General features: G+C 64.8%; 54 protein-coding genes, 1 tRNA gene and 1 pseudogene. 41 read left to right on the top strand and 15 right to left on the bottom strand.

Annotated elements, in window-relative coordinates:
- Positions 1-511: 511 nt before the first annotated feature.
- Positions 512-601 (bottom strand) — tRNA-Ser (locus tag F3I62_RS18240).
- 135 nt (positions 602-736) lie between these two features.
- Between F3I62_RS18240 and F3I62_RS18235 the strand changes: the two genes are divergently transcribed.
- The 6 genes from F3I62_RS18235 to F3I62_RS18210 all read left to right on the top strand — a co-directional run bounded on the left by F3I62_RS18235 (position 737) and on the right by F3I62_RS18210 (position 3895).
- Positions 737-1405, top strand: a complete 669-nt coding sequence (locus F3I62_RS18235) for a Bax inhibitor-1/YccA family protein (protein ID WP_160491068.1) — start codon at positions 737-739, stop codon at positions 1403-1405.
- A gap of 109 nt (positions 1406-1514) precedes the next feature.
- Positions 1515-1907, top strand: a complete 393-nt coding sequence (tusD, locus tag F3I62_RS18230; protein WP_160491067.1) for a sulfurtransferase complex subunit TusD — start codon at positions 1515-1517, stop codon at positions 1905-1907.
- Positions 1907-2266 (top strand): sulfurtransferase complex subunit TusC, encoded by a 360-nt coding sequence (gene tusC, locus F3I62_RS18225; RefSeq protein WP_160491066.1) that lies wholly within the window; start codon positions 1907-1909, stop codon positions 2264-2266. The genes tusD and tusC overlap by 1 nt, the downstream gene beginning before the upstream one ends.
- On the top strand, positions 2266-2565 hold the full coding sequence (gene tusB, locus F3I62_RS18220; protein ID WP_160491065.1) for a sulfurtransferase complex subunit TusB: 300 nt from the start codon (positions 2266-2268) through the stop codon (positions 2563-2565). Before tusC ends, tusB begins: the two co-directional genes overlap by 1 nt.
- On the top strand, positions 2562-2897 hold the full coding sequence (locus F3I62_RS18215) for a TusE/DsrC/DsvC family sulfur relay protein (RefSeq protein ID WP_160491064.1): 336 nt from the start codon (positions 2562-2564) through the stop codon (positions 2895-2897). The genes tusB and F3I62_RS18215 overlap by 4 nt, the downstream gene beginning before the upstream one ends.
- 11 nt (positions 2898-2908) lie before the next feature.
- Positions 2909-3895 (top strand): glycosyl transferase family protein, encoded by a 987-nt coding sequence (locus tag F3I62_RS18210; RefSeq protein ID WP_160491063.1) that lies wholly within the window; start codon positions 2909-2911, stop codon positions 3893-3895.
- Here F3I62_RS18210 and cysG read toward each other — a convergent pair.
- The 6 genes from cysG to ftsK all read right to left on the bottom strand — a co-directional run bounded on the left by cysG (position 3880) and on the right by ftsK (position 11425).
- Positions 3880-5271, bottom strand: a complete 1392-nt coding sequence (gene cysG, locus F3I62_RS18205) for a siroheme synthase CysG (RefSeq protein ID WP_160491062.1) — start codon at positions 5269-5271, stop codon at positions 3880-3882. The two genes, F3I62_RS18210 and cysG, sit on opposite strands and share 16 nt — an antisense overlap.
- A 77-nt stretch (positions 5272-5348) precedes the next feature.
- Positions 5349-6629 (bottom strand): serine--tRNA ligase, encoded by a 1281-nt coding sequence (serS, locus tag F3I62_RS18200; protein ID WP_160491061.1) that lies wholly within the window; start codon positions 6627-6629, stop codon positions 5349-5351.
- 18 nt (positions 6630-6647) lie between these two features.
- Positions 6648-7022 carry a fluoride efflux transporter CrcB gene (gene crcB, locus F3I62_RS18195; protein ID WP_160491060.1) on the bottom strand — a complete coding sequence of 125 codons (375 nt, stop codon included), beginning with the start codon at positions 7020-7022 and terminating at the stop codon, positions 6648-6650.
- Positions 7019-8344 (bottom strand): replication-associated recombination protein A, encoded by a 1326-nt coding sequence (locus F3I62_RS18190; RefSeq protein ID WP_160491059.1) that lies wholly within the window; start codon positions 8342-8344, stop codon positions 7019-7021. Before F3I62_RS18190 ends, crcB begins: the two co-directional genes overlap by 4 nt.
- Positions 8345-8363: 19 nt before the next feature.
- Positions 8364-8990 carry an outer membrane lipoprotein chaperone LolA gene (gene lolA, locus F3I62_RS18185; protein WP_160491058.1) on the bottom strand — a complete coding sequence of 209 codons (627 nt, stop codon included), beginning with the start codon at positions 8988-8990 and terminating at the stop codon, positions 8364-8366.
- Between the two features lie 29 nt (positions 8991-9019).
- Positions 9020-11425 carry a DNA translocase FtsK gene (ftsK, locus tag F3I62_RS18180; protein ID WP_160491057.1) on the bottom strand — a complete coding sequence of 802 codons (2406 nt, stop codon included), beginning with the start codon at positions 11423-11425 and terminating at the stop codon, positions 9020-9022.
- Between the two features lie 219 nt (positions 11426-11644).
- On the opposite strand from ftsK, the gene trxB reads away from it, so the two are divergent.
- The 4 genes from trxB (at position 11645) to infA (ending at position 14399) form a co-directional block, all read left to right on the top strand.
- Entirely contained in the window at positions 11645-12592 is a 948-nt protein-coding gene (trxB, locus tag F3I62_RS18175; RefSeq protein WP_160491056.1) for a thioredoxin-disulfide reductase, read from the top strand.
- A gap of 45 nt (positions 12593-12637) precedes the next feature.
- Positions 12638-13318, top strand: a complete 681-nt coding sequence (aat, locus tag F3I62_RS18170) for a leucyl/phenylalanyl-tRNA--protein transferase (protein WP_160491055.1) — start codon at positions 12638-12640, stop codon at positions 13316-13318.
- Between the two features lie 54 nt (positions 13319-13372).
- The gene (locus F3I62_RS18165; protein ID WP_160491054.1) at positions 13373-14080 is read left to right on the top strand and encodes an arginyltransferase; all 708 of its coding nucleotides are present in this window, start codon (positions 13373-13375) and stop codon (positions 14078-14080) included.
- Positions 14081-14180: 100 nt separating this feature from the next.
- On the top strand, positions 14181-14399 hold the full coding sequence (infA, locus tag F3I62_RS18160) for a translation initiation factor IF-1 (protein ID WP_002553999.1): 219 nt from the start codon (positions 14181-14183) through the stop codon (positions 14397-14399).
- A 139-nt stretch (positions 14400-14538) separates the two neighbouring features.
- On the opposite strand, the gene clpA is transcribed toward infA, so the two are convergent.
- Positions 14539-16809, bottom strand: a complete 2271-nt coding sequence (clpA, locus tag F3I62_RS18155; protein ID WP_160491053.1) for an ATP-dependent Clp protease ATP-binding subunit ClpA — start codon at positions 16807-16809, stop codon at positions 14539-14541.
- Between the two features lie 29 nt (positions 16810-16838).
- A complete protein-coding gene (gene clpS, locus F3I62_RS18150) occupies positions 16839-17201 on the bottom strand; it encodes an ATP-dependent Clp protease adapter ClpS (RefSeq protein ID WP_160491052.1) in 363 nt (120 codons plus the stop codon).
- 231 nt (positions 17202-17432) lie between these two features.
- Here clpS and cspD point away from each other — a divergent pair, with 231 nt between their 5' ends.
- Complete coding sequence (gene cspD / locus F3I62_RS18145; RefSeq protein ID WP_160491051.1) at positions 17433-17696, top strand: cold shock domain-containing protein CspD; 264 nt, start codon at positions 17433-17435, stop codon at positions 17694-17696.
- Positions 17697-17760: 64 nt separating this feature from the next.
- Here the strand turns inward: cspD and icd are convergent, their stop codons facing one another.
- Positions 17761-19017: an NADP-dependent isocitrate dehydrogenase gene (gene icd / locus F3I62_RS18140; RefSeq protein WP_160491050.1), complete on the bottom strand. Its 1257-nt coding sequence runs from the start codon at positions 19015-19017 to the stop codon at positions 17761-17763.
- Positions 19018-19342: 325 nt separating this feature from the next.
- Here icd and F3I62_RS18135 point away from each other — a divergent pair, with 325 nt between their 5' ends.
- The 24 genes from F3I62_RS18135 to nuoN all read left to right on the top strand — a co-directional run bounded on the left by F3I62_RS18135 (position 19343) and on the right by nuoN (position 46759).
- Positions 19343-19789 (top strand): NUDIX hydrolase, encoded by a 447-nt coding sequence (locus F3I62_RS18135; RefSeq protein WP_160491049.1) that lies wholly within the window; start codon positions 19343-19345, stop codon positions 19787-19789.
- Positions 19790-19853: 64 nt separating this feature from the next.
- Complete coding sequence (gene mnmA, locus F3I62_RS18130; RefSeq protein WP_160491048.1) at positions 19854-20984, top strand: tRNA 2-thiouridine(34) synthase MnmA; 1131 nt, start codon at positions 19854-19856, stop codon at positions 20982-20984.
- Positions 20981-21601: a high frequency lysogenization protein HflD gene (gene hflD / locus F3I62_RS18125; protein WP_160491047.1), complete on the top strand. Its 621-nt coding sequence runs from the start codon at positions 20981-20983 to the stop codon at positions 21599-21601. Before mnmA ends, hflD begins: the two co-directional genes overlap by 4 nt.
- A 1-nt stretch (position 21602) precedes the next feature.
- Positions 21603-22466 (top strand): DMT family transporter, encoded by an 864-nt coding sequence (locus F3I62_RS18120; RefSeq protein ID WP_160491046.1) that lies wholly within the window; start codon positions 21603-21605, stop codon positions 22464-22466.
- 397 nt (positions 22467-22863) lie between these two features.
- The gene (locus tag F3I62_RS18115; protein ID WP_178122533.1) at positions 22864-24378 is read left to right on the top strand and encodes a M28 family metallopeptidase; all 1515 of its coding nucleotides are present in this window, start codon (positions 22864-22866) and stop codon (positions 24376-24378) included.
- Positions 24379-24575: 197 nt separating this feature from the next.
- The gene (gene purB / locus F3I62_RS18110; RefSeq protein WP_160491045.1) at positions 24576-25946 is read left to right on the top strand and encodes an adenylosuccinate lyase; all 1371 of its coding nucleotides are present in this window, start codon (positions 24576-24578) and stop codon (positions 25944-25946) included.
- 60 nt (positions 25947-26006) lie between these two features.
- Positions 26007-27173, top strand: a complete 1167-nt coding sequence (locus F3I62_RS18105) for a cupin domain-containing protein (protein WP_160491044.1) — start codon at positions 26007-26009, stop codon at positions 27171-27173.
- Positions 27166-27591 carry a GNAT family N-acetyltransferase gene (locus tag F3I62_RS18100; RefSeq protein ID WP_160491043.1) on the top strand — a complete coding sequence of 142 codons (426 nt, stop codon included), beginning with the start codon at positions 27166-27168 and terminating at the stop codon, positions 27589-27591. The genes F3I62_RS18105 and F3I62_RS18100 overlap by 8 nt, the downstream gene beginning before the upstream one ends.
- A 40-nt stretch (positions 27592-27631) precedes the next feature.
- Positions 27632-28261, top strand: a complete 630-nt coding sequence (locus F3I62_RS18095) for a histone acetyltransferase HPA2 (protein ID WP_160491042.1) — start codon at positions 27632-27634, stop codon at positions 28259-28261.
- A complete protein-coding gene (locus tag F3I62_RS18090; RefSeq protein ID WP_160491041.1) occupies positions 28258-29067 on the top strand; it encodes a secretin N-terminal domain-containing protein in 810 nt (269 codons plus the stop codon). The genes F3I62_RS18095 and F3I62_RS18090 overlap by 4 nt, the downstream gene beginning before the upstream one ends.
- A 471-nt stretch (positions 29068-29538) precedes the next feature.
- On the top strand, positions 29539-31134 hold the full coding sequence (locus F3I62_RS18085) for an isocitrate lyase (protein WP_160080831.1): 1596 nt from the start codon (positions 29539-29541) through the stop codon (positions 31132-31134).
- Between the two features lie 762 nt (positions 31135-31896).
- Positions 31897-32310 carry an NADH-quinone oxidoreductase subunit A gene (locus tag F3I62_RS18080; protein ID WP_160080833.1) on the top strand — a complete coding sequence of 138 codons (414 nt, stop codon included), beginning with the start codon at positions 31897-31899 and terminating at the stop codon, positions 32308-32310.
- 10 nt (positions 32311-32320) lie between these two features.
- A complete protein-coding gene (locus F3I62_RS18075; protein WP_160491040.1) occupies positions 32321-32998 on the top strand; it encodes an NADH-quinone oxidoreductase subunit B family protein in 678 nt (225 codons plus the stop codon).
- 58 nt (positions 32999-33056) lie between these two features.
- Positions 33057-34838, top strand: coding sequence for an NADH-quinone oxidoreductase subunit C/D (gene nuoC, locus F3I62_RS18070; RefSeq protein WP_160491039.1), 1782 nt, complete (start codon positions 33057-33059; stop codon positions 34836-34838).
- Positions 34835-35335, top strand: coding sequence for an NADH-quinone oxidoreductase subunit NuoE (gene nuoE / locus F3I62_RS18065; protein ID WP_178122534.1), 501 nt, complete (start codon positions 34835-34837; stop codon positions 35333-35335). The genes nuoC and nuoE overlap by 4 nt, the downstream gene beginning before the upstream one ends.
- 14 nt (positions 35336-35349) lie before the next feature.
- The gene (gene nuoF / locus F3I62_RS18060; RefSeq protein WP_160491037.1) at positions 35350-36705 is read left to right on the top strand and encodes an NADH-quinone oxidoreductase subunit NuoF; all 1356 of its coding nucleotides are present in this window, start codon (positions 35350-35352) and stop codon (positions 36703-36705) included.
- Positions 36706-36799: 94 nt separating this feature from the next.
- Entirely contained in the window at positions 36800-39508 is a 2709-nt protein-coding gene (gene nuoG / locus F3I62_RS18055; RefSeq protein WP_160491036.1) for an NADH-quinone oxidoreductase subunit NuoG, read from the top strand.
- Positions 39505-40497 carry an NADH-quinone oxidoreductase subunit NuoH gene (gene nuoH / locus F3I62_RS18050; protein WP_160491035.1) on the top strand — a complete coding sequence of 331 codons (993 nt, stop codon included), beginning with the start codon at positions 39505-39507 and terminating at the stop codon, positions 40495-40497. The genes nuoG and nuoH overlap by 4 nt, the downstream gene beginning before the upstream one ends.
- Before the next feature lie 13 nt (positions 40498-40510).
- The gene (nuoI, locus tag F3I62_RS18045) at positions 40511-41059 is read left to right on the top strand and encodes an NADH-quinone oxidoreductase subunit NuoI (protein ID WP_160491034.1); all 549 of its coding nucleotides are present in this window, start codon (positions 40511-40513) and stop codon (positions 41057-41059) included.
- Positions 41060-41068: 9 nt separating this feature from the next.
- Complete coding sequence (gene nuoJ / locus F3I62_RS18040; RefSeq protein ID WP_160080849.1) at positions 41069-41578, top strand: NADH-quinone oxidoreductase subunit J; 510 nt, start codon at positions 41069-41071, stop codon at positions 41576-41578.
- On the top strand, positions 41575-41883 hold the full coding sequence (gene nuoK, locus F3I62_RS18035; protein ID WP_160080851.1) for an NADH-quinone oxidoreductase subunit NuoK: 309 nt from the start codon (positions 41575-41577) through the stop codon (positions 41881-41883). The genes nuoJ and nuoK overlap by 4 nt, the downstream gene beginning before the upstream one ends.
- Positions 41880-43730, top strand: a complete 1851-nt coding sequence (gene nuoL, locus F3I62_RS18030; protein WP_160491033.1) for an NADH-quinone oxidoreductase subunit L — start codon at positions 41880-41882, stop codon at positions 43728-43730. The genes nuoK and nuoL overlap by 4 nt, the downstream gene beginning before the upstream one ends.
- Before the next feature lie 15 nt (positions 43731-43745).
- The gene (nuoM, locus tag F3I62_RS18025; protein WP_160491032.1) at positions 43746-45275 is read left to right on the top strand and encodes an NADH-quinone oxidoreductase subunit M; all 1530 of its coding nucleotides are present in this window, start codon (positions 43746-43748) and stop codon (positions 45273-45275) included.
- Positions 45276-45283: 8 nt separating this feature from the next.
- Positions 45284-46759 (top strand): NADH-quinone oxidoreductase subunit NuoN, encoded by a 1476-nt coding sequence (gene nuoN / locus F3I62_RS18020; protein WP_160491031.1) that lies wholly within the window; start codon positions 45284-45286, stop codon positions 46757-46759.
- 295 nt (positions 46760-47054) lie between these two features.
- Here nuoN and F3I62_RS18015 read toward each other — a convergent pair whose 3' ends face one another.
- Positions 47055-48374 carry a Na+/H+ antiporter family protein gene (locus F3I62_RS18015; RefSeq protein WP_160491030.1) on the bottom strand — a complete coding sequence of 440 codons (1320 nt, stop codon included), beginning with the start codon at positions 48372-48374 and terminating at the stop codon, positions 47055-47057.
- A 254-nt stretch (positions 48375-48628) separates the two neighbouring features.
- On the opposite strand from F3I62_RS18015, the pseudogene F3I62_RS20625 reads away from it, so the two are divergent.
- From F3I62_RS20625 to F3I62_RS18005, 3 genes and pseudogenes are all read left to right on the top strand, one after another.
- Positions 48629-49915 (top strand): annotated as a pseudogene (locus F3I62_RS20625) (HAMP domain-containing protein); the annotation flags it as partial.
- Positions 49916-50017: 102 nt separating this feature from the next.
- Positions 50018-50773: a methyl-accepting chemotaxis protein gene (locus F3I62_RS20620; RefSeq protein WP_372240154.1), complete on the top strand. Its 756-nt coding sequence runs from the start codon at positions 50018-50020 to the stop codon at positions 50771-50773.
- Positions 50774-50904: 131 nt separating this feature from the next.
- Complete coding sequence (locus F3I62_RS18005; protein WP_160491028.1) at positions 50905-51501, top strand: NADPH-dependent FMN reductase; 597 nt, start codon at positions 50905-50907, stop codon at positions 51499-51501.
- An 84-nt stretch (positions 51502-51585) separates the two neighbouring features.
- On the opposite strand, the gene F3I62_RS18000 is transcribed toward F3I62_RS18005, so the two are convergent.
- The 4 genes from F3I62_RS18000 to F3I62_RS17985 are packed head-to-tail and all read right to left on the bottom strand — an operon-like array spanning position 51586 to position 54192.
- The gene (locus F3I62_RS18000) at positions 51586-52908 is read right to left on the bottom strand and encodes a sensor histidine kinase (protein ID WP_160491027.1); all 1323 of its coding nucleotides are present in this window, start codon (positions 52906-52908) and stop codon (positions 51586-51588) included.
- Positions 52905-53573 (bottom strand): response regulator transcription factor, encoded by a 669-nt coding sequence (locus F3I62_RS17995; protein ID WP_160491026.1) that lies wholly within the window; start codon positions 53571-53573, stop codon positions 52905-52907. The genes F3I62_RS18000 and F3I62_RS17995 overlap by 4 nt, the downstream gene beginning before the upstream one ends.
- Positions 53573-53887 (bottom strand): PepSY domain-containing protein, encoded by a 315-nt coding sequence (locus F3I62_RS17990; RefSeq protein WP_160491025.1) that lies wholly within the window; start codon positions 53885-53887, stop codon positions 53573-53575. The genes F3I62_RS17995 and F3I62_RS17990 overlap by 1 nt, the downstream gene beginning before the upstream one ends.
- Positions 53887-54192, bottom strand: coding sequence for a PepSY domain-containing protein (locus F3I62_RS17985; protein ID WP_160491024.1), 306 nt, complete (start codon positions 54190-54192; stop codon positions 53887-53889). Before F3I62_RS17985 ends, F3I62_RS17990 begins: the two co-directional genes overlap by 1 nt.
- A 195-nt stretch (positions 54193-54387) precedes the next feature.
- Here F3I62_RS17985 and F3I62_RS17980 point away from each other — a divergent pair, with 195 nt between their 5' ends.
- The 3 genes from F3I62_RS17980 to queD all read left to right on the top strand — a co-directional run bounded on the left by F3I62_RS17980 (position 54388) and on the right by queD (position 56308).
- Positions 54388-55467 carry a patatin-like phospholipase family protein gene (locus tag F3I62_RS17980; protein ID WP_160491023.1) on the top strand — a complete coding sequence of 360 codons (1080 nt, stop codon included), beginning with the start codon at positions 54388-54390 and terminating at the stop codon, positions 55465-55467.
- Positions 55468-55489: 22 nt separating this feature from the next.
- Entirely contained in the window at positions 55490-55864 is a 375-nt protein-coding gene (locus tag F3I62_RS17975; RefSeq protein WP_160491022.1) for a DUF5329 domain-containing protein, read from the top strand.
- 87 nt (positions 55865-55951) lie between these two features.
- A complete protein-coding gene (queD, locus tag F3I62_RS17970; RefSeq protein ID WP_160491021.1) occupies positions 55952-56308 on the top strand; it encodes a 6-carboxytetrahydropterin synthase QueD in 357 nt (118 codons plus the stop codon).
- Positions 56309-56475 lie beyond the last annotated feature (167 nt).

Here is a 56475-nt window from a genome sequence, read left to right as displayed (position 1 = left end):
TCATTGACCCAGGTCAGTTTTTTGCGCTCGGGATGACCACCGAATTCGGCTGCACGTGCTGAGCCCAGGGTTGGCTCACCAGGTGTTCGGCATGGAAGCTCTGCCGCAGATGCGCCTGCACACCTCGTCACCACAATGCTGACGCTGGTCATCAGCAAGCCGTGCGAGTTAGCCAAGAGCGAGATTCTACGAGCGCCCAGCCTTCATGGCTGAACCATGCCGCTTAAGATCGAATGCAAACTCGTACGAGCGCATATCTTCAGGTGCTTCGAAAAGTATGAGCTGCCGGGTGTAGTGAATGCCAAGGTAGTCGGTACCGCGGGTGGTACGCACTGTTCTTATTGGCGCTCCAGCCGCCTCGGGGTGGACGCTTTCTGGAGCAACCGCAGGTGGGCCCAAGCATGCGATGCCATCCACTTGAGTGGCATCACCTTGGGCTCTAGCCAACGTGTGGCCCGGCACCCAGCAGAAACGAAAAAGCCCCGGAACACGGGGCTTTTAGGTATGTATTTGGCGGAAGCGGTGAGATTCGAACTCACGGAAGAGTTTCCCCTTCGACGGTTTTCAAGACCGTTGCATTCAACCGCTCTGCCACGCTTCCGGCGTTTGCTGCGGGCGGCAATCTTACCGGAACGCAACACACTGTCAAACTCTCGTAATTGGCAGTTGTGCACGCTCTGTTATGATCCCTTCGACCGCGGTCACGGAACCAATTTCGCCGCTCAGGAGAGTTGTCATGCACGAACAAGATTACGCGCTGAATCACGCGCAAGCTGACCAGCTGGAAGTCAGCAAGGTCCTGCGCAACACCTATGGCCTGCTGGCCCTGACCCTGGCGTTCAGCGGCCTGGTCGCCTTTGTCTCGCAACAGATGCAGGTCGGCCATCCGGGCATCATCGTGACCCTGGTGGGCTTCTATGGTCTGTTCTTCCTGACCATGAAGCTGCGCAACTCCTCCTGGGGCCTGCTCAGCACCTTCGCCCTGACTGGCTTCATGGGCTACACCCTGGGCCCGATCCTCAACCGCTACCTGGGCATGAGCGGCGGCTCCGAAGTCGTCAGTTCGGCCTTCGCCATGACCGCCCTGGTGTTCTTCGGCCTGTCCGCCTACGTGCTGACCACCCGCAAGGACATGAGCTTCCTGGCCGGCTTCATCACCGCCGGGTTTTTCGTCCTGCTGGGCGCCATGGTGGCCGGTCTGTTCTTCGAGATCAGCGGCCTGCAGCTGGCCATCAGCGCCGGCTTCGTGCTGTTCTCCTCGGCGGCCATCCTGTTCCAGACCAGCGCGATCATCCACGGCGGTGAGCGCAACTACATCATGGCCACCATCAGCCTGTATGTATCGATCTACAACCTGTTCATCAGCCTGCTGCAGATCTTCGGCATCATGGGCAGCGACGACTGAGTCGTTCCTGCTACGAAGAAGCCCGCTTCGGCGGGCTTTTTCGTGTCTGCGACAAGCATCTGCGCCGTTCTGCCTTTATCATGGCGCAGAGTCAGTTCGCGGAATCGTCATGAAATTCGCCATCGCCCTGTTCGCCCCGGCCCATCTGCCCTCCTCGCGCCGCGCCCTGCGCTTTGCCGAGGCGGTGATTGCGGGCGGGCATGAAATCGTCCGCCTGTTCTTCTATCAGGACGGCGTCCACAGCGCCTCCGCCAATGTGGTCAGCGCCCAGGACGAGCTGGACCTGCCGGCCGCCTGGCGCGATTTTGTCGCCCGGCAGCAACTGGACGCCGTGGTGTGCATCGCCGCCGCCCTGCGCCGCGGCGTGCTCAACGAGGAAGAGGCGCAGCGCTACCAGAAGCCGGCCGCCAACCTCGGCGCGCCCTGGGAACTGTCCGGCCTGGGCCAGCTGCATGAAGCCAACCAGCTGGCCGACCGCCTGGTCTGCTTCGGAGGCCACTGATGAGCAAATCCCTGCTGCTGATAAGCCGCCAGGCGCCCTGGGCCGGCCCCAGCGCCCGCGAGGCCCTGGACATCGCCCTGGCCGGCGGCGCCTTCGACCTGCCGCTGGGCCTGCTGTTTCTCGATGACGGCGTTTTCCAGCTCCTGCCGCAGCAGCAACCCGCCGCCCTGCAGCAGAAGGACCTGACCGCCAACCTGCAGGCCCTGCCGCTGTTCGGCGTCGAGTCGCTGTACGTCTCCAGCCGCAGCCTCAGCGAGCGCGGCCTGGCCGGGCAGCAACTGGCCCTGCCGGTCGAATGCCTCGACGATGCCGGCCTGACCCAGCTTATCGACCGCTACGACCAGGTGATCACGCTCTGATGGCCACTCTGCATCTGCTTTCCCACTCGCCCTTCAGCGACAGCCGCCTGAGCAGCTGCCTGCGCCTGCTCGGCCCGCAGGACGGCCTGCTGCTCAGCGGCGACGCCGTGTATGCCCTGCAACCCGGCAGCGCGCAACTGCAGGCCCTGCTGCTGATGCCGGTGGGCATCGGCCTGTTCGCCCTGGAAGAAGACCTGCAGGCGCGCAACCTGGCGGCCCCGGCACGCGCCCGGGTGGTCGACTACCCGGCCTTCGTCGAGCTGTGCGCGGCCTACGCCAAGGTCAACAGCTGGCTATGAGCAACCTGATCGTCGCTGGCCGCAGCATCGCCCTGGACAAGGACGGCTACCTGGTCGAGCTGACCGACTGGTCGCCCGCGGTCGCCGAGGCCCTGGCCGCCGGCGAAGAGCTGCAGCTGAGTGCCGAGCACTGGGAAATCCTCGAGCTGCTGCGCGCCTTCTACCGCGAGTTCCAGCTGTCGCCGGCCAGCCGCCCGCTGATCAAGTACGTGGCCCTCAAGCTAGGCCCGGAAAAGGGCAACAGCCTGCACCTCAACCGCCTGTTCAAGGGCACGCCCGCCAAGCTCGCCGCCAAGCTGGCTGGCCTGCCGAAACCGACCAATTGCCTGTGAAAGTAGCGCCCATGATCCTCGTAGCCCCACCGGAACACCCCTTCGCCCAGTTCGTGCGCATCCTCGGCAAGGGCAAGCGCGGCGCCCGCAACATGAGCCGCGAGGAGGCCCGCGAAGCCATGGGCCTGCTGCTCGACGGCAAGGTCGAGGACACCCAGCTGGGCGCCTTCCTCATGCTGCTGCGGCACAAGGAGGAAAGCGCCGAGGAACTGGCCGGCTTCACCGAGGCCCTGCGTGAGCGCCTGCAGGCGCCGTCGATCGCCGTCGACCTGGACTGGCCCAGCTATGCCGGCAAGAAGCGCCACCTGCCCTGGTTCCTCCTGGCCGTCAAAGCCCTGGCCGCCAGCGGCGTGCGCATCCACTTGCATGGCGGCGGCGCACACACCGCCGGACGCCTGTACAGCGAGCAACTGCTGGAACCGCTCGCCATCCCGGTCTGCCAGTCGTGGGCGGAAGTTGCCGAGAGCCTGGACCGACACAACCTGGCCTTCACCCCGCTGGGCGCCTGGGCGCCGCAGCTGCAACGCATGATCGACCTGCGCAACACCCTCGGCCTGCGCTCGCCGATCCACTCGCTGGCGCGCATTCTCAACCCGCTGGCGGCGCGCTGCGTAATGCAGAGCATCTTCCACCCCGGCTACCAGGCCACCCACCGCGAAGCCAGCCAGCTGCTCGGCGACACGGCCATCGTGATCAAGGGCGAAGGTGGCGAGATCGAGGTCAATCCGGACGGTGCCTGCCATCTGTATGGCACCGCGCATGGGGCGAACTGGGACGAGGAGTGGCCGGCGCTGACCGCCCAGCGCCACGTCAAGCCGGAACGGCTCGACCCGGCGCATCTGCTGGCCTTCTGGAAGGGCGAGGTGGAAGACTCCTACGCTCGCCTGGCCGTGCTCAGCACCATCGCCCTGGGCCTACGTGCCTTGGGCGAGCCGCGCGAAAGCGCCCTCGCCCGCGCACAGGTGGTCTGGGATACGCGCCTTCAAACGCCTGCCTGAGCCCCTTCGAACCAGGCCAGTTTCTCCCGCAACTGCACCACCTCGCCGACTATCACCAGGGTCGGCGCGTGCACCTCATGCTCAGCCACCAGCTGCGGCAGGTTGGCCAGGGTGCCGGTGAACACCCGCTGGTTCTGCGTGGTGCCCTGCTGCACCAGGGCCGCCGGGGTATCCGCGGCGCGACCATGGCGGATCAGCTCCGCGCAGATGGCCGGCAGCCCGACCAGGCCCATGTAGAACACCAGGGTCTGCCCCGGCGCACTCAGCTCGCCCCAGGGCAGGTTGCTGCTGCCGTCCTTGAGATGGCCGGTGACAAAGCGCACCGACTGCGCATGGTCGCGATGGGTCAGCGGAATCCCGGCGTAGGCCGCGCAGCCCGAGGCCGCGGTGATGCCCGGCACCACCTGGAACGGGATGCCCTGGGCCGCCAGCTCCTCGATTTCCTCGCCACCGCGGCCGAAGATGAACGGGTCGCCCCCCTTGAGGCGCAGTACCCGTTTGCCCTGTTTGGCCAGGTCGACCAGCAGCTGGTTGATCTCCTCCTGCGGCACCGCGTGGGCCGAGCGCTGCTTGCCGACGTAGATGCGGTCGGCATCGCGGCGGCACAGGTCGACGATGGCCGGCGCCACCAGGCGGTCATACAGCACCACATCGGCCTGCTGCATCAGGCGCAGGGCGCGAAAGGTCAGCAGGTCCGGATCGCCCGGGCCGGCGCCGACCAGGTAGACCTCACCCAGGGCGCGCGGCGCGATGCCGGCGATCTTCGCCTCGAGCTGGCGCTCGCCCTCACCCAGCTTGCCGGCAAATACGCTTTCGGCGATCTGGCCCTGGAACACGTCCTCCCAGAACACCCGGCGCTGCTGCACATCGGGGAAAAGGCCCTTGACCTGGGCGCGGAACTTCTTCGCCAGGCCGGCCAGCTGACCGTAGGTGGCGGGAATCCAGGTCTCGATCTTGGCGCGGATCAGCCGCGCCAGCACCGGCGCGTCGCCGCCACTGGTGACGGCGACGATCAGCGGCGAGCGGTCGACGATGGCCGGGAAGATCACGCTGCACAGCTTGGGCGCATCCACCACGTTGACCGGAATGCCACGCGCCTGGGCCTGGGCGGAAATCTGCGCATTCAGCGGCTCGTCGTCGGTGGCGGCGATCACCAGGCCCACGCCGTCCAGATCACTCGCCTGGTAACCACGCAGCAGCACCTGGGCGTGCGCCCCGGCCAGCTCGCGCAGCTCGTCACGAATCGCCGGGGCCACCACGCGCAGGATCGCACCGGCCTCGACCAGCAGGCGCGCCTTGCGCAACGCCACTTCGCCACCGCCGACAACCAGCACCAGGCGATCCTGCAGTTTGTGGAACAGGGGGAGAAAATCCATGGCGCACGCTCTCGATCGGACAAAACAAAACGGGGCAGCACTGGCCACCCCGTATCTTGCGACTCTATACCAGAACCTCAGCCGATGACTTCGATACCGGCCATATAGGGCTTCAGCACCTCCGGCACGCGGATGCTGCCGTCGGCCTGCTGGTAGTTCTCCAGCACCGCCACCAGGGTACGCCCCACCGCCAGGCCGGAGCCGTTGAGGGTGTGCACCAGCTCCGGCTTGCCGGTTTCCGGGTTGCGGTAGCGCGCCTGCATGCGGCGGGCCTGGAAGTCGCCGCAGTTGGAGCAGGAGGAAATCTCGCGGTACTTGTCCTGGCTCGGCACCCAGACTTCCAGATCATAGGTCTTCACCGCGCCGAAGCCCATGTCGCCGGTGCACAGCGCCAACTTGCGGTACGGCAGCTCGAGCAGCTGCAGCACGCGCTCGGCGTTGCCGGTCAGGCTTTCCAGGGCTTCGAAGGACTTGGACGGCTCGACGATCTGCACCATCTCGACCTTGTCGAACTGGTGCTGACGGATCATGCCGCGGGTGTCGCGGCCCGAGGCACCGGCTTCGCTGCGGAAGCAGGGGGTGTGGGCGACGAACTTGAGCGGCAGCTGCTTGGCGTCGAGGATCGCGCCGGCGACGATGTTGGTCAGCGACACTTCGGCGGTCGGGATCAGGTACAGGTCGGCCTGCTCGTCGCGCTGGATCTTGAACAGGTCTTCCTCGAACTTCGGCAGCTGGCCGGTGCCCTGCAGCGCGGAGGCCTGGACCAGGTAAGGCGTGTAGGCCTCCTCGTAGCCGTGCTCGGCGGTATGCAGGTTGAGCATAAACTGCGCCAGGGCGCGGTGGAGACGGGCAATCGGCCCGCGCAGCAGGGCGAAACGGGCGCCGGACAGCTTGGCGGCGGTCTCGAAGTCCAGCCAGCCATGCTGCTCGCCGAGGGCCACGTGGTCCTGCACCGGGAAGTCGAAGCTGCGCGGCGTGCCCCAGCGCGATACCTCGACGTTGCCCTCTTCGTCCTCGCCAACCGGCACCGACTCGTCGGGCAGGTTGGGGATGTTCAGCAGCAGGTTGTCCAGCTCGGTCTGGATGGCGTCCAGCTCGCGCTTGCCCTCTTCCAGGTCGCTGCCCATCTTGTCGACTTCCGCCAGCAGCGGGGCGATGTCCTCGCCACGCTGCTTGGCCTGGCCGATGGACTTGGAGCGGGTATTGCGCTCGGCTTGCAGCTGTTCGGTGCGGGTCTGCACGGTCTTGCGCTGGGCCTCGAGGGCCTCGAAGCGCGCCACGTCCAGCTGGAAGCCACGGGTAGCCAGGCGGTCCGCAATCTCCTGCAGTTGGGTACGAACCAGTTTGGAGTCGAGCATGGGATGTTCTCGTCTAGATCAGAGCTTGGTTAATGTCAGGCCGGCCCAGGTGGCGAGCAGACCGCCCAACACGCTGGCAGTCGCATAGCCGATGGCCAGCGGTGCCTGGCCGCTTTCCAGCAGGCGCAGCGTGTCGAGGGAGAAGGATGAAAAAGTGGTCAGGCCGCCAAGGAAGCCCACCATCAGCCCGGCGCGCAGCTCCAGCGGCACCTCGGGGCGCAGCAGGAACAGGCCGTACAGATAGCCGATCAGCAGGCAGCCGACAATATTGACCGCCAGGGTAGCGCCATAGAAGTGCTGCGGCCAGTTCGCGCTGACCCAGTTGCTGGTAAAGAAACGCAGCAGGGTACCAACCATGCCGCCCAACGCGACCGCGATGACCACGCCGATCATGGCTTTCTCCGTTTGCGCGGGCTGGCGGCATCCAGCGCGGCCAGATGTGCCAGTTTGTCGCGAATCTTCAGTTCCAGGCCACGCGGCACCGGCTGGTAGTAAGCCTGCGGCTCGAGCTGCTCGGGGAAATAGTCCTCGCCGGCGGCGTAGGCATCCGGCTCGTCATGGGCGTAGCGGTATTCATCGCCGTAGCCGAGTTCCTTCATCAATTTGGTCGGGGCATTACGCAGGTGCAGCGGCACTTCCAGCGAGCCGTGTTCGGCAGCATCGCGCATGGCGGCCTTGAAGCCCATGTACACGGCGTTGCTCTTCGGCGCGCAGGCCAGGTAAACAATGGCCTGGGCCACGGCCAGCTCGCCTTCCGGGCTGCCCAGGCGTTCCTGCACATCCCAAGCGTTGAGGCACAGGGTCAGGGCGCGCGGGTCGGCGTTGCCGATGTCCTCGCTGGCCATGCGCACCACGCGCCGCGCCAGGTACAGCGGGTCGCAACCGCCATCGAGCATGCGCGCGTACCAGTACAGCGCGCCGTCCGGGTTGGAGCCGCGTACCGACTTGTGCAGCGCGGAGATCTGGTCGTAGAACGCCTCGCCGCCCTTGTCGAAACGCCGGCGGCTGTCGCCGAGCAGGTTCTGCAGCAGTTCGGGGGCAATCTCGCTGCCGTCCTCGGCCAGATCGGCGGCGTTTTCCAGCAGGTTGAGCAGGCGCCGGCCATCGCCATCGGCGGCGGCCAGGAGGATCTGGAAGCTCTCATCCGGCAGGCTCAGGCGCTGTTTGCCCAGGCCCTTGTCCTCCGTCAGTGCACGCTGCACCAGCTTGCGCATGGCCGCTTCGTCCAGGCTCTTCAGCACATAGACACGGGCGCGCGAGAGCAACGCATTGTTCAGTTCGAAAGACGGGTTCTCGGTAGTCGCACCGATAAAGATCAGCGTGCCGTCTTCCACATAGGGCAGAAAGGCGTCCTGCTGGCTCTTGTTGAAACGGTGCACCTCGTCGACGAAGAGGATGGTACGGCGGCCGTACTGGGCGGCCTGCTGCTTGGCCACTTCCACCGACTGACGGATTTCCTTGACCCCGGAGAGCACCGCGGAAATCGTTTCGAAGTGCGCTTCGGAAACCTGTGCCAGCAGCCTGGCAAGGGTGGTCTTGCCGACCCCAGGCGGGCCCCAGAAGATCATCGAGTGCAGCGCACCTTGCTCCAGCGCCTCGCGCAGCGGCTTGCCGTGGCCCAGCACATGCTCCTGACCGACGTACTCGTCCAGGCTGGTCGCGCGCAAACGCGCGGCCAGGGGCTGGGCGACGGGGGCGGAGCGAAACAGGTCCATACGGGGCGGCAGCGGCCTCTTATTCCTGAATGACGTCGGCGCCCTCAGGCACGTCGAAGGTGAACAGCGCGGGGTCGAGCTGCTCGTTCATCTTCACGCTGAGGAACAGGATATTGGTGCGCTGGCCGATGCTGTCGATCAGTTGCATGTCGTTGATCACGCCACGGCGGAACGACAGGCGCAGGTTGTCGAACAGGGTGTCCTGGGCCTTCGGCTTGAGCATGAAGTCGACCACTTCGCCGGCTTCCTTGAAGCTGATCTCGAAGTTCTCGCGGATCTTCGACACATCGCCGGACAGCAGCAGCGCCGGGGTGTGGGTCAGGCGCTGATCCAGCGTCTGGATGGTCACCTGCATCAGGTCCGGGTCGTACAGCCAGACCTTCTCACCGTTGGATACCAGCAGTTGCTCCTGCGGCGCATCGGTGTGCCAGCGGAACAGCCCGGGGCGCTTCAGCGCCAGCTGGCCGGCGGTTTCCTGCAGCTGGGTGCCGCTACCGTCCAGGGTCAGCTGGGAGAAACGGGCGCTGATGGTCTGCGCCTGGTTGAGCAGTTCGGTCAGGCGCTTGACCGCCGCCTCGTCGTCCGCCTGGGCGGGAATGGCCAGACAGGCCATGGCGGCCAGCAACAGCATGCGCAACAGTCGCATGGAAATCCTCTTCATCTACGAACTGGGGGTTAATCTCGAACCGGGCTCGGCGCTATCACTTCGCGCGAGCCATTGGTATTCATCGACGTGACCACGCCGGCCATCTCCATGGCCTCGATCATGCGTGCGGCACGGTTGTAGCCGATCTTCAGCTTGCGCTGCACGGCGGAGATGGACGCTCGGCGACTCTCCAGCACGAAGTTGACCGCTTCGTCGTACAGCGGGTCGGACTCGCTGCCCTCGCCGCCTTCACCGCTGCTGCCGCCGTCGAAGCCGCTGCCGGCCTCCTCGACGCCGGCCAGGATGTCCTCGATGTAGTCCGGCGCGCCGCGTTGCTTCCAGGCCTCGACCACGCGGTGCACTTCATCGTCGGAAACGAAGGCGCCATGTACGCGGATCGGCAGGCCGGTACCCGGCGGCAGGTAGAGCATGTCGCCGTGGCCGAGCAGCTGTTCGGCGCCGCCCTGGTCGAGGATGGTGCGCGAGTCGATCTTGCTGGAAACCTGGAAGGCCATGCGGGTCGGGATGTTGGCCTTGATCAGGCCGGTGATCACGTCGACCGACGGCCGCTGGGTGGCGAGGATCAGGTGGATACCGGCGGCGCGGGCCTTCTGCGCAATCCGCGCGATCAGCTCTTCGACCTTCTTGCCGACGATCATCATCATGTCGGCGAATTCGTCGACCACCACGACTATGGTCGGCAGGCTCTTCAGCAGCGGCGCCTCGTCTTCCATGGACTCGCGACGGTACAGCGGGTCGGTCAGCGGCGTGCCGGCCTCCTCTGCGTCCTTGACCTTGCGGTTGAAGCCGGCCAGGTTGCGCACGCCCATGGCGGCCATCAGCTTGTAGCGGCGCTCCATCTCGGCGACCGACCAGCGCAGGGCGTTGGCGGCCTCCTTCATGTCGGTCACCACCGGGCACAGCAGGTGCGGGATGCCCTCGTAGATCGACAGTTCGAGCATCTTCGGGTCGATCATGATCATCCGCGCCTCTTCCGGCGTGGACTTGAACAGGATCGACAGGATCATCGCGTTGACCCCCACCGACTTACCGGAACCGGTGGTACCGGCCACCAGCAGGTGCGGCATCTTGGCCAGGTCGGTGATCACCGGCTTGCCGCCGATATCGTGGCCCAGGGCCAGGGTCACCGGCGACTTGGCGTCGTCGTACTCGGCCGACGACAGCACCTCGGAGAAGCGCACGATCTGCCGATCTTCGTTAGGAATCTCGATGCCCACGGTGGTCTTGCCCGGAATCACTTCGACCACGCGCACGCTGATGATCGCCATCGAGCGCGCCAGGTCCTTGGCCAGGCCGGAGATGCGGCTGACCTTGACCCCCGGCGCCAGCTGGATCTCGAAGCGGGTGATCACCGGGCCCGGGTGCACGGACTCGACCATGACCTCGACGCCGAACTCCTTGAGCTTGATCTCCAGCAGGCGCGACATGGCCTCCAGGGACTCGGGGGAATACTGCTTCTGCTTCTTCTCGGCCACATCGAGCAGGGAAATCGGCGGCAAGGTGCCGGCCACGGCGCTGTCCTCGAACAGCGGCACCTGCTTCTCTTTCAGCACGCGCTTGCTCGGCTCGGGCGCCTTGGGGGCCGGCGGCGGTGCAATGACCGGTGCCGGGCGGCTCTCGCGCTCGCTCATGTGCTTGGTCAGGGCTTCCTCGCGGGCAATCAGACGCTCCTTGACCTTGGCCTGTTCGCGGCGATCGGGCACCACCGGGGCGGCCACTTCGCTGACCCGGTCATCGACCTCGCGCAGCTTGGCCACCAGTTGCTTGCGCTCGACCCGGGCACTCCACCAGCGGTTGATCAGGCTGTTGATCAGTTCGATCAGGTCCAGGGTGATCTTGCCGGTGACATCCATCACCTTGAACCAGGACAGGTCGGTGAACACGGTCAGGCCGAACAGGAACAGGGAGATGAACAGCAGCGTACTGCCCTGGATATTCAGGGCGCCGACCGCCAGCGCACTGAGGCTCTCGCCCAGCGCACCACCGGCCGAGGCCGGCAGGCCGGCGCCATCATGGAAGTGGATATCGGCCAGGGCGGCGCCGGCCAGAACCAGGAAGACCAGGCCGATCAGGCGCCAGGAGAACAGCCAGCCGCTCCACTGCCAGGGCTGGTGGCGATTGCGGAATACCTGCCAGGTCTTCACCGCCAGCAGCAGTGGGAACACATAGGCGAAATAGCCGAGGACCATGAACAGGATATCGGCGAACCAGGCCCCCGCACGGCCGGCGGCATTCTGCACCTGCTCGACGTTGCTGGTGTGGCTCCAGCCCGGATCACGCTGGTCGTAGGTCAGCAGCGCCATCCACAGGTAGAGGCAGAGCGCACCGAGTGCGATCAATGCACCTTCCTTGAGGCGGTAGTGCAATTGCTGGCGCCAGAGCGGAACCTGGGCAGTAGGAGTGGAGTTTTTCAAGCGCTGCTTTTCCTGCGCCCTGGGCGCGACCAACGATCAGTTGAAAACCTAAAGTCGGACTATTGTACGGATTTACAGGTCCGATGCCATGCCAGGCGCAGCGCGGCGGCGCGTTTTGCCGGCCCTTGCGCTTCGGTGTAGCATACCCGGCAGCTTCTTACCTGCGGCTCAATTGGAGCACGCATTCTCTTTTGTGACAAAGGCTTATGAGGTCTTTTTATGAGCGAAGTCAAGCATTCACGCCTGATCATTCTGGGCTCTGGCCCTGCCGGCTACACCGCTGCCGTCTATGCCGCCCGCGCCAACCTCAAGCCCCTGGTCATCACCGGCATCCAGCCCGGCGGCCAGTTGACCACCACCACCGAAGTCGACAACTGGCCGGGTGACGTCGAAGGCCTGACCGGGCCGGCACTGATGCAGCGCATGCAAGAGCATGCCGAACGCTTCGATACCGAGATCGTCTACGACCACATCCATACCGCCGAGTTGCAGCAGAAGCCCTTCACCCTCAAGGGCGACAACGCCACCTACACCTGCGACGCCCTGATCATCGCCACCGGCGCCAGCGCCCAGTACCTCGGCCTGCCCTCGGAAGAGGCCTTTTCCGGCAAGGGCGTATCCGCCTGCGCGACCTGCGACGGTTTCTTCTACCGCAACCAGGTGGTCTGCGTGATCGGCGGCGGCAACACCGCCGTGGAAGAAGCCCTGTACCTGGCCAACATCGCCAAGGAAGTGCACCTGATCCATCGCCGCGACAAGCTGCGCTCGGAGAAGATCCTCCAGGACAAGCTGTTCGAGAAAGCCGCCAACGGCAATATCCGCCTGCACTGGAACCACACCCTGGACGAAGTACTGGGCGACGCCAGCGGCGTGACCGGCGTGCGCCTGCGCAACACCGACGACGGCAGCAGCAAGGAGCTGCAACTGGCCGGCGTGTTCATCGCCATCGGCCACAAACCCAACACCGAACTGTTCCAGGGCCAACTGGAAATGCGTGACGGCTACCTGATCGTGCAGGGCGGCAACGAAGGCAACGCCACCCTGACCAGCATCGACGGCGTGTTCGCCGCCGGTGACGTGGCCGACCATGTCTACCGCCAGGCCATCACCTCGGCCGGTGCCGGCTGCATGGCCGCGCTCGACGCCGAAAAATACCTCGACGTCTGAGGTGCGCGCAGGCGGGTGCCACGCGCCCGCCCTGCACTCCCCCACATGCTGACCTGGCTGCAACGCGACAACCTCGACTTCCCGCCACTGGATAAAGCCCTGCGCGAACCCAATGGCCTGCTCGCGGCTGGCGGTGATCTCTCGCCGGCGCGCCTGGTCGCCGCCTATCGACATGGCTGCTTCCCCTGGTACACGCAAGGCCAGCCGCTGCTGTGGTGGTCGCCAGACCCGCGCACCGTGCTGTTTCCCGACGAATTCCACCTGTCACGCAGCCTGGCCAAGCTAATCCGCCAGCAGCGCTTCAGCGTCACCTTCGACCACGATTTCGCCGCCGTCATCCAGGCCTGCGCCGCACCGCGCGACTACGCCGACGGCACCTGGATCACCGAAAGCATGCAGCATGCCTACCTGCAGCTGCACCGCCAAGGCATTGCCCACTCCGTCGAGGTCTGGGAAGGCGAGCAGCTGGTCGGCGGCCTGTATGGCCTGGCCATGGGCCGACTGTTCTTCGGCGAATCGATGTTCAGCCGCCGCGACAACGCCTCCAAGGTCGGCTTCGCCACCCTGGTCGACAAACTGCGGCATTGGGGTTTCGCCCTGATCGACTGCCAGATGCACACCCAGCACCTGCACAGCTTCGGCGCCCGGGCGATACCGCGCAGCGAGTTTGCCAGCTACCTGCAGCACTACCTCGACCAACCCAGCTCGGCAGACTGGCTTGCCTAGGCGACACCGCCAGGCTGGCATACACTTGTTTATGGGTTTTCCCGAGGGTTGACCATGACCGAGCTGGCCCGTCTCAAGTTCTACGCCACCCAGCCACATCCTTGCAGCTACCTGCCCGAGGAACAGGCCACTACGCTGTTTCTCGACCCCAGCCAGCCCATGGATGTGCAGGTGTATGCCGAACTGTCCGAGATGGGTTTCCGCCGCAGCGGCGACCACCTCTACCGCCCCCACTGCCAGCGCTGCACGGCCTGCGTCCCGGCCCGCATCCCCGCCGCCCAATTCATCCCCAACCGCCAGCAGCGGCGCATCCTCAAGCGCAACGCGGACATCCAGGTGCGCGCCGTGCGCCCGGCGTTCAACGAGGAATACTACGACCTCTACGTGCGCTACATCGAACAGCGCCATGCCGATGGCGACATGTACCCGCCCAGCCGCGACCAGTTCAGCACCTTCCTGGTCCGCGACCTGCCCTTTGCGCGCTTCTACGAGTTCCGCCTGAACCAGCGCCTGCTCGCCATCGCCGTCACCGATGTGCTGCCCAACGGCCTTTCGGCGGTTTACACCTTCTACGACCCCGATGAAGAACGCCGCAGCCTGGGCCGTTTCGCCATCCTCTGGCAGATCGGCGAAAGCGCTCGACTGGGCCTGCAGGCGGTCTATCTCGGCTACTGGATCAAGAACTGCCGGAAGATGAGTTACAAGACCCAGTACCGCCCCATCGAGCTGTTCGTCAATCAGCGCTGGACCGCCCTCAGCTGAAGCCCTTGGCGGCAGGCCGCATTTTCGGGCACAATGCACGCCGCTTTTGCCTGGGGCCAGTTGCGCCGGGCCATTCATTGGACACCGAGGGCTTTACTGCATGTCGAAAGAAGACAGCTTCGAAATGGAAGGCACTGTCGTCGACACCCTGCCCAACACCATGTTCCGTGTGGAGTTGGAAAATGGGCACGTCGTTACCGCGCATATCTCCGGAAAGATGCGCAAGAACTACATCCGCATTCTCACTGGCGACAAGGTCCGCGTCGAGCTGACGCCGTACGACCTGAGCAAGGGCCGTATCACCTACCGCGCCCGCTAAGAGCCTGCTCAAAGGCTGCTGCGCGCTGACCATACCGTGTTGAAAACGGCCTGAATCCAGCTCGCGAGCCTTTGAACAAGCCCAGTTGATATGAAAACGCCCGGCACTGCCGGGCGTTTTCGTTTGCCTCTTTTTCCGATCAGGCCGGCTCTGCCGTGGTCTCGAACTCGAAACGCAGCTCGTCGCCAACCAGGTCGATGTGCACCACACCGCCATGCTCGGCCAGTTCGCCGAAGAGGATTTCCTCCGCCAGCGGACGCTTGATCTTGTCCTGGATCAGGCGCGCCATCGGCCTTGCCCCCATCGCCACGTCATAACCCTTCTCGGCCAGCCAGCCACGCGCCGCATCACTGACTTCCAGCAGCACGTGCTTGTCCTCGAGTTGCGCCTGCAGCTCGGTGAGGAACTTGTCGACGATGCTCTTGATCACCTCGTGACTCAGGCGACCGAACTGGATGATGGTATCCAGACGATTGCGGAACTCCGGAGTGAAGCTCTTCTTGATCACTTCCATGGCATCGGACGAGTGGTCCTGATAGGTGAAGCCGATAGAGGCCCGCGCCGCGGTTTCCGCCCCGGCGTTGGTGGTCATGATCAGGATCACGTTGCGGAAGTCCGCCTTGCGCCCGTTGTTGTCGGTCAGGGTGCCGTGGTCCATCACCTGCAGCAACAGGTTGAAGACTTCCGGATGGGCTTTCTCGATCTCGTCGAGCAGCAGCACGCAATGCGGCTGCTTGGTGATCGCCTCGGTCAGCAGACCGCCCTGGTCGAACCCGACGTAACCGGGCGGCGCACCGATCAGGCGCGACACGGTGTGCCGTTCCATGTACTCGGACATGTCGAAACGCACCAGCTCGATGCCCATGGCCTTGGCCAGCTGACGAGCGGCCTCGGTCTTGCCGACACCGGTCGGCCCGGCGAACAGGAAGGAGCCTACCGGCTTGTCCGGCGCCTTGAGGCCGGCACGCGACAGCTTGATCGCGGTCGCCAGGGAGTCGATCGCCGCATCCTGGCCGAACACGGTCAGCTTGAGGTCGCGTTCCAGGTTGCGCAGCAGCTCCTTGTCGGAACTGGTGACGTGCTTCGGGGGAATCCGCGCGATCTTGGCGACAATGTCTTCGACCTGGGCGACCTCGATGCGCTTGGCGCGCTTCTCTTCCGGCTGCAGGCGCTGGTAGGCACCCGCCTCGTCGATCACGTCGATGGCCTTGTCCGGCATGTGCCGGTCATTGATGTAGCGCGCCGCCAGCTCGGCAGCCGCACGCAGAGCCTCGTCGCTGTACTCGATATGGTGATGCTGTTCGAAGCGCGCCCTGAGCCCGCGCAGGATGCCCACGGTATCCTCGACCGACGGCTCGCTGACATCGACCTTCTGGAAGCGTCGGGCCAGGGCACGGTCCTTCTCGAAGATGCCACGGAATTCCTGGAAGGTGGTGGAGCCGATGCAGCGGATCTCGCCCGACGACAGCAGCGGCTTGAGCAGGTTGGACGCATCCATCACCCCGCCCGACGCCGCCCCGGCTCCGATGATGGTGTGGATCTCGTCGATGAACAGGATCGCCTGCGGGCGCTTGCGCAACTCGTTAAGCAAGGCCTTGAAGCGCTTCTCGAAGTCACCGCGGTACTTGGTGCCCGCCAGCAGCGCGCCGAGATCGAGGGAATACACCACGCTACCGGACAGCAGGTCCGGCACCTGACCATCGACGATGCGCTTGGCCAGCCCCTCGGCGATGGCGGTCTTGCCCACCCCGGCCTCGCCGACCAGCAGCGGGTTGTTCTTGCGCCGCCGCGCGAGGATCTGCGCCACGCGCTCGACTTCCTGCTCGCGGCCGACCAACGGATCGATACGCCCCTGGCGGGACAGCTCGTTCAGATTGCTGGCGTAGGCATCCAGCGGATTGCTCGAGGTGGGCGAATCGCCACTCTCGTCGTCCTGCATTTCCTGTTCGCTGTCGGAATGATCCGCATGCCCCGGCACCTTGGAGATGCCATGGGCGATGTAGTTGACCACGTCGATGCGCGCCACGCTCTGCTGCTTGAGCAGAAACACGGCCTGGCTTTCCTGCTCGCTGAAGATCGCCACCAGCACGTTGGCACCGGTCACTTCGCGCTTGCCCGAACTCTGCACATGGAAGACCGCACGCTGTAGTACGCGCTGGAAGCCCAGGGTCGGCTGGGTTTCGCGCTCTTCGTCGTGCTGGGGAATCAGCGGCGTGGTGGAGTCGATGAACTCCTGCAGATCGTGACGCAGTTTGTCCAGATTGGCGCCGCACGCACGCAGCACGGTGGCGGCAGCCTCGTTATCCAGCAGGGCGAGCAGCAGGTGCTCTACCGTCATGAATTCATGTCGCTTGCCGCGTGCCTCCTTGAAGGCCAGATTGAGGGTGACTTCCAGCTCTCGATTCAACATAGCTTCACCTCTTACCCAAGCGGCCGGTATTAACCGTCCTTCTCTATCTCACAGAGTAGCGGATGCTGGCTTTCCCGGGCGTACTGGTTGACCTGCATGGCCTTGGTTTCTGCGATATCGCGGGTATACAGACCGCAGATTGCCCGCCCCTCTGTATGGACGGTCAGCATGATCTTGGTGGCCAGCTCGCGGTTGTGGTTGAAGAACAACTCCAACACCTCGACCACGAAGTCCATCGGCGTGTAGTCGTCGTTGAACAGCAGCACCTTGTACATCGGCGGCGCCTGCAGCGACGGCTTGGCTTCCTGAACAGCCAGACCGGAACCCTCGTCCTCGCGCGTTGCGGGACGATCCTGATTGAATGTTAGACGAATCTGGCTACTTGCATGCATGCGAAATTGAATGCTTCGTGGCTGAGCGAACAGGGATGCTAGACAGGTTTATGACCGGCTTCTCAGCCAGCTGCCGAAGCGCCTTGACTAACGGCAAAAGGGTGTTACAAACAGTTAGTACCCGTCTCGGGTATCGGGGTTCCGCGCACTCGCCCAGCCCGGTTGATTGCATGCGCGGAACTGAAGTGGATGATACTCCAGAGATGGAGTCCTTTGCAGAGGGATGTCAGCATGCTTAGCGGTAAGGTCAAGTGGTTCAACAACGCCAAGGGCTACGGGTTCATCGTGGCCGACGGCCGAGATGAGGACCTGTTCGCCCACTACTCGGCCATCCAGATGGACGGTTACAAGACTCTCAAGGCCGGCCAACCGGTGAGCTTCGATATTCTGCAAGGCCCCAAGGGCCTGCACGCCGTGAATATCAGCGCCGCTCAGGCTACCAGTGAAACGCCGGCGACCACCAGCTCGCCACAGAGCGTACCGGTAGAAGCCTGATAAAAAGCCTGGAATAAAAAAGGCCGGTCATATGACCGGCCTTTTTTTGTTGCCGCTGGTCGCCTTACATCTTGGCGATCATGGCATCACCGAACTGCGAGCAGGACAGCAGCTCAGCACCTTCCATCAGACGCTCGAAGTCGTAGGTCACGGTCTTCGCGGCGATGGCACCGTTGGTGCCCTTGATGATCAGGTCGGCCGCTTCGGTCCAGCCCATGTGGCGCAGCATCATCTCGGCGGAGAGGATCAGCGAGCCCGGGTTGACCTTGTCCAGACCGGCGTACTTCGGCGCAGTACCATGGGTCGCTTCGAACATGGCGATGGTATCGGACAGGTTGGCCCCCGGCGCGATACCGATACCGCCCACTTCGGCCGCCAGGGCGTCGGACAGGTAGTCACCGTTCAGGTTCAGGGTGGCGATCACGTCGTACTCGGCCGGACGCAGCAGGATCTGCTGCAGCATGGCGTCGGCGATGGCGTCCTTGACCACGATGTTCTTGCCGGTCTTCGGGTTCTTGAACTGCATCCACGGGCCGCCATCCAGCAGCTCGGCGCCGAACTCGTCACGTGCGACTTCGTAGCTCCAATCCTTGAAGGCACCTTCGGTGAACTTCATGATGTTGCCTTTGTGCACGATGGTCAGCGAGTCACGGTCGTTGTCGACAGCGTACTGCAGAGCCTTGCGCGCCAGGCGCTTGGTGCCTTCCTTGGAAACCGGCTTGACGCCGATACCGCAGTCCTGGTCGAAACGGATCTTGGTGACGCCCATTTCTTCCTTCAGGAACTTGATGACCTTGTTCGCCTCGGGCGAACCGGCCTTCCACTCGATACCGGCATAAATGTCTTCGGAGTTTTCACGGAAGATGGTCATGTCGACATCGCCAGGCTTCTTCACCGGGCTCGGCACGCCTTCGAACCAGCGCACCGGGCGCAGGCAGACATACAGATCCAGCTCCTGGCGCAGGGCCACGTTCAGCGAGCGGATGCCGCCACCGACCGGAGTGGTCAGCGGGCCCTTGATGGAAACAACGTAGTCACGTACGGCTTCCAGGGTTTCTTTCGGCAGCCAGGTGTCCTGGTCGTAGACCTGGGTGGCCTTCTCGCCGGCGTAGACTTCCATCCAGGAAATCTTGCGCGCGCCGCCGTAGGCTTTTTCGACGGCCGCATCGACGACCTTGATCATCACCGGGCTGATGTCGACGCCGATGCCATCACCCTCGATGAACGGGATGATCGGGTTGTTCGGTACGTTCAGGGACATGTCGGCGTTGACGGTGATTTTGTCACCGGTCGCTGGCACCTGGATCTTCTGGTATCCCATGCTTGACTCCGTTGTTTTCGTGGTCTGACATTCCGCCACGCGGATGGCGTGGCGAATGGAACTTTGGGTCTCGGAAAGGCGACACATTCTTGTAGTTTTTCTACAGAAAGTCACGCACTTTTCGACATTTCCTTACCGCATTGCGGCTACGAGAGCTGCGCCAATGCTGCCTCGCAGCACTTCTTGTAGTCAAACTACAGGCGGCACTACATAAGCTCGCAATTGCAACCGACTTTTATCCTAGCAGCTCGCCTGCGGAATGCGCGGATCTGGTCGCTGGCAGAATCTGCCGCTACCATCCGACGCCCTATTTGCGGAGGTGCATATGCGCTTTACTCCCCACGTTACGGTGGCGACCGTCGTAGAAGACCAGGGGCGCTTCCTCCTGGTCGAAGAGCTGGCTGGCGGCCAGGTGGTATTAAACCAGCCTGCCGGTCATCTGGAAGCCGACGAAAGTCTCATCGACGCCGCTTTGCGCGAAACCCTGGAAGAAACCGGCTGGCAGGTCGAGCTGACCGCCGTCACCGGTATCTACCTCTACACCGCCCCAAGCAACGGCGTGACTTACCAGCGCGTGTGTTTCGCCGCCAAGCCAATGCGCCATCTGGCGGACAGCCCGCTGGACGACGGCATCATCGGTCCGCGCTGGCTGACCCGCGAAGAACTGGCCGAGCAACCCGAGCGCTGGCGCAGCCAGCTGGTGCTGCGCTGTATCGACGACTACCTGGCCGGCGAACACTTCCCGCTCAGCCTGATCCGCGATCCGGCCTGATTCGCCGCCGGGCGCCCGCGCCTGCTAGAATCGCGCCCTCCTGCAGTCACCACCCACGATTCCTATGTCCAGCACCACCACCGCCCCCGCCCAACAACGCGTAATCGTCGGCATGTCCGGCGGCGTGGACTCTTCCGTGTCCGCTCTCCTGCTGCTCGAACAGGGTTACCAGGTGGAAGGCCTGTTCATGAAGAACTGGGAAGAGGACGATGGCACGGAATACTGCACCGCCATGGACGACCTGGCCGACGCCCAGGCCGTGTGCGACAAGATCGGCATCAAGCTGCACACCGCCAACTTCGCCGCCGAATACTGGGACAACGTGTTCGAGCACTTCCTCGCCGAATACAAGGCCGGACGCACGCCGAACCCGGACATCCTGTGCAACCGCGAGATCAAGTTCAAAGCCTTCCTCGAGTACGCCCTGAGCCTGGGCGCCGACCTGATCGCCACCGGCCACTACGTGCGCCGCCGCGATAGCGACGGCCGCAGCGAGCTGCTCAAGGGCCTCGACCCGAACAAGGATCAGAGCTACTTCCTGCACGCCGTCGGCGGCGAGCAGATCGGCCGCACCCTGTTCCCGGTCGGCGAACTGGAGAAACCCCAGGTGCGCGCCATCGCCGAGAAATACGAGCTGGCCACTGCCAAGAAGAAGGACTCCACCGGCATCTGCTTCATCGGCGAACGGCGCTTCAGCGACTTCCTCAAACAGTACCTGCCCGCCCAGCCGGGCGACATCGAGACCATCGAGGGTGAAGTGATCGGCCGCCACCACGGCCTGATGTACCACACCATAGGCCAGCGCCAGGGCCTCGGCATCGGCGGCCTCAAGGACGCCGGTGACGAACCTTGGTACGTGCTGGCCAAGGACCTGAAGCGCAACGTGCTGCTGGTCGGCCAGGGCAACGAACACCCCTGGCTGTTCAGCCGTGCCCTGCTCGCCTCGGAAATCTACTGGGTCAACCCGGTCGACCTGAGCGGCCCGCGCCAGCTCACCGCCAAGGTGCGCTACCGGCAGAGCGACCAGACCTGCACCCTGGAACAGACCGCGAACGGCTACCGCGCCGTGTTCGCCGAACCACAGCGCGCCGTCACCCCCGGCCAGTCCGTTGTGTTCTACGATGGCGAGGTCTGCCTCGGCGGCGGCGTGATCGAAAGTGCCGAACCCTGGTTTGCCGGAGCCAGCCTGGCATGAGCCCGATTCAGGAGCAGTTGACCGCCCTCGCCGCCGTCTTCGAAGCCACCACCCTGGTGGACAAGATCGCGCGCACCGGCCAGGCCAGTGAAGCCGACATCAGCTGTCTGCTCGGCAGCCTGCTGGTACGCGACCCGAAGAACACCCTGGAAGTCTACGGCGGCGACGATCTCAACCTGCGCGAGGGTTACAAGGCCCTGGCCAGTGCCCTGGAACGCAACCCGGCGAGCCTGCAGCGCGAGCCGCTCCGCTATGCCCTGGCCCTGCTCGGCCTGGAGCGCCAACTGGCCAAGCGCGACGACCTGCTGCAGGTGATCGGCAGCCGACTGGACCAGATCCAGCAACAGGTCGGTCACTTCGGCCTGACCCACGAGAACGTGATTTCCTCCTGCGGCGCCCTATACCAGGACACCATCAGCACCTTCCGTCAGCGCATCCAGGTGCAGGGCGACATGCGCTTCCTGCAGCAGGCCGGCAACGCGGCGAAGATCCGCGCCCTGCTGCTCACCGGCATCCGCTCGGCGCGCCTGTGGCGCCAGCTCGGCGGTAGCCGCTGGCAACTGGTGCTCGGCCGCCGCAAGCTGCTCAAGGAACTCTACCCGCTGCTGCGCGGCTGACATGAATCCACCCTCGCGCAGCAGCAAGCCCGCCCAGGGCGCCCTGCTGCTGGCGCTTTCCGCATTGCTGTTCTCGCTGATGGGCGTCGGCATCCGCGAGGTCTCGCTCAGCGTCAACAACGAGTCGGTGGTGTTCTTCCGCAACCTGGTCGGCGTGCTGTTCTTCCTGCCGCTGGTGCTGCTCAAGGGCCCCCGGCCGCTCAAAACCACCCGTCTGAAGTCCCACCTGTGGCGCACCACCTACGGCCTGGCGGCGATGTACTGCTTCTTCTACGCCATCGCCCACCTGCCGCTGGCCGACGCCATGCTGTTCACCTACTCGGCGCCGGTATTTACACCCGTGATTGCCTGGTGGTGGCTGAAGGAGCCGCTGACCCGGCGCATGCTGCTGACCACCGGCATCGGCCTGCTCGGCGTGCTGCTGGTGGCCAAGCCCAGCCAGGCGCTGCTCGACAGCCAGGCGCTGGTAGGCCTGGCCGCCAGCATCCTGGCCGCCTTCGCCTTCGTCTCGATCCGCGAGATGAGCGACACCGAACCGGCCTTCCGCATCGTCTTCTACTTCGCCCTGTTCAGCACCCTGATCTCCGCCATCCCGCTGACCTGGGCCTGGCAGGCACTGGACAGCCACGACCTGGGTCTGCTGCTGGTGGTCGGCCTGCTGGCCACCGTCAGCCAGATCGTCATGTCCAAGGCCTACGCCCTGGCCCCGCCCGGCATCATCGGACCCATCGCCTACCTGGCCATCGTCTTTGCCGGGCTGATCGCCTGGCTGCGCTGGGGCGAAATGCCCGATCTGACCTCGCTGCTCGGCGCCGCACTGATCTTCGCCGCCAGCCTGCTGTCGATCCCCCGGCGCGCCGGCTGAATGGCAAGCCGGGCAATCGCGCCACCTCGCTCTTCCCTTCGAGCACTGCAACAGGTCTTGCAGAGGGCAAACGCCCCTGTTGGCCAATCATGCCCGTATGCCGGCCAATCCCGGCCCCAGGCCACCAACATTGCCGATCCTCGCCGCAATACGCCGCTACAGCCTGAGCCAGAATGACAGCAGCACGCCGGGTATCGGTCGCCGCAGGTGTGGACTTGCACGAACGACAACCAGCATTCGCCGCTACTAGCAGTTGCCGGGATTTGCTCTACGCTTCCCAAGCAGCCTGACACGGCAATGGATGAAATTGAAATGGCAGTCGGCCAGGCGACCATGGCCACTGAAGTGCTCAAAGGCGTTGTCTTCGGTGAGATTTGTTTCACACAGGAGCACCCCCATGAGAACGATGAAGCTGACGCTGCTGACAGCAGCCCTCCTCTCCGCTCAGCAGAGCACCGCAGCCGTCCCGGTCGATACCGAAGTCTTCCGTGCGGCCATTACGCCGCAAGGCGTGCGCGCGCATCAGTTAGACCTTCAAGCCATCGCCGATGCCAATGGCGGTACGCGCGCCGCGACGACACCGGGCTATCAGGCCTCCCTCGACCATATCAGGGGGCTGGTCGAATCCGCCGGCTACTACGTGACGGTGCAGCCCTTCGAATTTCCCTACTTCGAGGAACTGTCACCGGCACAGCTCGAACAAGTGGCGCCAGTGGCCACTGTATACCCCTACTCCGACGTCGCCGGCTTCCTCACCATGGAATACTCCAGCGCCGGCGCGGTTACCAGCACTGCCGAAGGCGTCGACCTGCAGCTGCCCCCAGGCGCCACGGCCAACAGCTCGACCAGCGGCTGCGAGGCGGAGGACTTTGCCGGCTTCACGCCCGGCAATATCGCCATCATCCAGCGCGGCACCTGCAGCTTTTTGCTGAAGGCACAGAATGCCGAAGCGGCGGGCGCGAGCGGCGTGGTGATCTTCAACGAGGGCCAGGCGGATCGTACCGAGGCCTTCAGCGGTACCCTCGGTGAACCGTCCGTCAGCATACCGGTGGTCGGCGCCGCCTTCGCCGTCGGCGAGGAGCTGGCGGCCGAGGGCGTGGTGGCCCGCATCCTGGTCGACGCCATCTCGGAGCTTCGCAGCACCGAAAACCTTATTGCCGAGACACCTGGAGGGCGCGACGATCGCGTCGTGGTGGTCGGCGCGCACCTCGACTCGGTGGCGGAAGGCCCCGGTATCAATGACAACGGCAGCGGCTCGGCAGCACTGCTCGAAATGGCGCTGCAGCTGGCCGAAATGGGCGTCGAACCCGTCAACCAGCTGCGCTTCGCCTGGTGGGGAGCCGAGGAGGCCGGGCTGCACGGCTCCCAGGCCTACGTCGACAACCTAAGTGCGCGCGACATCAAGAACATCGCAGTGAACCTCAACTTCGACATGATCGGCTCGCCCAACTTCGTGCGCTTCGTTTACGACGGCGACGGCTCGGCGACCGGCACTGCGGGCCCCAACGGTTCCGGCAATATCGAGAAAATCTTCCTCGACTACTTTACCGGACAGGGATTGCCGGTCGAGCCGACCGCCTTCGATGGCCGCTCCGACTATGGTCCCTTCATCGCCGTAGGCATTCCGGCCGGCGGTCTCTTCACTGGCGCCGAGGACATCAAGACCGCCGAGCAGGCAGCCATCTACGGTGGAACCGCCGGAGCGCCGTACGACCCCTGCTACCACCAGGCCTGCGACACCTATGCCAACAACAGTGACGAGGCGCTGGACCAGATGTCCGATGCCGCGGCTCATGCGCTCTTCACCTTCGCGATGACCAGTTCGTCGGTCAATGGCACCGACAAGGGCTCGGACAAGGCGCAGAAGGCCGCAGAGGCACTCGACTACCAGGGCAACAAACTGCGCCGCTAAGGCGTAGCAGCCGGGGGGGCCCTGCCTCCCGGCAATCCCTGAATATCCAGGGCGACGCTTCAGTCTGAACTGATCCCAACTCCTCTTGCCCAACACGGGGTCAGGGCGCAAACGGCAACCTTCAGGCTACGGCCTGCGCCACGATTTCATGTATGATGTGCGCCCTTTTCGTTGACCGACAGTCCGAGAACGCCTCCATGCAGCTTTCCTCGCTCACCGCGGTTTCCCCCGTTGATGGCCGTTACTCCTCCAAAACCAGCGCCCTGCGCCCGATCTTCAGCGAATACGGCCTGATCCGTTTCCGTGTCATGGTCGAAGTCCGCTGGCTGCAGCGCCTGGCCGCCCACGAAGGCGTCGCCGAAGTGGCACCCTTCTCCGCCGAAGCCCAGGCCATCCTCAACGAGCTGGCGGACAACTTCGCCGTCGAGCACGCCGAGCGCGTGAAACAGATCGAGCGCACCACCAACCACGACGTCAAAGCCGTGGAGTACCTGCTCAAGGAACAGGCCGCCAAGCTGCCGGAACTGGCCGCGGTCAGCGAGTTCATCCACTTCGCCTGCACCAGCGAGGACATCAACAACCTGTCCCACGCCCTGATGCTGCGCGAAGGCCGCGACGGCGTACTGCTGCCGTTGATGAAGCAGATCGCCGCCGCCATCCGCGAGCTGGCGGTCAAGTTCGCCGACGTGCCGATGCTCTCGCGCACCCACGGCCAGCCGGCTTCGCCGACCACCCTGGGCAAGGAACTGGCCAACGTGGTCTACCGCCTGGAGCGGCAGATCGCCCAGGTCGCCGCCGTGCCGCTGCTGGGCAAGATCAACGGCGCCGTGGGCAACTACAACGCCCACCTGTCGGCCTACCCGCAGATCGACTGGGAAGCCAACGCCAAGCAGTTCATCGAGGGCGACCTCGGCCTGCAGTTCAACCCCTACACCACCCAGATCGAGCCGCACGACTACATCGCCGAGCTGTTCGACGCCATCGCCCGCTTCAACACCATCCTCATCGACTTCGACCGCGACGTCTGGGGCTACATCTCCCTCGGCTACTTCAAGCAGAAGACCGTGGCCGGCGAAATCGGCTCCTCGACCATGCCGCACAAGGTCAACCCGATCGACTTCGAGAACTCCGAAGGCAACCTGGGCATCGCCAACGCACTATTCCAGCACCTGGCCAGCAAGCTGCCGATCTCCCGCTGGCAGCGCGACCTGACCGACTCCACCGTGCTGCGCAACCTCGGCGTCGGCTTCGCCCACAGCGTCATCGCCTACGAAGCCAGCCTCAAGGGCATCGGCAAGCTGGAGCTGAACGAGGCACGCATCGCCGCCGACCTGGACGCCTGCTGGGAAGTGCTGGCCGAGCCGATCCAGACCGTGATGCGCCGCTACGCCATCGAGAACCCCTACGAGAAGCTCAAGGAGCTGACCCGCGGCAAGGGCATCAGCCCGCAAGCCCTGCTCAGCTTCATCGACGGCCTGGACATGCCGGCCGCCGCCAAGGAAGAACTCAAGCAACTGACCCCGGCCAACTACATCGGCAACGCCGTAGCCCAGGCCAAGCGCGTCTGACAGACGCATCTCTTTTGCACGCCCGGCTGTGCCGGGCGTTTTTATTTCAAAGGCTTGCACATGACTACTGATGTACCTCTTCAACTGCTCGGCGGTCTTACAGCCCGTGAATTCCTGCGCGATTACTGGCAGAAGAAACCCCTGCTGATCCGCCAGGCCATCCCTGACTTCGAAAGCCCGATCAGCCCGGACGAACTGGCCGGTCTGGCCCTGGAAGAAGAAGTCGAGTCGCGCCTGGTCATCGAGCACGGCGAGCGCCCCTGGGAACTGCGCCGCGGCCCGTTCGCCGAGGACGCCTTCGGCCAGCTGCCGGAGCACGACTGGACCCTGCTGGTGCAGGCCGTCGACCAGTTCGTTCCGGAAGTCGCCGAACTGCTCAAGCAGTTCAACTTCCTGCCCAGCTGGCGCATCGACGACGTGATGATCAGCTTCGCCGCGCCCGGCGGCGGCGTCGGCCCGCACTACGACAACTACGACGTGTTCCTCCTGCAGGCCCACGGCCAGCGCCGCTGGCGCATCGGCCAGATGTGCGACGCCGACAGCGCCCTGCTGGAACACAGCGACCTGCGCATCCTCGCCGACTTCGCCCAGACCGACGAATGGGTGCTGGAGCCTGGCGACATGCTCTACCTGCCGCCGCGCCTGGCCCACTTCGGCACCGCCGAGGACGACTGTATGACCTATTCGGTAGGCTTTCGCGCGCCCAGCGCCGCCGAAGTGCTGACCCACTTCACCGACTTCCTCGCCCAGTTCCTGCCGGACGAAGAACGCTACAGCGACGCCGGCACGGCGCCGACCGCCGACCCGCACCAGATCCAGCGCGACGCCCTCGACCGCCTGAAAGCCCTGCTGGCCGAGCACATGGGCGACGAGCGCCTGCTGCTGACCTGGTTCGGCCAGTTCATGACCGAGCCACGCTACCCGGAACTGATCGCCGGCACCGAAGTCGACGACGACGAATTCCTCGCCGCCATCGAGCAAGGCGCGGTACTGGTGCGCAACCCCAGCGCGCGCATGGCCTGGAGCGAGGTGGATGTCGGCCTGGTGCTGTTCGCCAGCGGCCAGAGCCGCCTGCTGCCGGCCGAGCTGAAGGACCTGCTGCGCCTGATCTGTGCCGCCGACGCCCTGCACGCCGACAACCTCGGCCAATGGCTCGCCAATGAAGAGGGGCGTAAGCTGCTCTGCGAATTGGTCAAGCAAGGCAGCCTGGAGTTTGCCGATGAATGACATTCACGTCCGCCTCGCCAGCTGGCAGAAGGACAACGCCGAGCTGCGCCGCATCCGCGAAGCGGTATTCATCGCCGAACAGGCCGTGCCGGCCGAACTCGAATGGGATGACGAAGACCGCGAGGCCGTGCACTTCCTCGCCCTCGAAGGCGACTACCCGATCGGCACCGCCCGCCTGCTGGCCGACGGCCAGATCGGCCGGGTTTCTGTGCTCAAGGACTGGCGCGGCCTGAAGGTCGGCGACGCGCTGATGCATGCCGCCATCGCCGAAGCGGAAAAACGTGGCCAGCGTGAACAGAAGCTCAGCGCCCAGGTGCACGCCACGGCATTCTATGAACGCCTTGGCTTCCACAGCGAGGGCGCCGAATACCTGGAGGCCGGCATCCCCCATGTACTGATGGTGCGCCATAGCGACTAGCCTGTAAGTAGCGCCCCTGCCACGGCGCCCAGAGGTAGCGATGAACCCAGAAGACGCCCCGCCGAACGAAAGCGAGCCCGACCTGCCGGCCATCGATTTTCACTCGCCGGGGCGTTTCGCCGTGCACAACCCACAGCCCGAGATCCCCGGCCCCGAACGGCGCGAACCGGCACCCTTCGAGCTGGGCCGCGAGGCCAGCCTGCAGCGCTTCGCCAGCGCCGAAGAGGCCCAGGCCCACGCCCTGGCCCTGCTGCAACAGAGCCGGCACAGCCTGTGCCTGTACACCCCGGACCTGGAACCCTGGCTGTACAACCACAGCAGCGTGCAGGAGGCCTGCACCCGCCTGCTCCTGGCCAGCCCGAGAAATCGCCTGCGCATCCTGCTGCGCGATGTCGGCAGCCCGGTCAGCCTCGGCCACCGCCTGCTCAACCTGGGCCGGCGGGTGACCAGCAACCTGCATATCCGCCGCCTCAACCCCGACCTACCCTGCGAAGAAAGCGCCTACCTGCTGGCCGATGCGCACGGCCTGCTCCTGCGCCCGCAGGCCGATGCGTGGGCCGGCTACGCCTGGTATAACGACCCGGCACGCGTGCGCCAGCAACAGGCACAATTCGACCAGGCCTGGAACACCAGCGTGCTCGACCCCGACCTACGGAGCTTCCTGCTATGACCTTGCGTACCTGCCTGGCCACCCTGCTGCTGGCCCTGTGTCTGCCGCTGCAGGCCGCCACCGAACTGCTGCCGCTGAACTACCGCACCGCCGACGAGGTGATTCCGGTGGTGCAGTCGGTACTCGACGGCCAGGGCAAGGTCAGCGCCTATGGCAACCAGCTGGTGGTGAATGCCTCGGCGGAGAAAATCCAGGAGATTCGCGAACTGCTCAGCCAGCTGGACACCGCGCCACGCCGCCTGCTGATCAGCGTCGACACCAGCGAATCGGGCTATCAGGACAGCGAAGGCTATGCCGTCAACGGTTCCGCCAGCGCCGGCAACGTCGAGATCGAAGCCGGCCGCGGCGAAGTCCACGGGCGCGACCAGGTGCGCATCATTCGCCGCTCCACCGACAGCCGCAACGGTGGCATCCAGCAGGTACAGACCACCGAAGGCTATCCGGCGCTGATTCAGGTCGGCCAGAGCGTGCCGCTGACCAGCACCAGCATCGGCCCCTACGGGCAGATCTCGCAGAACACCGAGTACCGCAATGTCACCCAGGGCTTCTACGTCACCGCCAGCGTGACCGGCGACAGGGTCCACGTCAGCATCAGCAGCAACAACGACCGCATGAACCGCTCGCAACCCGGAGTGATCGATGTGCAGAGCACCGACACCCGCGTCAGCGGGCGCCTGGGCGAATGGATCACCCTCGGCGGGGTCAGCGAGCAGAGCCAGAACGACGACAGCGGCTTCCTGCGCCGCCACTCCACCCAGGGCGCCAACGACATGAGCATGCGCATCAAGGTCGACGCACTGGACTGACGCGAAGGCTCTGGCTGGCCGTGTAGTGGCGACGCACGGACACTACAAATTCGTTGACGCAACCCTGTTTGAAAGGCATCATGGCCCCGCTCCCGCTAGCCAGGGGCTCCGTCAAGGGGTCTCCAGATCGGCTCCGTACCACCATTCGGAACGATCCGTGTTTTAACAGCCCACAAGGCGTTTCGACGAGGTTGCGACTGGAACGAAAGTTGTCCTGAGGGACGGGGAAGCCAGCGTATCAGCCAGACCGTTTGACCAGTCAACGCCCGCCCCGGCTAGCCATGCCGGCAAGCCAGCAGACGACTCGGTTGCGGACTGCTTGTCTCGTCACCCCCTCCTCCGCGTTCTGCTCTCGTCCCTGTCGATATTTCGGCGTTCTGTTTTGTGTCGCCCGCAACAGCAAGTTTTTTGCACGTTGGTTTTGGGTGGGAAGTCGGTGCTCAACCAAACTCAAACTTTGAAGGATTGACCATGTCAGCTTATCAAAACGACATCAAAGCCGTTGCCGCCCTGAAAGAAGCCGCAGGCAGCAGCTGGAGCGCTATCAACCCGGAATCCGTGGCCCGCATGCGCGCCCAGAACCGCTTCAAGACCGGCCTGGAAATCGCCCAGTACACCGCCGACATCATGCGCAAAGACATGGCCGAGTACGACGCCGACTCGTCCGTCTATACCCAGTCGCTGGGTTGCTGGCACGGCTTCATCGGCCAGCAGAAGCTGATCTCGATCAAGAAGCACCTGAAGACCACCAACAAGCGCTACCTGTACCTGTCCGGCTGGATGGTTGCCGCCCTGCGTTCCGACTTCGGCCCTCTGCCGGACCAGTCGATGCACGAGAAGACTGCCGTCTCCGACCTGATCGAAGAGCTGTACACCTTCCTGCGCCAGGCTGACAGCCGTGAACTGGACCTTCTGTTCACCGCAGTTGACGCTGCTCGCGCCGCTGGCGACAAGGCCAAAGAAGCCGAGCTGCAAGCTCAGATCGACAACTACGAAACCCATATCGTACCGATCATCGCCGACATCGACGCTGGCTTCGGTAACCCGGAAGCCACCTACCTGCTGGCCAAGCGCATGATCGAAGCAGGCGCTTGCTGCATCCAGATCGAAAACCAGGTTTCCGACGAGAAACAGTGCGGCCACCAGGACGGCAAAGTCACCGTGCCGCACGCTGACTTCCTCGCCAAGATCGCTGCCGTTCGCTACGCCTTCCTGGAACTGGGCATCGACAACGGCGTGATCGTTGCTCGTACCGACTCCCTGGGTGCCGGCCTGACCAAGCAGATCGCCGTAACCAACGCTCCGGGCGACCTGGGCGACCAGTACAACTCCTTCCTGGATTGCGAAGAAGTTTCCGCCGCCGAACTGAAGAACGGCGACGTGGTTCTGAACCGCGAAGGCAAGCTGCTGCGTCCGAAGCGCCTGCCGTCCAACCTGTTCCAGTTCCGCGCTGGCACCGGCGAAGCTCGTTGCGTACTGGACTGCATCACCTCGCTGCAGAACGGCGCCGACCTGCTGTGGATCGAAACCGAGAAGCCGCACGTTGGCCAGATCGCCGCCATGGTTAACGAGATCCGCAAGGTCATCCCGAACGCCAAGCTGGTCTACAACAACAGCCCGTCCTTCAACTGGACCCTGAACTTCCGTCAGCAGGTGTTCGATGCGTTCGTTGCCGAAGGCAAAGACGTTTCCGCCTACGACCGCGCCAAGCTGATGAGCATCGAGTACGACGCCACCGAACTGGCCCAGGTTGCCGACGAGAAGATCCGCACCTTCCAGCGCGACGGTTCGGCTCATGCCGGCATCTTCCACCACCTGATCACCCTGCCGACCTACCACACCGCCGCGCTGTCGACCGACAACCTGGCCAAGGGTTACTTTGCAGACCAGGGCATGCTGGCCTACGTGAAAGGCGTGCAGCGTGAAGAACTGCGTCAGGGCATCGCCTGCGTCAAGCACCAGAACATGGCTGGCTCCGACATCGGCGACAACCACAAAGAGTACTTCGCTGGCGAAGCCGCTCTGAAAGCCTCTGGTAAAGACAACACCATGAACCAGTTCCACTAACAGGAACCGGTTCTCTCGAACAGAGCCACGCCCCTGATCGAGAGTGTTGCCAGACAAACCCCAGCAGCGATGCTGGGGTTTGTTTTTTGTGCAGCGCCTAAAGCCGCACCATCCGCCCAGGCAGGCCTTCGCAGACGCCCAGGCGTGCCCCACACAGAGCGAATCCAAATTGCGACCCGCCCATGCGGGAACCCCGCACGGGCAACCGCAACGCCCGGCGCCCTACCATCGCCCTGCAAGGCAACATCTATATGGGGCCAGCCCTCCTGCACCACCAAGATCGCCCCAATTACGCCCGCTTGGTACCGGCCGGCACGATCGCAACCGGGCGATTGGCCGCCTGAAAGGCGACACCTTGAGCCTCACACTCGGCTTCCGCTGCCCCACTTACAATTATCCGGGCCCGCGCCGAATGTTTTTTTACGATCCTGCAGACAAAAAACTTGTTCCTGATCGGCGGCTAATACAGTGCCGCGTAAACAATTACGGACAGATATCTTTCGCAAAGGCGTCAATCCAGAGTCAAAAAACGTCAATTTAGGCGTACTACCAAAGGAGTAGAGCGCTCTGCAGGGTTGATCGGGCCTGCGTTACAGCCGCGGAGGGTCTGGATACCCCGCCGGATCCGTTCATTTTTTTATTCAGAAAAATTTACTTACCTTGCCCTGCGCGCATAAAATTGCGCCCATACTTTGCAGGGCCCCCGGATCGGGTGCTCTCCACATAAATAGAAGGCCGTCCCTTTATCCAAGGAGAACCGGCATGCCTGATGCGGTAACGACCATGTCCCACAACTGGGCTTTTGCCATTTTTCTGCTCGGCGTGTTCGGGCTCATCGCTTTCATGCTCGGCGTTTCCAGCCTGCTCGGCAGCCGGGCCTGGGGGCGGAGCAAGAACGACCCCTTTGAATCCGGCATGCTGCCCACCGGCACGGCCCGCCTACGCCTCTCGGCAAAGTTCTATCTGGTCGCGATGCTTTTCGTGATCTTCGATGTTGAAGCCCTCTTTCTCTTCGCTTGGGCAGTCTCGGTACGCGAAAGCGGCTGGGCCGGCCTGATCGAAGCTACAGTTTTCATAGCAATTCTGTTGGCAGGTCTTGTCTATCTTTGGCGTATCGGCGCGCTCGACTGGGCACCCGAGGGCCGTCGCAATCGGCAGGCGAAGCTAAAACAATGAGGCTTTGGCAATGCAATACAAACTTACTCGGATCGATCCGGATGCGCCTAACGAGCAGTATCCGGTCGGCGAGCGGGAGACTGTCTCCGACCCGCTGCTAGAAGATCAGGTCCACAAGAACATCTACATGGGCAAGCTCGAAGATGTTCTCAACGGTGCGGTGAACTGGGGTCGCAAGAATTCCCTGTGGCCGTACAACTTCGGCCTGTCCTGCTGCTACGTGGAAATGACCACGGCCTTCACTGCGCCCCACGATATCGCGCGCTTCGGCGCGGAAGTCATCCGTGCGTCCCCGCGCCAGGCCGATTTCATGGTCATCGCCGGTACCTGCTTCATCAAGATGGCGCCGATCATCCAGCGCCTGTACGAGCAGATGCTGGAGCCCAAGTGGGTGATTTCCATGGGCTCGTGCGCCAACTCCGGCGGCATGTACGACATCTACTCGGTGGTTCAGGGGGTCGACAAGTTCCTTCCGGTCGACGTCTACATTCCCGGCTGCCCGCCCCGCCCCGAAGCGTTCCTGCAAGGCTTGATGCTGCTGCAGGAGTCAATCGGCAAGGAGCGTCGTCCGCTGTCCTGGGTCGTGGGCGATCAAGGCATCTACCGTGCCGAAATGCCTTCGCAGAAAGAACAGCGCCGCGAACAGCGCATAGCTGTCACCAACCTGCGCAGCCCCGACGAAGTGTGAGCCCGGGCTCCCGTTCGAGCCCGCTCACTGACGCCGTTGACCGATAGCGACCGAGACCATGACTGCAGACAGCATTCTGTCCATACCGCCATACAAAGCCGATGACCAAGACGTGGTTGTCGAGCTCAATTCCCGTTTTGGTGCCGAGGCGTTCACCGTCCAGAGCACCCGCACCGGCATGCCGGTGCTGTGGGTTTCCCGTGATCGCCTGATCAACGTCCTGACCTTCCTGCGCAACCTGCCGCGCCCCTACGTCATGCTGTATGACCTGCATGGCGTCGACGAGCGCCTGCGCACCCAGCGTCGCGGCCTGCCGGGCGCCGACTTCACGGTGTTCTACCACCTGATGTCGCTCGAACGTAACAGCGACATCATGATCAAGGTGGCGCTGTCCGAGCGCGACCTCAGCCTGCCCAGCGTCACCAGCATCTGGCCCAACGCCAACTGGTACGAGCGCGAAGTGTGGGACCTGTACGGCATCACCTTCAGCGGTCACCCGCACCTGACCCGGATCATGATGCCGCCGACCTGGGAAGGTCACCCGCTGCGCAAGGACTACCCTGCGCGCGCCACCGAATTCGACCCGTACAGCCTGAACCTGGCCAAGCAGCAGCTCGAAGAAGAGGCGGCGCGCTTCAAGCCGGAAGACTGGGGCATGAAGCGTGGCGGCGAGCACGAGGACTACATGTTCCTCAACCTGGGCCCCAACCACCCGTCCGCCCACGGTGCGTTCCGCATCATCCTGCAGCTCGATGGCGAAGAGATCGTCGACTGCGTGCCGGAGATCGGTTACCACCACCGCGGCGCCGAGAAGATGGCCGAGCGCCAGTCCTGGCACAGCTTCATTCCCTATACCGACCGCATCGATTACCTCGGCGGGGTGATGAACAACCTGCCCTACGTGCTGGCGGTCGAGAAGCTGGCCGGTATCCAGGTGCCGCAGAAGGTCGACTTCATCCGCGTGATGCTGGCCGAGTTCTTCCGCATCACCAGCCACCTGCTGTTCCTCGGCACCTATATCCAGGACGTCGGGGCGATGACCCCGGTGTTCTTCACCTTCACCGACCGCCAGCGCGCCTACAAGGTGATCGAGGCCATCACCGGCTTCCGTCTGCACCCGGCCTGGTACCGCATCGGCGGCGTCGCCCACGACCTGCCGCGCGGCTGGGACGGCCTGGTCAAGGAATTCGTCGAATGGCTGCCCAAGCGCCTCGACGAATACACCAAGGCCGCGCTGAAGAACAGCATCCTCAAGGGCCGCACCGTCGGCGTGGCCCAGTACAACACCAAGGAAGCGCTGGAATGGGGCGTCACCGGTGCCGGCCTGCGCTCCACCGGCTGTGACTTCGACCTGCGCAAGGCACGCCCGTACTCAGGCTACGAAAACTTCGAGTTCGAAGTGCCGCTGGCGCACAACGGCGATGCCTACGACCGCTGCATGGTGCGCGTGGAAGAGATGCGCCAGAGCATCAGGATCATCGACCAGTGCCTGCGCAACATGCCGGAAGGCCCGTACAAGGCGGATCACCCGCTGACCACGCCGCCGCCGAAAGAGCGCACGCTGCAGCACATCGAGACCCTGATCACCCACTTCCTGCAGGTTTCCTGGGGGCCGGTCATGCCGGCCAACGAGAGCTTCCAGATGATCGAGGCGACCAAGGGCATCAACAGCTATTACCTGACCAGCGACGGCAGCACCATGAGCTACCGCACCCGGATCCGCACCCCGAGCTTCGCCCACCTGCAGCAGATCCCCTCCGTGATCCGCGGCAGCATGGTGGCCGACCTCATCGCCTACCTGGGCAGTATCGACTTCGTTATGGCCGACGTGGACCGCTGATTATGAGCACGCTTATCCAGACTGATCGCTTCGCCCTCAGCGAAGCCGAGCGCTCGGCCATCGAGCACGAGATGCACCACTACGAGGACCCGCGCGCGGCGTCCATCGAAGCCCTGAAGATCGTGCAGAAGGCCCGCGGCTGGGTGCCGGACGGCGCCGCCGATGCCATCGGCGCGATCCTCGGCATTCCGGCCAGCGACGTCGAGGGCGTGGCCACCTTCTATAGTCAGATCTTCCGCCAGCCGGTGGGTCGCCACATCATCCGCGTGTGCGACAGCATGACCTGCTTCGTCGGCGGCCACGAGAACGTCCTGGCCAGCCTCAAGGATCAGCTCGGCATCGTACCCGGGCAGACCACCACCGACGGCCGCTTCACCCTGTTGCCGGTGTGCTGCCTGGGCAACTGCGACAAGGCCCCGGCGGTGATGATCGACGACGACACCTTCGGCAACATTGATCCCGACGGCGTCGCCCAACTGCTGGAGGCCTATCAATGACTGGGCGCACCGCTATGAGCATCAAGACGCTGACCTCCATCGGACCGGCCAACCGCATCGCCCGCAGCGAAGAGACCCATCCGCTGACCTGGCGCCTGCGCGACGACGCCCAGCCGGTGTGGCTGGAGGAATACCAGGCGAAGAACGGCTATGCCGCCGCGCGCAAGGCCCTGGGCGAAATGGCCCAGGCCGACATCGTGCAGACGGTCAAGGACTCCGGCCTCAAGGGCCGTGGCGGTGCGGGCTTCCCCACCGGCGTGAAGTGGGGCCTGATGCCGGCCGACGAATCCATGAACATCCGCTACCTGCTGTGCAACGCGGACGAGATGGAGCCGAACACCTGGAAGGACCGCATGCTCATGGAGCAGCTGCCTCACCTGCTGGTGGAAGGCATGCTGATCAGCGCGCGCGCCCTCAAGGCCTATCGCGGCTACATCTTCCTGCGCGGCGAGTACGTCGACGCCGCCGCCAACCTCAATCGCGCCATCGCCGAGGCCAAGGCCGCCGGGCTGCTGGGCAAGAACATCCTCGGCAGCGGTTTCGACTTCGAGCTGTTCGTCCATACCGGCGCCGGGCGCTACATCTGCGGCGAAGAAACTGCGCTGATCAACTCCCTGGAAGGCCGCCGCGCCAACCCGCGCTCCAAGCCGCCCTTCCCCGCCGCCGTCGGCGTATGGGGCAAGCCGACCTGCGTCAACAACGTCGAGACCCTGTGCAACGTACCGGCCATCGTCGCCAACGGCGTCGACTGGTACAAGGCCCTGTGCCGTCCGGGCAGCGAAGACATGGGCACCAAGCTGATGGGCTTCTCCGGCAAGGTGAAGAACCCCGGCCTGTGGGAACTGCCGTTCGGCCTGCCGGCCCGCGAGCTGTTCGAGGACTACGCCGGCGGCATGCGCGACGGCTACAAGCTGAAAGCCTGGCAGCCCGGCGGCGCCGGCACCGGCTTCCTCCTGCCGGAACACCTGGACGCCCTGATGTATGCCGGCGGCATCGCCAAGGTCGGTACTCGCATGGGCACCGGCCTGGCCCTGGCCATCGACGACTCGGTGAACATGGTCGCCCTGCTGCGCAACATGGAAGAGTTCTTCGCCCGCGAATCCTGCGGCTGGTGCACGCCGTGCCGCGACGGCCTGCCGTGGAGCGTGAAGATGCTGCGCGCCCTGGAGCGTGGCCAAGGCAGCGCCGAGGACATCGAGACCCTGCTCGGCCTGGTCAACTTCCTCGGCCCCGGCAAGACCTTCTGCGCCCATGCACCGGGCGCCGTCGAGCCGCTGGGCAGTGCGATCAAGTATTTCCGTCCGGAGTTCGAGGCTGGCGTGGCCAGATCGAGCGCCCCGACCAGCGCGGGGCAATTCGCCCCGGCGTGAAGATTGGCGTTACGGCGGCCACTGACCTGGCCCCGCGACACAGCGTGATTCCATTAGCCAAGCCCGCTCACGCGGGTAAGAAGAAACCTGAACCATGGCCACTATCCACGTAGACGGCAAAGATTTCGAAGTCGACGGTGCGGACAACCTGCTGCAGGCCTGTCTGTCCCTCGGGCTCGACATCCCCTACTTCTGCTGGCACCCGGCGCTCGGTAGCGTCGGCGCCTGCCGCCAATGTGCGGTCAAGCAGTACAGCGACGAGAACGACACCCGCGGCCGCCTGGTCATGTCCTGCATGACCCCGGCCACCGACAACACCTGGATCAGCATCGACGACGAAGAGGCCAAGCAGTTCCGCGCCAGCGTCGTCGAGTGGCTGATGACCAACCACCCGCACGACTGCCCGGTGTGCGAGGAAGGCGGCCACTGCCACCTGCAGGACATGACGGTGATGACCGGCCACAACCAGCGCCGGTACCGCTTCACCAAGCGCACCCACCAGAACCAGCAGCTCGGCCCGTTCATTTCCCACGAGATGAACCGCTGCATCGCCTGCTACCGCTGCGTACGCTACTACAAGGACTACGCCGGCGGTACCGACCTGGGCGTCTACGGCGCCCACGACAACGTGTACTTCGGCCGCGTCGAAGACGGCACCCTGGAAAGCGAATTTTCCGGCAACCTGGTCGAGGTCTGCCCGACCGGCGTGTTCACCGACAAGACCCACTCCGAGCGCTACAACCGCAAGTGGGACATGCAGTTCTCGCCGAGCATCTGCCACGGCTGCGCCAGCGGCTGCAACATCAGCCCCGGCGAGCGCTACGGCGAGATCCGCCGCATCGAGAACCGCTTCAACGGCTCGGTCAACCAGTACTTCCTGTGCGACCGCGGCCGTTTCGGCTACGGCTACGTCAACCGGACCGATCGTCCGCGCCAGCCGCTGCAGGGCAACCAGCAACTGGGCATCGACGCGGCGCTGGACAAGGCCGCCGAACTGCTCAAGGGCAAGCGCGTGATCGGCATCGGCTCGCCGCGCGCCAGCCTGGAAAGCAACTTCGCCCTGCGCGAACTGGTCGGTGCCGGCAACTATTACAGCGGCATCGCCGCCGGCGAGCTGGAAAACACCCGGCTGATCCGCGACATCCTGCAGAACGGCCCGCTGCCGGTACCGACCCTGCGCGAGGTGGAAAGCCACGACGCGGTGTTCGTCCTCGGCGAAGACCTGACCCAGACCGCCGCGCGTCTGGCCCTGGCCCTGCGCCAGGCGGTCAAGGGCAAGGCCACCGAAATCGCCGCCTCGATGAAGATCCAGGACTGGCACATGGCCGCCGTGCAGAACGTCGCCCAGCACGCCCTGAATCCGCTGTTCATCGCCAGCGTCGCCGCCACCCGCCTGGATGACGTCGCCGCCGAATGCGTGCACGCCGCCCCCGACGACCTGGCCCGCCTCGGCTTCGCCGTGGCCCACGCCATCGACCCGAGCGCCCCGGCCGTCAGCGGCCTGGACAGCGACGCCGCGCAGCTGGTGCAGCGCATCGCCGACGCCCTGCTGAGCGCCAAGCGCCCGCTGATCATCTCCGGCGCCTCGCTGGGCAGCAAGGCGCTGATCGAAGCCGCCGCCAACATCGCCAGCGCCCTGAAGAATCGCGAGAAGAACGGCTCCATCAGCCTGATCGTCGCCGAAGCCAACAGCATGGGCGCCGTCCTGCTCGGTGGCGAATCGGTCGACGCCGCCCTGGCCGCGCTCAGCGCCGGCCAGGCCGATGCCCTGATCGTGCTGGAAAACGACCTGTACCGCCGCGCCGACGCCGCCAAGGTGGATGCCGCCCTGGCCGCGACCAAGGTGCTGATAGTCGCCGACCATCAGCAGACCGCCACCAGCGCCAAGGCCGACCTGGTGCTGCCGGCTGCCAGCTTCGCCGAAGGCGACGGCACCCTGGTCAGCTTCGAGGGCCGTGCCCAGCGCTTCTTCCAGGTGTTCGAGCCGAGCTATTACGACAGCAGCATCCTGATCCGCGAAGGCTGGCGCTGGCTGCATGCGCTGCACAGCACCCTGCAAGGCAAGCCCGTGGACTGGACCCAGCTGGACCAGGTCACCGAGGCCTGCGCCGCCAGCAGCAGCGTGCTGGCCGGCATCACCGGCGCCGCCCCCAGCGCCTCGTTCCGCATCAAGGGCCTCAAGCTGGCCCGCGAGCCGCACCGCTACAGCGGCCGCACCGCCATGCGCGCCAACATCAGCGTGCACGAGCCGCGCCAGCCGCAGGATGCAGACTCGGCCTTCGCCTTCTCCATGGAAGGCTATGCCGGCAGCCAGGAAGACCGTCAGCAGATTCCGTTCGCCTGGTCGCCGGGCTGGAACTCGCCACAGGCCTGGAACAAGTTCCAGGACGAAGTCGGCGGCCATCTGCGCGCCGGCGATCCGGGCGTGCGCCTGATCGAAGCCAAGGGCACCAGCCTCGCCTGGTTCGGCGTACCGGCGGCGTTCAATCCGGCGCCGGGTACCCTGCAGGCCGTGCCGCTGCACCACCTGTTCGGCAGCGAGGAAACCTCGTCGCGCGCCGCCCCGGTGCAGGAGCGCATCCCGCAGCCGTATGTGGCCCTGGCCAAGGCCGAAGCCGAGCGCCTGGGCGCGAATGAAGGCACCCTGCTCAGCCTGACCCTCAATGGCCAGGCCCTGCGCCTGCCGCTGCAGATCAACGAAGAGCTGGCCATCGGCCTGGTCGGCCTGCCGGTCGGCCTGGCGGGCATCCCGGCGGTCATCGCCGGCGCCGTGGTGACTGGCGTTCAGGAGGCCGCGCAATGAACTGGCTCACGCCTGAAGTGCTGGACGTGATCATCGCGGTGTTCAAGGCCATCGTCATCCTGCTCGCCGTGGTGGTCTGCGGCGCGCTGCTGAGCTTCGTCGAACGCCGCCTGCTCGGCTGGTGGCAGGATCGCTACGGTCCCAACCGGGTGGGTCCGTTCGGCATGTTCCAGATCGCCGCCGACATGATCAAGATGTTCTTCAAGGAGGACTGGACCCCACCGTTCGCCGACAAGTTCATCTTCATCCTGGCGCCGATGATCGCCTTCGCCGCCATGCTGATGGCCTTCGCCATCATCCCGGTCACCCCGACCTGGGGCGTGGCGGACCTGAACATCGGCATCCTGTTCTTCTTCGCCATGGCCGGCCTGTCTGTGTATGCGGTGCTGTTCGCCGGCTGGTCGAGCAACAACAAGTTCGCCCTGCTCGGTGCCCTGCGCGCCTCGGCACAGACCGTGTCCTACGAGGTGTTCCTGGCCCTGGCGCTGATGGGCATCGTCGCCCAGGTCGGCTCGTTCAACATGCGCGACATCGTCGACTACCAGGCCGAAAACCTGTGGTTCATCATTCCGCAGTTCTTCGGTTTCTGTACCTTCTTCATCGCCGGCGTGGCCGTGACTCACCGTCACCCCTTCGACCAGCCGGAAGCGGAGCAGGAGCTGGCCGACGGTTACCACATCGAATACGCCGGGATGAAATGGGGCATGTTCTTCGTCGGCGAATACGTCGGCATCGTGACCATTTCCGCCCTGTTGGTGACCCTGTTCTTCGGTGGCTGGCACGGGCCGTTCGGCATCCTGCCGCAGATCCCGTTCTTCTGGTTCGCCCTGAAGACCTGCTTCTTCATCATGCTGTTCATCCTGCTGCGCGCCTCCATCCCGCGCCCGCGCTATGACCAGGTGATGGCCTTCAGCTGGAAGTTCTGCCTGCCGCTGACCCTGATCAACCTGCTGGTGACCGGCGCGCTCGTGCTGGCCTCGGCCCAGTAAGGAGAAACACACGATGCTCAAGTACATCTGGGAAGTGGTGCACGGCACCTTTACCCAACTGCGCAGCCTGGTGATGGTGTTCAGTCACGGCTTTCGCAAACGCGACACCCTGCAATACCCGGAAGAACCGGTCTACCTGCCGCCGCGCTACCGCGGGCGCATCGTCCTGACCCGCGACCCCGACGGCGAGGAACGCTGCGTAGCCTGCAACCTGTGCGCCGTGGCCTGCCCGGTCGGCTGCATCTCCCTGCAGAAGGCCGAGACCCCGGACGGCCGCTGGTACCCGGACTTCTTCCGCATCAACTTCTCGCGCTGCATCTTCTGCGGCCTGTGCGAAGAAGCCTGCCCGACCACCGCGATCCAGCTCACCCCGGATTTCGAGATGGGCGAGTTCAAGCGCCAGGATCTGGTGTACGAGAAGGAAGACCTACTTATCAGCGGCCCGGGCAAGAACCCGGACTACAACTTCTACCGCGTAGCCGGTATGGCCATTGCCGGCAAGCCGAAAGGCGCCGCGCAGAACGAGGCCGAACCGATCAACGTGAAAGGCCTGCTGCCCTAAGGACGAACGATGGAATTCGCTTTCTACTTCGCCGCGGGGGTTGCCGTGGCTTCGACCCTGCGGGTGATCACCAACACCAACCCGGTGCACGCCCTGCTGTACCTGATCGTCTCGTTGCTCGCCGTGGCCATGACCTTCTTCGCCCTCGGTGCGCCCTTTGCTGGCGCCCTGGAGATCATCGTCTACGCCGGCGCCATCATGGTGCTGTTCGTCTTCGTGGTGATGATGCTCAACCTCGGCCCGGCGGCCGCCGAGCAGGAACGCAAGTGGCTCAAGCCCGGCATCTGGACCGGTCCGGCCATTCTGTCCGCCCTGCTCCTCGGCCAGCTGCTGTACGGGCTGTTCCAGGCGCCTAGCGGTGCCTCGATCGGCCTGGTCACGGTCGACGCCAAGGCGGTCGGCATCGCCCTGTTCGGCCCCTACCTGCTGGCCGTCGAACTGGCCTCCATGCTGCTGCTCGCCGCGCTGGTCGCCGCCTACCACCTGGGCCGCCACGAAGCTAAGGATCTAACGCCATGAATGCGATTCCCATGGAGCACGGCCTGGCCCTGGCCGGCGTGCTGTTCAGCCTCGGCCTGATCGGCCTGATGGTACGGCGCAACATCCTGTTCGTACTGATGAGCCTGGAAGTGATGATGAACGCGACCGCCCTGGCCTTCGTGGTCGCCGGCAGCCGCTGGGTGCAGGCCGACGGGCAGATCATGTTCATTCTGGTGATCACCCTGGCAGCCGCCGAGGCCAGTATCGGCCTGGCCATCCTGCTGCAGCTGTATCGCCGCTTCCACACCCTCGATATCGACGCTGCCAGCGAGATGCGCGGATGAATCTTCTATTCCTGACTTGCCTGTTCCCCCTGCTCGGCTGGCTGCTGCTGGCCTTCTCCCGTGGTCGCCTGTCCGAGAACCTGTCCGCCCTGATCGGCGTCGGCTCGGTCGGCCTGTCGGCGCTCACCGCTGCCTGGGTGATCTTCCAGTTCAACGTGGCCCCGCCCGAGGGTGGCGTGTTCACCCAGGTGCTGTGGCAGTGGATGAACGTCGCCGGCTTCGCGCCGAGTTTCACCCTGTACCTGGACGGCCTGTCGCTGACCATGCTCGGCGTGGTCACCGGCGTCGGCTTCCTGATCCACCTGTTCGCCAGCTGGTACATGCGCGGCGAAGAGGGTTACTCGCGCTTCTTCGCCTACACCAACCTGTTCATCTTCAGCATGCTGATGCTGGTGCTGGGCGACAACCTGCTGGTGCTGTACTTCGGCTGGGAAGGCGTGGGCCTGTGCTCGTACCTGCTGATCGGCTTCTACTTCAAGCACGTGCCCAACGGCAATGCGGCCTTGAAAGCCTTCATCGTCACCCGCGTCGGCGACGTGTTCATGGCCATCGGCCTGTTCATCCTGTTCCTCCACCTCGGCACCCTGAACATCCAGGAGCTGATGGTGCTGGCGCCGCAGAAGTACGTGGCCGGCGACAGCTGGCTGTGGATCGCCACCCTGATGCTGCTCGGCGGTGCGGTGGGCAAATCCGCCCAGCTGCCGCTGCAGACCTGGCTGGCCGACGCCATGGCCGGCCCGACCCCGGTCTCCGCGCTGATCCACGCGGCGACCATGGTCACCGCCGGCGTGTACCTGATCGCCCGCACCCACGGTCTGTTCCTGCTGACCCCGGACATCCTCGAGCTGGTCGGCATCGTCGGCGGCGTGACCCTGGTCCTGGCCGGCTTCGCCGCCCTGGTGCAGACCGACATCAAGCGCATCCTCGCCTACTCGACCATGAGCCAGATCGGCTACATGTTCCTCGCCCTCGGCGTGCAGGCCTGGGACGCGGCGATCTTCCACCTGATGACCCACGCCTTCTTCAAGGCCCTGCTGTTCCTCGCCTCCGGTGCGGTGATCAACGCCTGCCACCACGAGCAGAACATCTTCAAGATGGGCGGCCTGTGGAAGAAGCTGCCGCTGGCCTATGCCAGCTTCATCGTCGGCGGTGCCGCCCTGGCCGCCCTGCCGCTGATCACCGCCGGTTTCTATTCCAAGGACGAGATCCTCTGGGAAGCCTTCGCCAGCGGTCACCAGGAGCTGCTGTACGCCGGCCTGGTCGGTGCCTTCATGACCTCGCTGTACACCTTCCGCCTGATCTTCATCGCCTTCCACGGCGAGCAGCAGACCGAGGCCCATGCCGGTCATGGCGTGGCCCACTGGCTGCCGTTGGTGGTGCTGATCGTGCTGTCGACCTTCATCGGCGCGCTGATCTCCCCGCCGCTGGCCGGCGTGCTGCCGCAGAGCGTCGGCCATGCCGGTGGCGAAGCCCAGCACGGCCTGGAAATCGCCTCGGGCGCCATCGCCATCGCCGGCATCCTCCTGGCCGCCCTGCTGTTCCTCGGCAAGCGCAGCTTCGCTACGGCGGTGGCGCAGAGCGGCCCGGGCCGTTTCCTCTCGGCCTGGTGGTTCGCCGCCTGGGGCTTCGACTGGCTCTATGACAAGTTGTTCGTGCAGCCCTACCTGCTGATCTGCCGCCTGCTCGGGCGTGACCCGATCGATCGCAGCATCGGCCTGGTGCCGCGCCTGGTGCGAGGCGGCAACGCTGTAGTGGCCCGCGCCCAGACCGGTCAGGTGCGCTGGTACGCCACGTCCATCGCCGGGGGCGCCGTGCTGGTGCTCGCCGTCCTCCTGTTTCTGAATTAAGGAAAATAGCCCGTCATGATTCTGCCCTGGCTAATCCTGATCCCCTTCATCGGCGGCCTGCTGTGCTGGCTGTGCGAGCGCTTCGGCAACACCCTGCCGCGCTGGATCGCCCTGCTGAGCATGGTTCTGCTGTTCGGCCTCGGTCTGTGGCTGTGGGCCACCGGCAATTTCGCCCTGGCTCCGGCCCCCGGCGCCGATCCGGTGTGGGCGGCCGAGTTCAAGCTGCAGTGGATCGAGCGTTTCGGCATCAGCGTGCACCTGGCGCTGGACGGCCTGTCGGTGCTGATGATCAGCCTCACCGGCCTGCTCGGCGTGCTGTCCGTGCTGTGCTCGTGGAACGAGATCCAGAACCGCGTCGGCTTCTTCCACCTCAACCTGATGTGGATCCTCGGCGGCGTGGTCGGCGTGTTCCTCGCCGTCGACCTGTTCCTGTTCTTCTTCTTCTGGGAAATGATGCTGGTGCCGATGTACTTCCTCATCGCGCTCTGGGGTCATAGCGGCAGCGAAGGCAAGACCCGCATCTACGCCGCCACCAAGTTCTTCATCTTCACCCAGGCCAGCGGCCTGATCATGCTGGTGGCCATCCTCGGCCTGGTGTTCGTCCATTTCGACCAGACCGGCGTGCTGACCTTCAACTACGCCGACCTGCTGAAGACCCAGATGAGCGCCGGTACCGAGTACCTGCTGATGCTTGGCTTCTTCATCGCCTTCGCGGTGAAGTTCCCGGTGGTGCCATTCCACTCCTGGCTGCCGGACGCCCACGCCCAGGCGCCGACCGCAGGTTCCGTGGACCTGGCCGGTATCCTGCTGAAGACCGCCGCCTACGGCATGATGCGCTTCGCCCTGCCGCTGTTCCCCAACGCCTCGGCCGAGTTCGCGCCGATCGCCCAGTGGCTCGGCGTGTTCGCCATCGTCTACGGCGCCCTGCTGTCCTTCGCCCAGACCGACATCAAGCGCCTGGTGGCCTTCTCCAGCGTGTCGCACATGGGCTTCGTGCTGATCGCCATCTACTCCGGCAGCCAGATCGCCCTGCAGGGCGCAGTGGTGCAGATGCTGGCCCACGGCCTGTCCGCCGCGGCCCTGTTCATCCTCTGCGGCCAGCTGTACGAGCGCCTGCACACCCGCGACATGCGCGAGATGGGCGGCATCTGGGCACGCATGCCCTGGCTGCCCGCGGTGAGCCTGTTCTTTGCCGCCGCCGCCCTCGGCCTGCCGGGCACCGGCAACTTCGTCGGCGAGTTCCTGATCCTGATCGGCAGCTTCCAGGCCGCGCCCTGGGTCACCGTGCTGGCCGCCACCGGCCTGGTATTCGGGTCGGTCTACTCGTTGATCATGATCCACCGCGCCTACTTCGGCCAGGCCAAGGCGGATACCGTCCTGCAGGGCCTGAAACCGCGCGAGCTGGTCATGGTGCTGGGCCTGGCGGCACTGCTGATCCTGCTTGGCGTCTACCCGCAGCCGGTGCTCGACACCTCCGCTGCCACCATGTCCGGTGTGCAGCAGTGGCTGGGTAGCGCTCTCAATCAACTCGTTTCGGCCCGGTAAGTAGTGCTATGCAACTGACGACTCAACACTTCATCGCCCTGCTACCACTGCTGATCACCAGTGCCACCATCGTTGTGGTGATGCTGGCGATCGCCTGGAAACGCAACCACAGCTGGACCTACGGCCTCTCGGTGCTGGGCCTCAACCTGGCCCTGCTGTCGCTGCTGCCGGCGCTCAAGGTCACTCCGCTGCAAGTCACCCCGCTGCTGCTGGTGGACAACTTCGCCTGCTACTACATGGCCCTGGTGCTGGCCGCGACCCTGGCCTGCGTGACGCTGATCCACGCCTACCTGGGTGGCGATTCGGGCAAGGGCTATCCGGGCAACCGCGAAGAGCTGTACCTGCTGATGCTGCTGTCCGCCGCCGGCGGCCTGGTACTGGTCAGCGCCCAGCATCTGGCCGGCCTGTTCATCGGCCTGGAACTGCTGTCGGTACCGACCTACGGGATGATCGCCTACGCCTTCTTCAACAAGCGCTCGCTGGAAGCCGGCATCAAGTACATGGTGCTGTCCGCGGCCGGTTCCGCCTTCCTGCTGTTCGGCATGGCCCTGCTGTATGGCGAAGCCGGCAGCCTGAGCTTCGCCGGGATCGGCAGCAAGCTGGCGGCCAATGGCTTGCCGAGCCTGATCGCGCAGATCGGCATCGGCATGATGCTGGTCGGCCTGGCCTTCAAGCTGTCGCTGGTGCCCTTCCACCTGTGGACTCCGGACGTCTACGAAGGCGCCCCGGCGCCGGTGGCGGCCTTCCTGGCCACCGCCAGCAAGGTCGCGGTATTCGCCGTGCTGCTGCGCCTGTACCAGATCTCCCCGGTCACTTCCAGCGGCTGGCTGAGCGAACTGCTGACGGTAATTGCCATCGCCTCGATCCTGTTCGGCAACCTGCTGGCCCTGCTGCAGAGCAACATCAAGCGCCTGCTCGGTTACTCCTCGATCGCCCACTTCGGTTACCTGCTGGTGGCGCTGATCGCCAGCAAGGGCCTGGCCGTGGAGGCGGTCGGCGTGTACCTGGCCACCTACGTGCTGACCAGCCTGGGTGCCTTCGGCGTGATCACCCTGATGTCGACGCCCTACAGCGGCCGCGATTGCGATGCCCTGTACGAGTACCGCGGCCTGTTCTGGCGCCGCCCGTACCTGACCGCCGTGCTCACCGTGATGATGCTGTCGCTGGCCGGCATCCCGCTGACGGCCGGCTTCATCGGCAAGTTCTACGTGGTCGCCGCGGGCGTGCAAGGCCAGCTGTGGTGGCTGCTCGGCACGCTGGTGCTGGGTAGCGCCATCGGTGTGTTCTATTACCTGCGGGTGATGGTCACCCTGTTCCTGGTCCAGCCCAACCTGCGTCGCCATGATGCCGACATGCACTGGGCCCAGCACGCCGGCGGCATCATGCTGCTGTTCGTGGCCGTACTGGCCTTCTTCCTCGGCGTCTACCCGCAGCCGCTGCTGGAGCTGGTGCAGCAGGCGGGTCTGGTGGCCATCGCCCACTGAGGCCTGAGGCAATACGAAAGAACCGGCTCAGGCCGGTTTTTTTGTGCCCCGGAAAAACGCGGCCCCGCCGATCTCGCCGGCTACAGCCAGACCAGGCGCCACATGCGGCGGCGCAGATAGGCCGAGAAAGCGCAGCCAAGGGGCTGTGATTTCACTCGCGCTGCGCAGCCTGCCAAAGCCTGTCAGGCGGCAGACGCTAGGCAATCCAGATGGCTATCGCCGGGTAATGGCCCAGATAGCAAAACGGGGTTGGCGCTTACGCGACAACCCCGTTTCGAACGACTGCCAGAAAGCCTTACAGCACCATGGCGGCAACCCAGCCGAACACCAGCAGCGGCAGGTTGTAGTGCAGGAAGGTCGGCACCACGCTGTCCCAGATATGGCTGTGCTGGCCGTCGACGTTGAGGCCGGAGGTCGGCCCGAGGGTCGAGTCGGACGCTGGCGAGCCGGCATCGCCCAGGGCGCCGGCGGTGCCGATGATGCTGACGATGGCCAGCGGGCTGAAGCCCAGCTGCACGCCCAGCGGCACGAAGATCGCGGCGATGATCGGCACGGTGGAGAAGGACGAACCGATGCCCATGGTCACCAGCAGGCCGACCAGCAGCATCAGCAGCGCACCGATGGCCTTGCTGTTGCCGATCCAGGCCGTCGAGGCATCCACCAGGGTCTTCACGTCGCCGGTGGCATTCATCACCTCGGCAAAGCCCTGGGCGGCGATCATGATGAAGCCGATCATGGCCATCATCTTCATGCCTTCGGTGAACAGGTCATCGGCCTCTTTCCAGCGCACCACGCCGGACACCGAGAAGATCACGAAGCCGACCAGCGCGCCGATGATCATCGAGTCCAGCCACAGCTGCACGACGAACGCCGCGGCCACGGCCACGGCCGCCACCAGCAGGCTCAGCGGGTTGTAGACGACGCGGACCTGTTCGGCCTGCTCGATCTTCTCCAGGTCGTAGACGCGCTTCTTGCGGTAGCTGAAGAACACCGCGACGAGCAGGCCGACCAGCATGCCGATGGCCGGGATCAGCATGGCCTCGGTAACATTGACCCCCGCCACGTCCACCCCGCCCTTGACCACGTTGGCCAGCAGGATGTCGTTGAGGAAGATATTGCCGAAGCCCACCGGCAGGAACATGTAGGGGGTGATCAGGCCGAAGGTGATCACGCAGGCGATCAGCCGGCGGTCGATCTGCAGCTTGGTCAGCACATACAGCAGCGGCGGCACCAGCAGCGGGATGAACGCGATATGGATCGGCAGGATGTTCTGCGACGACACCGACACCGCCAGCAGCAGGCCGACCAGCAGCCACTTGACCTCGCTGGCACCCTTCTCGTGGTTGCGCCCGACCAGGGCCAGCGCCTTGTCGGCCAGGGCATGGGCCAGGCCCGACTTGGCGATGGCCACGGCAAAGGCGCCGAGCAGCGCGTAGGACAGCGCCACGGTAGCGCCGGCCCCCAGGCCCTTGTTGAAGGCGGCCAGCGCCCCCTCGATCCCCAGGCCACCGAACAGGCCGCCGGCCAGGCCGCCGATGATCAGTGCCACCACCACATGCACCCGGCACAGGCTGAGGACCAGCATGATGCCGACTGCGGCCACAACTGCGTTCATGACTTGCTCCCATCAGGACGATAAAGCGGGCCCGCAAGCCCAGGAAAAAAGCGCAGCACTCTGCCCGATGGGTCAGCTTCTGTCAAAAGTAAAAACGTGCAGAATTCTGAGCAACATGTGCATAATTCTTGCAATCGTTTTCAGCTGCTCAACGTGAAGCTCATGTAGCCTCCTATTTCGCCGCATTGCAGATCAAGTCTGCCCCCTGCGCACCGATATAGGGCTAGAAGTCTGAACTGATAAGGACCCCACCAATGCAGTCCCGTAGCCTGTCCATCCAATGGAAAATCACCCTGCTCGCCGGTCTCTGCCTGCTGGCCATCGTGACGCTGCTGGTCGGCGCCTCGCTGTTCCAGTCCACCCGCAGCGCCGAGCTGGTCAAGGCATCCAGCAGCCAGATGCTCGACGAATCGGCGCGCCTGCGCATGGCCGCCCGCGGCGAGCTGCAAGGCATCCGCATCCAGCGCTACTTCATGGACGCCTACCAGTACGGCAAGGGCTTCTCACGCCAGGTGCTGTTCCTCAAGGACCAGGCGGAAAAGCGCTTTCTGGATGCCTTCGACCTGCGTGAAGACCTGACCCGGCAAGTGCGCACCGCCCTGGAGGCCAACCCCAACCTGCTCGGCCTCTATGTGGTGTTCGAGGCCAACGCCCTGGATGGCAAGGACGAACTGTTCGCCAGCCAGGCCGAACTGGGCAGCAATGACAGCGGCCGCTTCGCCCTCTACTGGTCGCAGAGCACGCCCGGTGCGCTGGAGTCCGAGGCCTTGAGCGAGGAAATGCTCAACGACACCACCGCCGGCCCCAGCGGCACGCCCTACAACGCCTGGTACACCTGCCCGCGCGACAGCCGCAGGGCCTGTGTGCTCGATCCCTATTACGACGAGATCAACGGCCAGCAGGTGCTGATGACCAGCATCGCCTTCCCCCTCGAGCAGAACGGCAAGGTGATCGGCGTGCTCGGCGTGGACATCAGCCTGGCCAGCCTGCAGCAGCTCAGCGACAAGGCCAGCCAGGAGCTGTACGACGGCCAGGGCCATGTCAGCATCATCAGCCCGGCGGGCCTGCTCGCCGGCCACAGCCGCGACGCCGGCCTGCTCGGCAAGCCCGTGGCCAGCGGCTACCCCGAGCATGGCAACGAGCTCAAGCGCATGCTCGACAGCGGCAAGGCCCAGTACGGCGAACAGGACAGCATGCTGCGCGTGCTCGAGCCGTTGCTGCCGATCCCGGAGAGCAAGCCCTGGGGCGTGCTGCTGGAAGTGCCGATGGACACCCTGCTCGGCCCGGCCCATGAGCTGGAAAATCAGCTGGATGCGCAGCGCACCGGCGACACCCTGATGTCCCTGGCCCTGGCGCTGATCGCCATCCTGCTCGGCGCGCTATTGATGTGGCTGACCGCCCGCGGCGTGACCCGGCCGATTCTCCAGGTGGCCGCCATGCTGCAGAACATCGCCAGCGGCGAAGGTGACCTGACCCGCCGCCTCGACTACGCCAAGGCCGACGAACTGGGCACCCTCGCCGGCTGGTTCAACCGTTTCCTCGACAAGCTGCAGCCGGTGATCGCCGACGTCAAACGCAGCGTGCAGGACGCCCGCCACACCGCCGACCAGTCCGCCGCCATCGCCAGCCAGACCAGCGCCGGCATGCAGCAGCAGTTCCGCGAAGTCGACCAGGTGGCCACCGCCTCCCACGAGATGAGCGCCACCGCCCATGACGTCGCCAACAGCGCCTCGCAGGCCGCCGACGCCGCCCGCGGCGCCGATGCGGCAACCCGCGAGGGGCTGGCGGTCATCGATCGCACCACCCTGTCCATCGAACAACTGGCCGGTGAACTGAACGCGGCCATGCAGGAAGTCGAAGGCCTGGCCAGCAGCAGCGAGCAGATCGGTTCGGTGCTGGAGGTGATCCGCGCCATTGCCGAGCAGACCAACCTGCTGGCACTCAACGCCGCCATCGAGGCCGCCCGCGCCGGCGAGGCCGGGCGCGGCTTCGCCGTGGTGGCCGACGAGGTGCGCAACCTGGCCAAGCGCACCCAGGACTCGGTGGAGGAAATCCGCCAGGTGATCGAGGGCCTGCAGCACGGCACCCGCGAGGTGGTCGGCTCCATGCACAGCAGCCACAGGCAGGCCCAGGGCAGCGTCGAGCAGGTCGAACAGGCGGTCGGCGCACTGCGCCGCATCGGTGACGCGGTGAGCGTGATCAGCGACATGAACCTGCAGATCGCCAGCGCCGCCGAGGAGCAGAGTGCGGTGGCCGAGGAGATCAACCGCAACGTGGCGAGCATCCGCGATGTCACCGAGACCCTCTCCGGCCAGGCCGAGGAGTCGGCCCGGGTCAGCCAGTCGCTGAACAGCCTGGCCAACCATCAGCAAGGCCTGATGGACCAGTTCCGCGTCTGATCGCCAGCTCCTGGCGCCGCAACGGCGCCAGGTTGACGCGTGCCGTCCCTGCGCCTGGCGCCACGGCCCTTGCCCCCGTGCCGAGTGCCCGCTAGCCTCTGCCGCCACCTTTCCAAGCCGAGACCCACCGCATGCTGAATATCGTTCTGCTCGCCGGCTCCAGCCGCACTGACAGCCAATCCGCCAAGGTCGCCCGCTACCTGGGCCAGCGCCTGATCGAACTGGGCCTGAGCACCGAAGGCAGTACCACCGTGCTCGACCTCGGCCGGCAGCCCCTGCCGCTCTGGCCGGCGGACGACAACGGCCCGTGGGCCGAGTACCAGCCGCTGCTACAGGGCGCAGACGCCGTGGTGGTGATCGCCCCCGAGTGGAACGGCATGGCCGCGCCGGCGCTGAAGAACTTCTTCCTGTACGCCGGCAAAGCCGAGCTGGGGCACAAGCCGGGCCTGCTGGTCGGGGTTTCCTCGGGCATCGGCGGCGCCTATCCGATTAGCGAACTGCGCGCCTCCAGCTACAAGAACTGCCGCCTCTGCTACCTGCCGGAACACCTGATCGTGCGCCATGTGGAGGCCGTACTGAACGAGGCGCAGCCCGCCAACGAGGATGACCAGCGCCTGCGCAAGCGCATCGACTATGCCCTGGACATCCTCGCCAAGTACGCCCGGGCGCTGCAACCGGTACGCGCCTCGATCGACCTCAACCAGGGCGCCTTCGCCAACGGCATGTAAAAAGCGCCATTGGCAGGGGCGCCGCAGCCGCGAAAGGACCTCGACAGCGCGGCATCCTTCGCGGCCGCAGCCGTTGCTAGAGATTCAGCGAGCCTTGCGCTGCGGCAACTCGATGGCCACCCGCAGGCCGCCCCAGGGGCTGTCCTGCAGCTCGATGCTGCCGCCCCAGGCCTCGACGATATCGCGCACGATGCCCAGGCCCAGGCCGTGGCCGGCGACCTGCTCGTCCAGGCGCACACCGCGCCCCAGTACCTCGCCGCGGCGGGTTTCGGCAATGCCCGGCCCATCGTCGTCGACCAGCACGCTGTAGCCGCTCGCCGTTGCCGCCAGGCTCAGGCACACGCGACTGACCGCCCATTTGCAGGCGTTGTCCAGCAGGTTGCCCAGCAGTTCCAGCATGTCCTCGCGGTCCCAGGGCAGACGCAGACCGGCGGCGGCCTGCCAGTCCAGCTGCAAGCCGCGGTCATGGATCATCTGCAGGGTGCTCAGCAGCCCGGGCAGCTCCTGCGCACAATCGAAATGCGCGCCCGGCAACACCTCCCCGGCCAGGCGGGCGCGCCCCAGCTCGCGACCCAGGCGCTGCTCGATCTGCGCCAGGTGTTCGAGCAGGCCGCTGCGCAGCTCGCGCTGAGCGTCAAGCTCCGCGCGGTTAGCCAGGCTGACCAGCACCGCCAGCGGCGTCTTCAACGCATGGCCCAGGTTGCCCAGGGCGTTGCGCGAGCGCTTGAGGGTGTCCTCGGTGTGGGCCAGCAGGTGGTTGACCTGAGTCACCAGGGGCTCCAGCTCCTGCGGTACCGTGCTGTCCAGCTCGCTGCGTCGGCCCTGCTGCAACTGGGCGATCTGCTGGCGCACCTGCTCCAGCGGGCGCAACGCGCTGCGTACCGTGTAGCGCTGCGCCAGCAGGATCAGCAGCAGGGCGGCGGCGCCCAGGCCCAGGCCGATCCACTGGATGCGCCGGAAGCTCTGCAGGATCGGCGTGTAATCCTGCGCCACGACTATGGCGAATTGTTCGCCGTGGCGCTGGTAATCGGCGCGAAAGCGCAGCAGCTGCTGGCCACGCGGGCCGTCGCCCAGGCCCGCTTGCAGCCCTGCCCTGGCGGCCTGGTCGAGCTGGCGATCCCACAGCGAGCGCGAGCGCCAGGTCTTGTCGGCGAAGTCGATACGGAAATACAGCCCGGAATAGGGCCGCTGGTAGGCCGAGGTCAGGCGCCGCTCGTCCAGCTGCAGGCCTTGCGGGCCCCGCACGATAGCAATCAGCAGGGCCTCGGCTTCATCGCGCAGGCCCGCTTCCAGATAGCCGCGCAGGCTGTGATCGAACAGCCACAGGCTGGTCTGCGCCAGGGCCAGTCCCACGACCAGCAGGGCCCCGGCCAGACCGAGACTGAGGCGACGCTGGATCGACTTCACCCGGTCACTCCGCTGAAGCGGTAACCCTGGCCGCGGCGGGTTTCGATCACTTCGCGGCCGAGCTTGCCGCGCAGGCGATTGACGTGCACCTCGAGAACATTCGAGTCGCGCTCGGTCTCGCCGTCGTACAGGTGCTCGGCCAGATGGCTCTTCGACAGGATCTGCCCGGGGTGCAGCATGAAGTAGCGCAGCAGGCGAAACTCGGCCGCGGTCAGCTCGATCTCTGCACCATCGCGCGTCGCGCACTGGCGCCCTTCGTCCAGCTGCAAGCCGGCGGCTTCCAGCTGCGGCTGGTTGGCCAGGCCGTGGGCGCGGCGCAACAAGGCCTGAATGCGCAGGGCCAGCTCTTCCGGGTGAAAAGGCTTGGTCAGGTAGTCGTCGGCCCCTGCCTTGAGGCCGTCAATGCGCTCGGCCCAGGAGCCGCGGGCCGTGAGGATCAGCACCGGGATACTCAGACCCGAATTGCGCCATTCGCGCAACACCTCCAGGCCGGGTTTGCCGGGCAGGCCCAGGTCGAGAATGATCAGGTCATAGGGTTCGCTGGCGCCCTGGTAAACCGCATCGCGACCGTCGGCCAGCCAGTCCACCGCGTAGCCCTGGCGCCCCAGGCCGGCGATCAGCTCGTCGGCCAGCGGCACATGATCCTCAACCAGCAACAGACGCATCAGTCCTCCACCTCGTCCTTCAGGATGCGGCCATTGCGGGCATCCAGCTCCAATTCGCGCACCATGCCGTCGACCGTCAGCAACTCCACCTCGTAGACCCGCACCTCATCCTCCTCTTCCAGCTCGGCCTCCAGCAAGGTGGCCCCGGGATAGCGCTCCAAGGCCGGCTGCATCAGCTGCTCCAGGGGCAGGATCGCACCGCTCTCGCGCAGGCGCAGCGCCTCGTCATGGTCCAGGTCGCGCGCTTGCACCTGCAGAGCCAGTACGGCGAGGACCAGGGCGACTATGCCGCTATAACGTGCCACGAATTTCATCAGTAATCTCGTTGATCTTGCAGCACCTCGCCGGTGCTGGCATCCAGGTCCAGGTCCCACTGCACGCCCTGGGCGTCACGCAGCTCGGCCTGATAGATGTAGCGGCCATGTTCCTGCTCCAGCTCGGTATCCTCGACGGCCGCGCCCGGATGCTTGGCCATGGCCGCGGCATTGAGCTTTTCGAACGACTGGATGGTACCCGCATCACGCAGCTTCAGGGCTTCATCCGGGCCCAGATCGCGGGCCTGGGCAATGCCGGCAGCGGTCAGAGTGGCAACGGCAAACAGAGCGGTCAACTTTTTCATGGTGGCTCTCCTTGGGGAAGGCTATTGGCTTGCTAGGAGAGCCAAGATACCCAGGCCGACTTAATTCAAGCTGAATTCAGCCTGCCCCGGCGCGCCACCCGCAGAAGCGCAATGAGTCCATCATTCACGAGCTGAACCTGCTTGGCCTGGCAATGCAGCGCACTATAATCGCTGGCTTGCCCCGTGGAGCCCCGTATGAGCAGCATCCAGATCAAGTCACCCGCCCTCAGCCTGCGTGCCGGCAAGCGCGCACTCGCACGTATTCGCGAACGCGGCCTGCAGCCGGCCGATGTCGGCATTCTGCCCGGCGCTGCAGGAGGTCCGAAAGGCCTGGGCATCCAGGGCCTGGATCTGGCGCTGTTCGGAGACTGGCTGCCGCGGGCACCACGGGAACGCTCGCTGATCGGCGCCTCGATCGGCTCCTGGCGCTTCGCCAGCGCCTGCCTGCCGGATGCCTGCGCGGGTATCCGTCGCCTCGGCGAGCTGTATACCAGCCAGCGCTTCGCCAAGGGCGTGAGCATGGCCGAGGTCTCGCGCAGCTGCGTGCAACTGCTCGACGACCTGCTCGAAGGGCAGGATGCCGCCATCCTGGACAACCCGCTGTATCGTCTGAATATCGTCGTGGTCAAGAGCCACGGCCTGATGCAGCACGATCACAAGGCCAAGCTGGGACTGGGCCTGTCTTCGGTCATCGGCAATAACCTGCTGGCCCGCCAGCGCCTGGCCCGGCACTTCGACCGGGTCATTCTGCACGACGCGCGCCAGGCGCCACCGCTGGCGAGGCTGAACGACTTCCGCTCGCATTTTCATGCGCTCGACGGCCACAACCTGCGCCATGCACTCCTGGCTTCGGGCTCCATCCCCATGGTGATGGAGGCCATCCGCGAGATCCCGGGCCTGGAGCCCGGCGCCTACCGCGATGGCGGTCTGCTCGACTATCACCTGGATCTGCCCTATGCCGGTGATGGCGTGGTGCTCTACCCGCACTTCACCGACAGGATCATTCCCGGCTGGTTCGATAAGAGCCTGCCCTGGCGCCGCGGCAACCCTGAGCAGCTGCAGGATGTGCTGCTGCTCTCCCCTTCACGGGAATACCTGGCGGCGCTGCCGCATGGCAAACTGCCGGACCGCAGCGACTTCAAGCGCTTCCTCGGCGACGATGCCGGACGCGAACGCTACTGGCGCCAGGCTATGGCCGAGAGCGAACGACTCGGTGACGAGTTTCTCGAGCTGGCCGACAGCGGCCGTCTGGCTGACCGCCTCCAACCGCTCTAACCCCAAGCAAAGGACTGTATCCATGACACCCCTCAGAACGCTCTGGCTTGCCTGTGCAAGCCTGTTGTTGCTGAGCAATGCTGCCGAAGCCGCCCTGGACACCCAGGGCCAGCAGGAAGTCGATGGCTTGCTCCGTTTCGTCGAGAGCAGTGGCTGCAACTTCATCCGCAACGGCAGCGAGCACAGCCCCAAGGATGCCCGCGCCCACCTGCAGAAAAAACTCGACTATCTGAATGACAAGGGTCTGGTCGACTCGGCAGAAGACTTCATTGCCCGTGCAGCCACGGAAAGCAGCTTCAGCGGCACCCCCTACCAAGTCAGCTGTGGCGGTCAAAAGCACGGGGCGGCCGACTGGCTCAAGGCCGAACTGCAGCGCCTGCGCCAGAACCAGCGCTGACTGAGGGGCCAAGCGCAGAGTGAGCTGTTAAACTGGCCACCTGCTTTGGCCGCCCCTCGCGGCCACCCCTGCGAAGAGCGTCAGATCTTGGAACTGTTCAAAGAATTCATTTTCGAATCCGCCCACCGCCTGCCGCATGTGCCGGAAGGCCACAAGTGCGGCCGCCTGCATGGCCATTCATTTCGCGCCGCCATCTATATCGAAGGCGAAGTGGACCCTTACACCGGCTGGATTCGCGACTTCTCGGAGATCAAGGCCATCTTCAAGCCTATCTACGAGCAGCTCGACCACAACTACCTGAATGACATCCCTGGCCTGGAAAACCCCACCAGCGAAAACCTCGCCAAGTGGATCTGGCAACAGCTCAAACCGGTATTGCCAGAGCTCTCGCGCATCTGCATCAAGGAAACCTGTACCAGCGGCTGCGAATACCGCGGGGACTGAGCAAGCCTGGAAATACAAAAGCCACCTTCGGGTGGCTTTTTTGTGCGCGTCGTTAGGAGAGCCGGGGCTGACGCCCTTGCCACATACCGCATGCTTCGTTTGGATTTCTGCCGCGCAAAGACAAACCCCCGACCATCTTTCGATGATCGGGGGTTTGGGATAGGAGC

Source organism: Pseudomonas sp. R-28-1W-6 (genome assembly GCF_009799925.1).
In the GTDB taxonomy this organism is placed as follows: domain Bacteria; phylum Pseudomonadota; class Gammaproteobacteria; order Pseudomonadales; family Pseudomonadaceae; genus Aquipseudomonas.
Note: the sequence above shows the minus strand (reverse complement) of the source record. Positions and strands in the feature narration are given on the sequence as shown.

Coding starts and splice junctions, on each gene's coding strand:
- F3I62_RS18080 (WP_160080833.1), top strand. CDS start 31,897: ATGCCTGATGCGGTAACGACCATGTCCCACAACTGGGCTTTTGCCATT.
- F3I62_RS18210 (WP_160491063.1), top strand. CDS start 2,909: ATGATCCTCGTAGCCCCACCGGAACACCCCTTCGCCCAGTTCGTGCGC.
- F3I62_RS18005 (WP_160491028.1), top strand. CDS start 50,905: ATGCTGAATATCGTTCTGCTCGCCGGCTCCAGCCGCACTGACAGCCAA.
- crcB (WP_160491060.1), bottom strand. CDS start 7,022: ATGATCGGCGTGGTCATCGCGGTCGCGTTGGGCGGCATGGTTGGTACC.
- tusC (WP_160491066.1), top strand. CDS start 1,907: ATGAGCAAATCCCTGCTGCTGATAAGCCGCCAGGCGCCCTGGGCCGGC.
- F3I62_RS18075 (WP_160491040.1), top strand. CDS start 32,321: ATGCAATACAAACTTACTCGGATCGATCCGGATGCGCCTAACGAGCAG.
- F3I62_RS18105 (WP_160491044.1), top strand. CDS start 26,007: ATGACTACTGATGTACCTCTTCAACTGCTCGGCGGTCTTACAGCCCGT.
- nuoH (WP_160491035.1), top strand. CDS start 39,505: ATGAACTGGCTCACGCCTGAAGTGCTGGACGTGATCATCGCGGTGTTC.
- aat (WP_160491055.1), top strand. CDS start 12,638: ATGCTGACCTGGCTGCAACGCGACAACCTCGACTTCCCGCCACTGGAT.
- F3I62_RS17975 (WP_160491022.1), top strand. CDS start 55,490: ATGACACCCCTCAGAACGCTCTGGCTTGCCTGTGCAAGCCTGTTGTTG.
- clpA (WP_160491053.1), bottom strand. CDS start 16,809: ATGTTGAATCGAGAGCTGGAAGTCACCCTCAATCTGGCCTTCAAGGAG.
- cysG (WP_160491062.1), bottom strand. CDS start 5,271: ATGGATTTTCTCCCCCTGTTCCACAAACTGCAGGATCGCCTGGTGCTG.
- F3I62_RS18015 (WP_160491030.1), bottom strand. CDS start 48,374: ATGAACGCAGTTGTGGCCGCAGTCGGCATCATGCTGGTCCTCAGCCTG.
- nuoJ (WP_160080849.1), top strand. CDS start 41,069: ATGGAATTCGCTTTCTACTTCGCCGCGGGGGTTGCCGTGGCTTCGACC.
- F3I62_RS17995 (WP_160491026.1), bottom strand. CDS start 53,573: ATGCGTCTGTTGCTGGTTGAGGATCATGTGCCGCTGGCCGACGAGCTG.
- F3I62_RS18235 (WP_160491068.1), top strand. CDS start 737: ATGCACGAACAAGATTACGCGCTGAATCACGCGCAAGCTGACCAGCTG.
- tusB (WP_160491065.1), top strand. CDS start 2,266: ATGGCCACTCTGCATCTGCTTTCCCACTCGCCCTTCAGCGACAGCCGC.
- nuoM (WP_160491032.1), top strand. CDS start 43,746: ATGATTCTGCCCTGGCTAATCCTGATCCCCTTCATCGGCGGCCTGCTG.
- purB (WP_160491045.1), top strand. CDS start 24,576: ATGCAGCTTTCCTCGCTCACCGCGGTTTCCCCCGTTGATGGCCGTTAC.
- F3I62_RS18115 (WP_178122533.1), top strand. CDS start 22,864: ATGAGAACGATGAAGCTGACGCTGCTGACAGCAGCCCTCCTCTCCGCT.
- F3I62_RS18090 (WP_160491041.1), top strand. CDS start 28,258: ATGACCTTGCGTACCTGCCTGGCCACCCTGCTGCTGGCCCTGTGTCTG.
- nuoG (WP_160491036.1), top strand. CDS start 36,800: ATGGCCACTATCCACGTAGACGGCAAAGATTTCGAAGTCGACGGTGCG.
- mnmA (WP_160491048.1), top strand. CDS start 19,854: ATGTCCAGCACCACCACCGCCCCCGCCCAACAACGCGTAATCGTCGGC.
- nuoF (WP_160491037.1), top strand. CDS start 35,350: ATGAGCATCAAGACGCTGACCTCCATCGGACCGGCCAACCGCATCGCC.
- nuoC (WP_160491039.1), top strand. CDS start 33,057: ATGACTGCAGACAGCATTCTGTCCATACCGCCATACAAAGCCGATGAC.
- F3I62_RS18165 (WP_160491054.1), top strand. CDS start 13,373: ATGACCGAGCTGGCCCGTCTCAAGTTCTACGCCACCCAGCCACATCCT.
- nuoL (WP_160491033.1), top strand. CDS start 41,880: ATGAATCTTCTATTCCTGACTTGCCTGTTCCCCCTGCTCGGCTGGCTG.
- serS (WP_160491061.1), bottom strand. CDS start 6,629: ATGCTCGACTCCAAACTGGTTCGTACCCAACTGCAGGAGATTGCGGAC.
- icd (WP_160491050.1), bottom strand. CDS start 19,017: ATGGGATACCAGAAGATCCAGGTGCCAGCGACCGGTGACAAAATCACC.
- trxB (WP_160491056.1), top strand. CDS start 11,645: ATGAGCGAAGTCAAGCATTCACGCCTGATCATTCTGGGCTCTGGCCCT.
- nuoN (WP_160491031.1), top strand. CDS start 45,284: ATGCAACTGACGACTCAACACTTCATCGCCCTGCTACCACTGCTGATC.
- F3I62_RS17985 (WP_160491024.1), bottom strand. CDS start 54,192: ATGAAAAAGTTGACCGCTCTGTTTGCCGTTGCCACTCTGACCGCTGCC.
- F3I62_RS18085 (WP_160080831.1), top strand. CDS start 29,539: ATGTCAGCTTATCAAAACGACATCAAAGCCGTTGCCGCCCTGAAAGAA.
- nuoK (WP_160080851.1), top strand. CDS start 41,575: ATGAATGCGATTCCCATGGAGCACGGCCTGGCCCTGGCCGGCGTGCTG.
- F3I62_RS18100 (WP_160491043.1), top strand. CDS start 27,166: ATGAATGACATTCACGTCCGCCTCGCCAGCTGGCAGAAGGACAACGCC.
- F3I62_RS18215 (WP_160491064.1), top strand. CDS start 2,562: ATGAGCAACCTGATCGTCGCTGGCCGCAGCATCGCCCTGGACAAGGAC.
- F3I62_RS20620 (WP_372240154.1), top strand. CDS start 50,018: ATGCAGCAGCAGTTCCGCGAAGTCGACCAGGTGGCCACCGCCTCCCAC.
- F3I62_RS18135 (WP_160491049.1), top strand. CDS start 19,343: ATGCGCTTTACTCCCCACGTTACGGTGGCGACCGTCGTAGAAGACCAG.
- lolA (WP_160491058.1), bottom strand. CDS start 8,990: ATGCGACTGTTGCGCATGCTGTTGCTGGCCGCCATGGCCTGTCTGGCC.
- F3I62_RS18190 (WP_160491059.1), bottom strand. CDS start 8,344: ATGGACCTGTTTCGCTCCGCCCCCGTCGCCCAGCCCCTGGCCGCGCGT.
- cspD (WP_160491051.1), top strand. CDS start 17,433: ATGCTTAGCGGTAAGGTCAAGTGGTTCAACAACGCCAAGGGCTACGGG.
- F3I62_RS18095 (WP_160491042.1), top strand. CDS start 27,632: ATGAACCCAGAAGACGCCCCGCCGAACGAAAGCGAGCCCGACCTGCCG.
- infA (WP_002553999.1), top strand. CDS start 14,181: ATGTCGAAAGAAGACAGCTTCGAAATGGAAGGCACTGTCGTCGACACC.
- hflD (WP_160491047.1), top strand. CDS start 20,981: ATGAGCCCGATTCAGGAGCAGTTGACCGCCCTCGCCGCCGTCTTCGAA.
- F3I62_RS18120 (WP_160491046.1), top strand. CDS start 21,603: ATGAATCCACCCTCGCGCAGCAGCAAGCCCGCCCAGGGCGCCCTGCTG.
- tusD (WP_160491067.1), top strand. CDS start 1,515: ATGAAATTCGCCATCGCCCTGTTCGCCCCGGCCCATCTGCCCTCCTCG.
- nuoI (WP_160491034.1), top strand. CDS start 40,511: ATGCTCAAGTACATCTGGGAAGTGGTGCACGGCACCTTTACCCAACTG.
- clpS (WP_160491052.1), bottom strand. CDS start 17,201: ATGCATGCAAGTAGCCAGATTCGTCTAACATTCAATCAGGATCGTCCC.
- F3I62_RS17990 (WP_160491025.1), bottom strand. CDS start 53,887: ATGAAATTCGTGGCACGTTATAGCGGCATAGTCGCCCTGGTCCTCGCC.
- F3I62_RS17980 (WP_160491023.1), top strand. CDS start 54,388: ATGAGCAGCATCCAGATCAAGTCACCCGCCCTCAGCCTGCGTGCCGGC.